This window comes from Taklimakanibacter lacteus (genome assembly GCA_003576695.1).
Lineage (GTDB): Bacteria > Pseudomonadota > Alphaproteobacteria > Rhizobiales > Aestuariivirgaceae > Taklimakanibacter > Taklimakanibacter lacteus.
Window position 1 is genome coordinate 115,344 of sequence record QOZQ01000012.1, and the last position, 57,671, is coordinate 173,014.

Sequence of the window (57,671 nt, forward strand, 5' to 3'; positions counted from 1 at the left end):
TCCTCTTCCTCGCGCGCCAGGCTGCCGATATCCTCCCAGCGATAGCCCGCCGCTTCGACTAGGCCCTTGAGCTCGGCCCGTTCCGCCTCGCGCTTGGGATAGGTGCTGCCGAAGAAGCCTTCAATGCGGGTGAGCTCCGGGGCAACCATGTAGATATAGGGTGAGAAGACGACCGTCACCTTGCCGATCTTCTCGCGCTCGGCATAGGCCTTGATCCATGCCATGGCGTCCTTCGGCGTGCCATAGGGGCGGGCCGGCTTCATGTCGTTCTCGCAATAGACATAGATCAGCTCGTCGATCCTGCCCTTGTAGCGGCGCGCGGCATCCTCGAGGCGGCAGACGATCGCCTCGGCATCGATGCCGGCGACGCCCAGATTGACATAGCGGCGCGTGCTGTCGCGCGCCTGCATCTGGGACGCGATCGTGTCCGCATCGTCGATCATGGCGCCATAGGCGACGGAATCGCCCGCCACCAGCACGATGCGCTCGGCGGCGACATCGGGAACCGTCAGGCGTTCGCCTTCGGCGTTGGACGACATGATGATATGCGGTCCGCCATAGCGCTCGAAAAACGCCGCCAGGCGCGGATCGAGCTTCTTGCCCGCATCATAGAAGGCGGTGAGCGACTCGAAGGGATTGAACGCCGACGAGCGCAGGAAGAAAGCCTCCTTGCGCAGATTGGGCTTGATCGAAGGACAGCCGTTCACCGTGGTGTTGATGGCGGCATCGCTGGTGCGGACGTCAAAGGGCGAATTGCCGATGCCGACGCCGTCCTGCTTGAGGAGCGGAATGAGATCGGTCAGCTCGTTGGGATCGGAGAAATAGGGCCGGTATGCGGCGGCAGTGTCGCTCTTCGCATTGCCGGTGAGTCCCGCCAGGGCGCTGAGCTGGTAGAGCATGCTCAAATGCGGCTTGCGCCATTTCGAAATGGAATAGAAGCCTTCGAAGGCCATGATCGGCAGCAGGACGAACAACAAGATCGCCAGGACGGAAAAAATCACCTTTTTCAAAGGTCACTCCCATTGGTGCGCAGAACAGGATCCGGCGCCGGACCGTGTTCAGGAAAAGTTTGGCTATCCCATGGTGAACATGCGAAATAAGCCGCCAAGGCATGTGTCTGAAACGCCATGCGGTTGAGGTCAATAGCTATTGCAGTGTGATTCGCTTCATATGCCGGTCTGGATCGTGTCGACGGCGAAGACCGGTCATCTCAATCAGTGCCGCGCTCTGGCGGCGGAGCTCGGAAAAGACCCGGCCAGGATCATCGCCATTCCGGGACCGTCGGGCGCCGATGGATTTGCGCGCCGGCTCATCGGCCGTCTGCTGGATCCCGTCCGCACCGGGCTGGCGCTCCTCAGCCACCCCTTGCCGAAGGACACGCTGGTGATCGCGAGCGGCCGCGCCAGCGAAGGCGTTTGCGTGGTCTGGCGGATGCTCCTCGGGCGCCGGTTCTTTGTGGTCTATGTGGGCGTTCCGAAGACGGATTCAGCGCTCGCGGATGTCCTGGTGCATGGCGATCACAGGATCTCAGGCCTCGACAAGCCGGGCATACATGTTCCCACCCGGGGCGCCATGGTCACCGAGCCGGCGCGTTCCCACACCGCGTCTGAACCGGGCAAGGTCAGGAACATTCTTGTCCTGATCGGGGGCAAGAACCTTACCTATGACTATGACGGGCCGAAATTCCGGGGATTCATCAACCAGCTGGCAAAGCTTGCCGAAGACAAGACACTTGCGTTGCGACTGGCTGTTTCGCGGCGTACGCAGCCTGCCACCTATGACCTGATCAGCTCGGTGCTCAAAGGAAGCGGCATTGCCATCATCGAGCTTGCCGACCGGGAGGGGTTCGCCGCAGCACGCCGGACCGCCGATACCTTCATCGTCTGCCCGGACTCGATCACCATGATTTCCGAATGCTGTGCCGAAGCCGTGCCAACCTTCATTCCCGACATCGACGTCAAAAGACCGTCCACCGAAAATCTGCGTTTCGTCGCCAAGGTGCTGGCTGAAAGGCATGCCCTGTCCTTCACCGCTCCGCTTCCGCTGGCGCAAACCGTCAGGATCGAGAACCAGGCGCGGCGCGCCGCCGCCGCCGTGCGCGACCACATCAAGGCATGGCGCAGCACGCCGGTCGGAAGCGAGCGCGTGACATGAGCGCCGCCATCGCGATCGTGATGCCGGTCTATAACCGCGAGGCTTCGGTTGACGGGGCGATCAGGAGCGTGCTCGCCCAGAGCTTCGGCGATTTCGAGTTCCTGATCGTCGACGACGGATCGACGGACCGAACCGAGGCCGTCATTGCCGAATTCGCCGACAAGCGCATCCGCTATCTGAGACAGCCGAAAAACCAGGGCGGCAATGCCGCACGCAATCGCGGCGTGCGCGAGGCCGGGAGCCCGATCGTCTGCTTCATCGACAGCGACGATCAGTTCCTGCCGCACAAGCTCGATTTCGTGGTCGATTATTTCGGGCGGAATCCCGATGTCGATGTCCTGATCGACAGTTTCGAGCTCGTCTATCCGCCGGAGAAGAACAAGGCCAAGGTCCTGCGCAGGAACCCGGTGCTGCAGAGCAGCGCCGATGTCGAGCGGGCTATCTTCAGCCGCACGATCTTCAAGGCCACGCCGGCGGTGAGCGCGCGGCGGAGCGCGCTGATCGCGGCCGGGCTGTTCGACGAGACGCTCAAGCGCCGGCAGGATATGGACATGGTGCTGCGCCTCGCCAGGACGGCGCGCTGCGCCACGACCGACCAGGTCCTATGGGTCAAGCACTGGAGCCCCGAGTCCATTTCGGCCAAGCAGCACACCTTCATGGATGCGATGCTCGAAATGTGCCGGCGGCATCCCGACTATCTCGTGCGGCCGGAATACCGGATCGGCCTGGCGCGCGACCTCGCCCGCCACTTCGTGCGGCTGTTCGCCAAGGGGCAGTTCACGACCGCGGTCCGCGACGGGCGGCGCTTCATCGGTCTGCATGGCGGCCTGGCCTTCATGAAGCTGGTCATGCTGGGAACCGGCGAAATGCTGCGCCGTGCCATGAAATGACCGCCCGGCGGTCCAATAGAGCGCCGGACGTTCTAATCGAATCGCCTCGGCGCTCTATCTCTTTGATTTGCGCATCGGATTATCCGAAAACCGCTTCGCATGGCCGGGTCAAGCCCGGCCACAAGCTTTTCGGTCCGATGCTCTATCCCGCTATTGCGGGGCGATTGCCGGGTGTCTCGGGCAGGGGGCCATAGGAGCGGGTGAGGGAGCTCCAGATCTCGCCGACGAGCATTGTCGTGAAGAAGGCGAAGGAAATCACCATCGCGAACGGACGCTGCCATACGGGCAGACCCACTTCGCTTCCCTTGGTCCAGATGCGCCGCCATGAGCGGCTGAGCTTGCTGAGCCAGAAATAGAAGGAATAGCCGAAACGGCCGATCCGCGACTTCGTTACGGTGTGATAGGCCTGGAAATCGCGGTCGAGCCCGGTGGTCCAGGCGCGCCAGGCGAGGAACGCGCCGCCCGGATGCGGCGCATGGATGGTCATGGCCTCGGCGGTGCGCACCCATTTGATGCCGCGCTTTTCGATGTCGCGCAGCCAGAAGCCGCACTGCTTCTTGAAGGCGCCCTCGAGCTCGGGGAATGGATTCTGGCGGAAGAATTCGGTGCGGAAGGCGCAGTTATTGGCGTGGATCTTGTGGCGCTTGACGGTCTCGGCGCGCTCGCTCGGCAGATTGAATATCCATGACAGCGCCATGGTCCTGGACAGGAGATCCTCATGGCCCAGCACGGTGAAGCCGCCGACCGCCATGACGTCCTTGTCGGCGAAGGGCTTGAGCAGGCCTTCGAGCCAGCCGGGCTGCGGGCCGGCATCGCTGTCGAGCATGACGACGAGCGGCGTCCTGGTGCGGGCGACGCCGTGGTTCTTGAGCTTGTAATAAGTGAGGCCAGGGGTGGCGACCAGCTCGACATCGGCGAGGTCCTTGAGGCGCGGGGCAACCTGGTCGATCACGCCCCGGATCGTCTCTTCCTTCACCGCGCCCTCGTCATAGAGATACATGACCCGCGGTTTCGCCGACATGCGATTGTGGTTGCGCTCGAGCTCCGACTGGAACGACGACATGGCGCGCTTGGCCCAATGGTCCTCGACATCGATGGCATTTTCCCATTCGATCACAATCGTGATGGGCGGAAACATGGTGTCTTTCTCAGTCATGAATGATCTCCTGCCGATGGACCAGACCCGCTGTCGGCCATGCGGCCGCGCTGGAATAATGATGAACTCTGGCCAGCGTTGATTTGGCGCTAGGTCTAGAGCAATTCCCCCACCGGTTCAATCATGCCAATTGCAACCAATCTGGTCGCTTGCGTTCGAGAAAACAGGGCCTTACAAGCGCCCAGCCCCTCATGCCCAAGGACATTTTCCTCATCACCCGTCCTTTCCTTCGCGCGCTCTTCTCGGCCGCCATTGCCGCCGCCGATCCGGCCTTGCGGGTTCCCCCCTTCCTTCCGGAAAGGCCGCGCGGGCGCACCATCGTGGTGGGGGCCGGCAAGGCCAGTGCCGCCATGGCGCTGGCGGTCGAAGAGCATTGGAAGGGCGATCTTTCGGGCCTCGTCATCACGCGCTACGGCCATGGCGCGCCCTGCAAAAGCATCGAGATCGTCGAAGCCTCGCATCCGGTGCCCGATGCCAATGGCCGGGATGCGGCCTTGCGTATGGGCAAGCTGGTGCAGGGGCTCACCGCGGATGATCTCGTTCTCTGCCTGATCTCGGGCGGAGGATCGGCGCTGCTGGCCGCGCCGGCGCCCGGGCTCACGCTCGAAGACAAGCAGAATGTGAACCGCCAGCTTCTCGCCTGCGGTGCGCCGATCGCGGAAATGAACTGCGTGCGCAAGCACCTCTCGGCGCTCAAGGGCGGCCGGCTCGCGGCGGCGGCGTGTCCGGCGCAGGTCGTCTCGCTCATCATCTCGGATGTCCCGGGCGATGATCCGGCGGTGGTCGCCTCGGGCCCGACTGTTCCCGATCCCTCGACGCGCGGAGAGGCGCTCGCCATCCTGCGCAAATACAGGTTCGACCTGCCGGCGCATGTATGGGCCTTTCTCGGGCGGCCCGAGGCCGAGACACCCAAGCCCGGCGATCCCCGCTTCGCCAGGGTTACGACGCGGATGATCGCTGCTCCCGCCCAATCGCTTGCCGCGGCAGCGAAGCTTGCGAAAGATGCGGGCTACCAGGTGATCGATCTCGGCGACCGTATCGAAGGGGAAGCACGCGAGGTGGCGCGCATTCAAGCCGACCAGGCGCTCGCCACCAAGGGACCCGCCATCATCCTGTCGGGCGGCGAGACGACCGTGACGATCAAGGGCAAAGGCCGCGGCGGGCGCAATGCCGAATTCGCCCTGGCGCTGGCCATAGCGCTCGGCGGCAAAGCCCATATCGCGGCGATCGCCGGCGATACGGACGGCATTGACGGATCGGAAGACAATGCCGGCGCGCTGGTCGCGCCCGATACGCTCGCCCGCGCCCGCGCAAAGGGGCTGGATGCGAAGGCCTATCTTGCCAATAACGACGCCTATAGCTTCTTCGCGGCGCTCGATGACCTCGTCGTCACCGGACCGACCCGCACCAATGTCAATGATTTCCGCGCCATTCTTGTCGAAAAGTTAAGCTGATGCCGCGCCGGACTACGGCTAATAAGCTGCCGGATGTCACACCGTCATCGTTTCATGTGCTGGCCGGCGGGCTTGCTTCTGGCCTGTCTTCCTGTCGCTGAGAGCGCTTTCGCATACGGCCTGGACCAGGAGCCGATCGCCCAGGTCTGGGTCTCTCCAAAGTCCATAGGCACCATCAAGAGCTGCATCGTCAAAGCGCTCGATGACAGCCGGCGCACCTATTCGAAGATATCGCCCAGCGTCAGACATGTGGCCAAGATCGTCGCGCCCAATTCGGTCGACATTCGTCCGGTGAAAGAGCAGGCGCTGGTGGATGTGAACTATCACGTCCGCCTCGAGAAGATTCACGAACAGATAACCCGGATTGCGCTCTACTCATCGGACCCGGGCGCCAAGGAGCAGTCACCCGGTTCCGACCCGAAGAAAAAGCCCTCGATATCCACCGGTCGGGATGTTGCCCAGGCCGTCGCGAGTTGCAGCCCGCCGCGGTGAGATCGCGCGCGACCGCAGCGCTTGACATTGCGGGCCAAATGCCGGGATTGGGAATATCAAGACTGGAATTGCGCCCGCAAATCTGAAGCGGCTTGGCCCGGTCGAGCCAACTATGTTCGGCTGCCGATCTTCATTCCAGTCGCTCCCTTGCGAACAGCACTACCGCCATCCTTGAGATCGCGAGAAGCCTGAAGCTGGGCGAGCGCACTTTGCCCTCCATTAAACACCCTCCATTCAACCCTACAAAGGATCAGCCAAAATGGTTCTCGATCGTCGAATAACTCATCAAATCGTGCAGGCCATGCTACGTGCGAAAACAGGAGAAGCTGCAAATCAGCCGCCGGAACTCGTGCCGACACCTCGTCCCCATCCATTTCGTGATCCGGCAAGGTTCTCCTATACCGGCGAGCTTGCCGACATGGCGAAAGCCAGCGGTGTTCCTGCGTATGATCAGCTTGCCGCCAAAGTTGCGCCCAGCACCTTATCGCGATTGGCCAATCTGCAGACCGCCTATGGCCGGCCGCTACAAGTCAATGCCGCTTACAGTGACCCGAACAAAAAGAGACACAAACCGGACGGTGCGCATCCCAAGGGCAAGGCGTTTGATCTCAATATATATCCGGCAACAGATGCAGAAAGAGCGCGTGCCATCGAACTTGCAACACAAATGGGCTTTGGTGGAACTGGGACCTATCAGGGCCCGGAGGATACAAAGAAGGGGTTCAATGACCCGAGAGTTCACATCGATGTCATGAGATCGCGCACATGGGGGCATGATGGGACTTCTAAGACCACGCCCGCATGGCATCGTGCAGCAGTGGCGCGTGGTCTGGCCGCGGGTGAGCCGGATATGGAAGCGATTGCTGCAGAAGTCGCTAAAGGATACCCGATCTTTGGCCCCTCGCGCAGACGACTCCGGGAACCGTGAGTCCGCAGCAAGCCTTGAGACGCTGCGTTTTACTCTTCGCAGGGCCAGAAAGCGCGGTCCGCGAACAAGATAACCGTAGTCTCGCCGATCTTTGCTTCAGCCAAATTAGCTCCCGCTTCGCCGGTTAGCGTGTAAGACCCGGAATCAGGGTGGAAATCGAAAGTGATGCTGTCCTCGTCCGGCTCGGGATGCGAAAAGACTTCCGTCTTGTCGCCAACGGTGAGCGTCACCTTCGGGGAGCCAAAGGGAATTTCCGACTTATCACCTTCCTCGAGAAACATTGACTTCGTATTGCTCAGGACGATTCTCGCCGGCTTCTCAAATCCGTTCGAACAATAGGGAATATTATCGGGGGAGAGCGCCAGTACGCTCGCTGTGCCATAGACGAAAGCTGCTAAGGTTAAAGCTATCCGCATAACGTTTTTCCTCCCAGGCTTATGCGCTGTTTCGATTATCCACTAGACGAAGTCACCGCCAACTTCCGTCGCGGCGATGTAGGAATGGGTCATACGATCTTCCGGTAAGCCGGCAAGGTCAGGAAAGTCTCAAAATGGGGTGACGTCGACATCTTGCGGAAGATGTCGACCGCCTCGCGGAAGCGGCCTTTTTTGTAGGCCTCGGCCCCCACTTCTCCGGCGACGCGCTCCATTTCCTCCTTGAGGCATTTCTCGAAGAAGGGCTTCGTCACCTTCTGGCCGCCTTCCAGCCTGGCGCCGAATTTGAGCCACTGCCAGATCTGCGAGCGCGAGATCTCGGCGGTCGCGGCATCCTCCATCAGATTGTAGATCGGCACGGCGCCGCGGCCCCTGAGCCAGGCCTCGATATATTGCACGCCGACGCGGATATTCTCGCGGAAGCCCGCTTCGGTCTTTGTGCCTTCATGGACCTGGAGCAGGTCCTTCTGCCCGACATTGACGTCCTCGCGCTTGGCATAGAGCTGGTTCTGGGTCGGCATCAGGGCATCGAAGATCTCGCGCGCCACGGGCACGAGGTCGGGGTGCGCCACCCAGGTGCCGTCATGGCCGTTCTTGGCCTCGCGCTCCTTGTCGGCGCGCACCTTGTCGAAGGCCAGCCGATTGGCTTCCTCATCCTTGCGGTTGGGAATCTGCGCCGCCATGCCGCCCATGGCGAAGGCGCGGCGCTTGTGACAGGTCTGGATGAGAAGGGCCGAATAATTGGCGAGGAAGGCCTTCGACATCACCACCTGGGCGCGATCGGGCAGCACGAAGCGCTTGTTGCTGGCGAAGGTCTTGATGAAGGAGAAGATATAGTCCCAGCGGCCGCAATTGAGGCCGACAATGTGGTCGCGCAATTCGAACAGAATCTCGTCCATCTCGAAAGCGGCCGGCAAGGTCTCGATGAGGACGGTCGCCTTGATGGTGCCGAGGGGAAGCGACAGCTCGCTCTGCGCCTGGATGAAGACATCGTTCCACAGACGCGCCTCGCGATGGCCCTCCATCTTGGGCAAATAGAAATAGGGGCCCGATCTGGCGGCAAGGGCGGCCTTGGCATTGTGGAAAAAATAGAGGCCGAAATCGAACAGGGCGCCCGATACGGGGGCGCCGTCGACCTGCATATGCTCCTCGAGGAGGTGCCAGCCGCGCGGGCGCACCAGCAATACAGCCGGCTTCTTGCCGAGCCTGTAGGCCTTGCCGCTGGCCGGATCGGTGAAATCGAGCTGGCTCGACCAGCGGTCCATCAGGTTGATCTGGCCCTGGATCATGTTGTCCCAGGTGGGGGAGTTCGAATCCTCGAAATCGGTCATGAAGACCTTGGCGCCGGAATTGAGCGCGTTGATCACCATCTTGCGGTCGGTCGGACCGGTGATCTCGACCCGCCGGTCCTGGAGGTCGGCCGGGATCGGCGCCACCGTCCATTTGCCTTCGCGCACGGAGCGGGTCTCGGGCAGGAAATCAGGCAGGGCGCCGTCATCGAAGAGCTTCTGGCGGTCGGCCCGCGCCTTGATCAGCGCCCGGCGGCGATCCTCGAAGCTGCGGTGCAGCCGTGCAATGAAGCCCATGGCTTCGGGGGTGAGCACACGGTCAAAACCTGCCTTGCCCTTTTCGGTGACGGTCACACCCTTCGGGAATTTCGCCATTAATATCTATCCCTTAGCTGATTCTCTTAAGACCCTGGGTTCATAGCCCCCATAGGCCCAGTCAAGCAACTCCACCGTATGGAGGATGGGAATGCGGGTTCCCTGGCCGATCTGGGTGATGCAGCCGATATTGCCGGTGGCAATGATGTCGGGCGCAACCGAGGCGATATTGGCGACCTTGCGGTCGCGCAATTTCGTCGCGATCTCGGGCTGCAGGATATTGTAGGTGCCGGCCGAGCCGCAGCAGAGATGGCCTTCCGGAATATCGGCAACGTCGAAGCCCGCTTGCTGGAGCAGGCGGCGCGGCTCCGCCTTGATCTTCTGGCCATGCTGCATGGAGCAGGCCGAATGATAGGCGACGCGCAGCGGCCTTGGCGGCGAAGCCTCGGGAAGGCCGATCTCGCTCAGGAACTCGGTGACGTCGCGCGTCATGGCCGAGATTGCCGCGGCCTTGCCGGCATAGGCCGGATCGAGCCTCAGCATATGGCCATAGTCCTTGACGGTGGTGCCGCAGCCCGACGCGGTGATGATGACGCGCTCGACCCCGGCCTTCGTCCAGGCATCGACCATCCGCCTGGCGCGGGTGAGCGCATCGGCCTCCTTGCCCATGTGATGGGTCAGCGAGCCGCAGCAGGCCTCGCCCTTCGTCACCACGACCTCGATGCCGTTGCGATTCATGAGACGGATGGCGGCCGCATTGATGGCGGGATCGAGGACGCTCTGGACGCAGCCCCGCAACAGCGCCACCCGCATGCGCGTCTCACCGTCCGCCGGATAGGTGCCGGCCTGGCCGATCACCTCGGGCGGCGGCGTTTCCCTGGGCGTCAGCGCGAACAGGGCCGAAAGACGCTTGTCGCCCAGCTTTTCGATGAACGGCATAAGCGGCCGCACAAGCGATGACAGGATCAAGGCGGTCTTGAACAGGCCCGGGCGCGGCATCAGGAAAGCGAGGAAGCCGCGCAGCAGGCGCTCGGCGAGCGGGCGCCTGTAGGTCTTCTCGACATGGACGCGGGCGTCGTCGATCAGATGCATATAGTGGACGCCCGAGGGGCAGGTCGTCATGCAGGAGAGGCAGGACAGGCAGCGGTCGATATGCTTCACGGTCGCGCGCGTCGCCGCCTCGCCGCGCTCCAGCATGTTCTTGATGAGATAGATGCGGCCGCGCGGGCTGTCTAGCTCATCGCCGAGCAGCACATAAGTGGGGCAGGTGGCGGTGCAGAAGCCGCAATGCACGCATTTGCGCAGGATCTGGTTGGCCGTGGCGATATGCGGGTCCTGCAGCTGCTCCGGGGTGAAGTTCGTCTGCATCGCTATGGGGCTTCCGCGTTGCGTTCCCCTCCCCCTTGCGGGGAGGGGTTAGGGGTGGGGGGCCTTTGGTCCCGCATACATGATTGGCTTTCGACCTGCTTGTTCGATCGTGGAGGTGACAAGTGATTGTGCACCACCCAAACCCCCACCCCTAACCCCTCCCCGCAGGGGGGAGGGGAAACAGGCGACGCGCTTGATCTGCCCCACATGTTTCAATTCTCCACTTGCATGCGGCCGGGGTTGAAGATGCCTGTCGGATCGAAGGCCGCCTTGACGCGCCGCGCCAGCGCCGCCAGCGCCGGCGGCTGCGGCTGCATGACCTGGACGGAGGTGCGTATCGCATCGGCGGCGCGGATGAGCGTCGCGTGACCGCTCGGCAAAGCTGCCCGGATGATTTTGGCCGAGGCATCCTGGCTCGGCGGCATGTCGAGCCAGATGAGGCCGCCGGCCCAGTCATAGAACCAGCGCATATCCAGCTGCTGCGCCAGGCTCGCCGTCACGCGCGCGGCCCCGGCCGGCGGCACCGACAGGCGCCAGACGATCCGCTCGCTGCTGTCGGTAAGCGGATGGACATCGCGCAGCGCCGCCCATGTCTTGCGCGAGTCGGCGGCGTCGAGCAGATGATGTCGCGTGCCGGCGGCAACGAGCTTCACGAGCTTGTCGCGGCGATAGGCGATGGACGGCTGAATGCCTTCGAGACGCAGGAAAGTCCGGGCGACTTCGCCGGCAAGACCGCGCGGCAGGTGGGCGGCACCCGAAACCTCGCAAGGCGACTGCATGGCGAGGCTCATGGCGGCGATGGCGGCCTCATCATCCAGGCCCTCGAGGACGAGCGTCTCCTCGCTTTCCGCCCTGGGCAGCGCCTTGAAGGTAACCGAGGTCAGCGCCGCCAGCGTGCCATAGGAGCCCGCCATCAGCTTGGCGAGATCATAGCCGGTCACGTTCTTCACCACCCGGCCGCCCGCCTTGAAGGCTTCGCCGCGGCCCGAGACGCCCGCCACACCCAATATGTGGTCGCGGACGGCGCCCGCCTTGAGGCGGCGCGGCCCCGACAGGTTGCAGGCGAGCATGCCGCCCAGCGTACCCCTGTGCCCGGTGCCGAGGAGCTTCGAGAGGTCCGGCGGCTCGAAGGCGAATTCCTGGCCGCTCGCATCCAGAAGAGACTGAATGTCGGCCAGCAGGGCGCCGGCGCCCGCGGTGATGACGAGTTCCTCCGGCTCATAGAGGGAAACTTCGGAGAATTGGGAAAGATCGATCGTCTCGACGGTCGAGATCGGCCGGCCGAGGCCCGTCTTGGTGCCGGTGCCGGTGATCTCGAGCGGCGTCTTCCGGCTGAGCGCCTGCTGCACCATGGCGACGAGATCGGCCTCGCTGCGAGGTTGGAGCGCCATGACGCTCAGAACCTCGGCAGATCGGGGCGCGGCAACTGCCCGCCTTTCACCACCATGCGGCCGAGCTCGGCGCAGCGATGGAGGACCGGGAAGACCTTGCCGGGATTGAGCAGGCCCTTGTCGTCGAAGGCGCATTTGAGGCGCTGCTGCTGGTTGAGATCGGTTTCCGAAAACATCTCGGGCATCAGATCGCGTTTCTCGATGCCGACACCATGCTCACCGGTAAGGACGCCACCGACCTTCACGCAGAGCTTCAGGATATCGGCGCCGAATTTCTCGGCGCGGTCGAGCTCGTCGGCGTCATTGGCATCGAAGAGGATGAGCGGGTGCAGGTTGCCGTCGCCGGCATGGAAGACATTGGCGACACGCAAGCCATGGTGGCGCGACAATTCCGCCATGCCCTGCAGAACCTCCGGCAGCCTGCCGCGCGGAATGGTGCCGTCCATGCAGAGATAATCGGGTGAGATGCGCCCGACCGCCGGAAAAGCCGCCTTGCGCCCGGCCCAGAAGACGAGACGCTCTTCCTCCGATTGCGACACGCGGCAGGAATTTGCCTGGTTGGCGTTCGAGATGGCGACGACACGCTCGATCAGATGGTCGACCTCGACCTGGGGACCATCGAGCTCGATGATGAGGAGGGCCTCCGCTTCGAGCGGATAGCCGGCGTTCACGAATTCCTCCGCCGCATGGATGGCGGGCCGGTCCATCATCTCCATGCCGCCCGGAATGATGCCGGCCGAGATGATGTCGGCGACGCATTTGCCGGCATCTTCGTTGGAAGGAAAGCCGACCAGCACGGCGCGCGCCGTCTCCGGCTTCTGCAGGATGCGGACGGTGACCTCGGTGACGACGCCGAGCAGGCCTTCCGAGCCCGTCATGACGCCCAGAAGATCATAGCCCTCGCTGTCGAGATGCTTGCCGCCGAGCCGCAGGACTTCACCAGTGACGAGGACCATTTCGATGCCCAGCACATTATTGGCGGTGAGGCCGTATTTCAGGCAGTGCACGCCGCCCGAATTCTCCGCGACATTGCCGCCAATGGTGCAGGCGATCTGCGAGGAGGGGTCGGGAGCATAGTAAAAGCCTTTGTGCTGGACCGCCTGGGTGAGGGCGAGATTGGTGACGCCGGGCTGGGCGACGACGCAGCGATTGGCATAGTCGATCTCGAGGATGCGGTTGAACTTGCCGAGGCCGAGCAGCACGCCATCGGCGAGCGGCAGGGCGCCACCCGAGAGCGAGGTTCCAGCACCCCGCGGCACCACCTTGATGCCGTTCTGATGACAGTATTTGAGGATGTCGCTCACCTGTGCGGTGGTTTCGGGCAACGCCACGACCAGCGGCATCTGGCGATAGGCCGTCAGCCCGTCCGTTTCATAGGCGCGCATCTCGACCGGGGTCTCGATGACGCCTTCTCCGGGCACGAATTGACGCAACGCCTCGGCGATCTCGCGGCGGCGGGCGAGCGTGGCCTTGTCGGGGAGAGGCATCGCAACCATGGTGCCATCTTAGTCCCATACTGCGGCCTAATGCTCAATCGATTTGTCATATAAGTGCTTGCAGGGCAGGGTTGCCCCGCGCCATAAACAGGCCCGGAAACAACAGGGATGCGCCTGATGGAGCTGACCCGGCCGCGCGTCGGCCTTTTCGTGACCTGCCTCGTCGATCTGTTCCGCCCATCGGTCGGCTTCGCCACCGTGAAGCTCCTGGAAGAGGCGGGGTGCATCGTCGAGGTGCCGGAGAACCAGACCTGCTGCGGGCAGCCGGCCTTCAATTCGGGCGACCGCAAGGACACGGCCGACATCGCGCGTGCCGTCATCAGGACCTTCTCGGCCTTCGACTATGTGGTGGCGCCGTCCGGCTCCTGCGCCGGCATGATCAAGGCCCATTATCCCGAGCTCTTCGCGGCCGGAAGCGCCGATCGCGCCGCCGCCGATGCGCTGGCGGAGAAGACCTATGAGCTCGTATCCTTCCTGGTCCGGGTGATGAAGCAGGAGAAGGTCGCGGCGCGCTTCCAGGGCACCGTCACCTATCATGATTCCTGCTCAGGCTTGCGCGAGCTCGGCGTCAAGGCGGAGCCGCGCAAATTGCTGCGCACCGTCGAGGGGCTGGAGATCGTCGAGCTCGAGGATGCCGAAGTGTGCTGCGGCTTCGGCGGCACGTTCTGCGTGAAATATCCCGATATCTCGAATGTCATGGTGGCCAAGAAGACCAAGAAGATCGCCGCCACCAAGGCCGACCTGCTGCTCGCCGGCGACATGGGATGCCTCATGAACATGGCGGGCAAGCTCAAGCGCGAGGGATCGGCGCTCAAGGTGCGCCATGTCGCCGAGATCCTCGCCGGCGACACCACGACGCCCCCGATCGCGGAGGCGGAGTGATGGAGCAGCATCTCGTGCGCATCGATTTGACGGATGAACTGCAGGCAGCGCAACCTATTACCCTCACCCTGCGAAGCGGGGAGAGGGTAGGGGCCCGCCGCGCAGCGGTGGGAAGGGTGAGGGGCCTCTATCCTGAAAATGCGTTCTATCAAGTGATGGCGTTTGTCCCTGTTCAGCAATGCTCTTGGCTGGCCTCGAACAGAGTCGGCAAGAGGCCCCTCACCCTCCCATTGCTGCGCAATGGGTCCCTCCCTCTCCCCGCTGAAGCGGGGCGAGGGTATTTTGCGGAGGCGGAATGATGGAGCAGCAATCCGCCACGTTCCCCGCCAATGTGAAAAAGGCGATCGCCGACAGCCAGCTGCAATGGGCGATGACGGAGACGGGCCCCCGCTTCATCGAGAAGCGCGCCAAGGCCAGAGCCAATCTCCCCGAATTCGACACGCTGCGCGACCAGGCGCGTGACATCAAGGACCATGTGCTGGCCCATCTCGATCTCTATCTCGAGCGCTATGAGGAGAAGGTCGCAAGCTCGGGCGGGCAGGTGCACTGGGCGGAAACCGCCGAAGAGGCCCGCGCTGCCATCCTCGGAATCTGCAAGCGCCTCGACGCCAGGCTCGCCACCAAGGGCAAGTCGATGATCTCCGAGGAGATCGGCCTCAATCACGCGCTGGAGGAGGCCGGCGTGACGCCGGTCGAGACCGATCTCGGCGAATATCTGATCCAGCTGCGGGGCGAGCCGCCAAGCCATATCATTGCCCCCGCCGTCCATCTCACGCGCGACCAGATCGAGGCCGATTTCCGCAAGGCGCACACCCATCTCGATCCCAATCGCGACCTCACCGAGATCCCGACTTTGGTCGAGGAAGCGCGCCAGGTGCTGCGGCAGAAATATCTCGATGCCGATGTCGGCATCACCGGCGCCAATTTCCTCATCGCCGAGACCGGCACCTCGATCATCGTCACCAATGAAGGCAATGGCGACCTGACCCAGACATTGCCCAAGGCCCATATCGTCATCGCCTCGATCGAGAAGATCGTGCCGACGCTCGAGGATGCGACGACGATCCTGCGCGTGCTGGCGCGCTCGGCGACGGGCCAGGACTTCTCCAACTACACGACCTTCTCCACCGGACCGAGGCGGCCGGAAGATCCCGATGGTCCTCTCGAATATCATGTCGTCATTCTCGACAATGGCCGCTCCAATGTGCTCGGCACCGAGTTCCAGGACATGCTGCGCTGCATACGCTGCGGCGCCTGCCTCAATCACTGTCCGGTCTATCAGGCGGTGGGCGGCCATGCCTATGGCTGGGTCTATCCGGGGCCGATCGGCTCGGTGGTGACGCCGGCGCTCATCGGCATCGAGAAGGCGAAGCACCTGCCCAATGCCTCGACCTTCTGCGGGCGCTGCGAGGAAGTGTGCCCGATGCGCATTCCGCTGCCGCGGCTGTTGCGGCACTGGCGCGAGAAGGAATTTGAGAAGCATCTGACGCCGGGCGCGGTGCGCTCGGGCTTAAGCGTGTGGGCCTATTTCGCCAAGCGCCCGAAGCTCTATCAGTTCGGCACAGGGATCGCGGCGCGGCTCCTCAAATTGATGGGCGGGCGCAAGGGCAGGCTTTCCAGCTTGCCCCTGGCGCAAGGCTGGACCAAATATCGCGACATGCCGGTGCCCGAGGGCAAGACCTTCCAGGCCCTGTGGAAGGAGCGCCGTCATGGATAGTGCGCGCGCCCGCATCTTCTCGCGCATCAAGCGCAGCGCGGCCCAGGTCGATGAGGCCCGGCGCATCGCCGCGGTCGAAGCGCGGCTGAACAATCCGCAGCGCAATATCGTGCCCGAGCGGGGCGTCGGCGATGAGGCGCATCGCATCCAGGTCTTCACGCGCCTGATGACGGATGTCGGCGGAACCGTCGAGGTACTTGACGATGCCAATGATGTTCCCGCCGCGGTTGCCGCCTATCTGCGCAACACCAACCGACCGGCGCAGATCCGGCGCGGCAAGGACGAGCTCCTGGCCAACCTGCCCTGGCACCGGGCGCAGACGCTCGAGGTGAAGGAGGGGCGGGCGGCGGATGCCGACACCGCCTCGCTGACCCACGCCTTCGCAGGCGTCGCCGAAAGCGGAACGATCGTCCAGCTCTCAGGCCCGGACAATCCGACGACGCTCAATTTCCTGCCCGAGGCCCATATCGTCTTCCTCGAAGCCAAAGACCTGCATGCAAGCTATGAAGAGACCTGGTCGCGGCTGAGAGCAATCCACGGGCCGGGACAGATGCCGCGCACCGTCAATATGATCTCCGGACCGTCGCGCACCGCCGATATCGAGCAGACGATCGTGCGCCCGGCACATGGGCCCAAGGACATGCATGTGATCATCGTCCGGAGCAAGTGATGTGGAAGGACGTCAAGGAAGTCACGGCGCGCTGGAAGCCCGAGGAAGGCGACGGTCTCGAGCATCTCGTCCTGCGGGCGACAGACAAAGGCTATCAGGTCCGCAGCCATGTCATCGGCGAGAATGAAGGCCAGCGCCATGCCGTCTCCTATGAGATCGCGCTCGACAAGGGCTGGCGCGTCCTTTCCTTTGCCGTTTCCTCGGTCGATGGGCGCAGCCGCGCCTATCGCTCGCCCGCTCCGGGGCGATGGGAGGATGGTGATGGCAGATCCTTGCCCGTCTTCGATGGCTGCATCGATATCGATCTCTCCTTCACCTGCTTCACCAACAGCCTGCCGGTACGGCGTGTGAATTTCGCCAGGGGCGAAGCGCGCGAGCTCTCGATGCTGTGGATGCCGTCCGACACGCTCGATCCCTTTGTCGACGGCCAGCGCTATACCTGCCTCGAACCCGGCCGGCGCTTCCACTATGCGGCGACCGATGGGGCTTTCGAGGCCACGATCACTTTCGACGAGTTCGGGCTCGTGACCGATTATCCGGGCCTCTTCCGGCGCGTGGCCTGACCATGCCCTTGCAGAACCGGGTCAATCCCTATGGCGAGATCGTCGCCAGCAAGGCGCGCGGCACGATGATGGGCAATCGCGGCGGCAAATTCCACCGCGACGACCAGACGCTCGGCAAAAGGCGCTGGGCGAGCCGGCACTGGATCTGCTGCGACCTCTATTGGAAGGGCGTCCACCATGAGCCGATGGGCAAGGGCTATACGTCGCTGTTCTTCCTCGATGAAGTGACGGCGCTTTCCGCCGGCCACCGGCCCTGCTTCTATTGCCGGCGCAAGGAGGCGCAGTCCTTCCTGGCGCTGGCCTCGCCGCCTTTGATGGCGGATGCGGCCGACCTCATCGTCGACAGGGAGCGGCGCGGACCAAAGCCCGAGGTGAAGGTCGCCGGCCTGCCGGACGGGGCCATGATCGATGCCGGGCAGGGGCCTCTGGCGGTCCTGGGCGACCGCCTGCTCAGCTGGTCCTTCGAGGGATACGAAGCTGCCATCCCGCGCGGGTCAGTCATGAGCGCTAAGCTTTTGACACCGGCGCTCTATGTCGGCATTCTCGCGCGCGGTTTCAGGCCGCGCTGGCACAAATCGGCTCAATCTTTGGGGAAGGGCAATCAATGAAGCTGTTGCGTTATGGGGCAAAGGGCAAGGAAAAGCCGGGCCTTCTCGACAAGGAGGGGCGTATCCGCGACCTCTCGGGCGTCATCGCCGACATCAATGGCGACACGATCGCGCCGAAGAGCCTGGCGCGCCTCGGCAAGATCAAGCCGGAATCGCTGCCTTTGGTGCGCGGCACTCCGCGCATCGGTGCCTGCGTGGCCAATTCGCAGAAATTCATCGCCATCGGCCTCAATTATTCCGACCATGCGGCGGAGTCCAATCTGCCGGTGCCGCCGGAGCCGGTCGTCTTCACCAAGCAGGTGAGCTGCATCTCGGGTCCCAATGACGACGTCACCATCCCGCCCAAATCGAAGAAGTCGGACTGGGAAGTCGAGCTCGGCGTCATCATCGGCACCCGCGCCAAGAACATCAAGAAGAAGGACGCGCTCGCCCATGTGGCGGGCTATTGCACCGTCAACGACCTCTCCGAGCGCGAATTCCAGGCCGAGCGCGCCGGACAGTGGACCAAGGGCAAGTCCTACGACACGTTCGGGCCGATCGGCCCGTGGCTGGTGACGGCGGACGAGGTCAAGGACCCGCAGAAGCTCAAATTGTGGCTCGAGCTCAATGGCAGGCGGGTGCAGGACGGCACGACCGCCACCATGGTGTTCGGCGTCGCCCATATCGTCGCCTATCTGTCGCAGTTCTTCACACTTCTGCCGGGTGACGTCATCACCACCGGCACGCCGCCCGGCGTCGGCATGGGCATGAAGCCGCAGCGCTTCCTGAAACCCGGCGATGTCATGCGCATCGGCATCGAAGGGCTCGGCATCCAGCAGCAGACGGTGGTCAGGGACAAGTGAGCGGGAGTCTGAGCCTCGCTCGCTTGTAATTTTTTCCGTCATCCCGGCGAAAGCCGGGATCCAATGAATAGAATGAACCAGGCGGCGCTTTTCGCGCTTCACCATTTTAATGGGCCCCGGCTTTCGCCGGGGTGACGGAAGCGGGGACGGCGGAGAAAATGCGTCTCGTTTACTCCGCCGGCTGCGGGCTGAGGCTGCCGCCCAGATCGGGGCGGTAGTCGGTCTTGCCCTTCGCCGCCCTGGCATGGGCGATGATGGCGGCGCGGTTCACCGATTTGCGTTCGGCATCGATGCGGTGGATGAGCAATTCGGCACGCTCGATGCTGCCGAGCAGCGCCAATATGGCGCCGCGCTCGCCGGAAGAGACGCCGGCTCCAAGCAGCAGCGTCTTCTCGCGCAGCTCCTCGACCGTGGCGAATTTCACATGGCCGGCCGGCACCGGCGGGCTGGGCACGCCGAAATCGGGCAGGATCTCGCGCAGTTGCACTTCCAGGCGGACAAGCGCGTCATTCACAACTTTCTGGGCGTCAGCACTGAATTTCTCGCGCTTCACCCGGCGCGCCACCTGGTGCAGCGTCTCGGCGAGGCTGGCCGAGAAATCGGCTTCCTCGATGAGGCTCGCCACCAGGTCCTGCTGCTCAAAGGGCATGCTGTCCTTGAACAGGGAGGCCGAGAAGGAACGGATATCGCGGCTCAATATGTCGGTCGCGGTATAGTGCTCGCCCGGATCGCTGGGCGCCGTCTTCAGGCCGCGGGCGATGTCGAGGAACAGCGCCCCGGCATTGAGGTGACGCATGGTCTCCTGCTCGGCGGCATTGACCGAATTGGTGAAGTCGGCGGTCAGCTCGCGCTTGAGATATTTCGGCACCGAGTAATCCTCGACGTCTTCCGCCGCGGTGCGGCCGATGCGCGACAGCACGCGCTCGAAGATGCCGACAAAGGGGAAGAGCAGCACGGTGTTGAAGACGTTGAAAGCGGTCGAGAACAGGCCGACGGCGACCGGGATGAGCGGGAAGGTTTCCTTGCCATTGACCAGTACCGGCACGCCCGGATCGCCGCCAAACCAGCCCATCGCATATTTCAGAAGCTCGATGGCCGGGAAGAACAGCAGGACCATCACCGCGACACCGATGATGTTGAATGAGATATGGGCATAGGCGGCGCGCTTGGCGTTCTTCGAAAGATTGAGCGAAGCCATCCAGGAGGTGATGGTGGTGCCGAGATCGGCGCCGAGCGAGAAGGCGACGGCCGTCTGCCAGTCGAGCACGCCGGCGGCGCCGAGGCCCATCACGATGCCGATCGTCGCCGATGAGGAGTGGATGAGGGCCGTGATCAAAGCCGCGATGAGAATGCAGGCGATGAGGCCGACGAAGCTTTCGGCATGCAAGCCTGAGATGATCGACATCACTTCCGGCATGCCGCGCAGGGGACGCAAGCCGCCGGTCATGAGATTGAGGCCATAGAAGATCAGCGCGAAGCCCATGCAGGCGAGCGCGATATTGCGGACCTTCTCGTTCTTGGCGAAGACATAGACGAGCGCGAAGGCGCCGCCGAGGAGAAGGCCGAGCGGTCCCAAAGGCAAGGCGATGAGACCGTTGCCCAAAGTGGTGCCGATATTGGCGCCCATGATGACGCTGATGGCGGGCCGCAGCGCAATGACGCCGGCATTGACGAGGCCCACGACCATGACGGTCATGGCGGTCGAGGACTGGATGACGCCGGTGATCAGCGTGCCGGCGATGACGCCCTTGGCGGGCGTGCCGGCGATCCTGGCCAGCCATTCGCGCATGCGGTTGACGGACAAGGCCTGAATGCCATTGGCCATGAATTCGAGGCCGAGCATGAAGATGCCGAGCCCGCCGATGACCGGCACGATGATGTCCCTGAAAATATCCGCTTCCATAGTCGCCTTATCCCCGTTGGTGGAAACCCGTTACTGAATTCAGCTGCCGAAGCTCAACTCGCGCGCCCAATAGGCCTTGACCTGGTCGACCAGCGTTCCCGGCAGCGGCACATAGAAGAGGGCTTCCGCGTCGCCTGTGCCCTTGGTCAGAGCGTGCTTGAAGAACCACAGCGCCTGGCGCGCGCGCTGAACCGAATCCGGCTCGCGGCGCATCAGGATGAAGGTCACGGCGGTGATCGGATAGGCTTCCGCCTCAGCGCTATCGATGAGCGAAAGATGGAAGCCAGTGTCGGGCGACCATGGCGCCTTGGCCGCAGCGGCGGCGAAGCTCTCGGGCTCCGGGCGCACGAGCTTGCCGGCGCGGTTCTGCACCGCGGCATAGATGAGCTCGGCGCGCACCACCTGACCATATTCGACATAGCCAATGGCGCCCTTGGTCGCCTTGACGGCGCTGACGACGCCGGAGCTCCTCTCGACGCTGGTGCCGAGCGGCCAGGAGATGAGCGTGTCGGCGCCATATTTGCTTTTCCATTCCGCACTCGCGCTCGACAGGAAGCTCGTCCAGTTGAAGGTCGAACCCGAACCGTCGGCGCGGTGGATGACGGTGATCCTGAGATCGGGAAGCTTGAGCCCCGGATTGAGACCGGCGATCGCCGGATCCGACCAGTTCTGGATCTTGCCCAGATAGATGTCGGCGAGCAGCTCGCCCGACAGAGCGATGCCGCCCGGGGCAATGTCATCGAGATTGACCACCGGCACGATGCCGCCCATCACCAGCGGGAACTGGACATAGCCGAATTTCCTGAGCTCTTCCGGCGGCAGGGGCATATCGCTCGCCGCAAAATCCATCTCGGGCTGGCTCAAGCGCAATATGCCGGCAAGCGAGCCGACGGGCTCATAGTCGATGCCCGACCCCATGAAGGTGATGTCAGTGCCGCCGGCGCGGTCGGCCAGATAGCTCTCAGACCATCTGGCGATGATCGGATAGGCGAAGGTGGAACCCGCGCCATGGATGGGCTCGCCCAGGGCCATCCCCCCGGAGCAGCTCAACATGATGGCGGTGAGGAAAGCGAGCAGAACGGACTTCATGGCGGCTCCCGCGACGTGAAGCCAAACCTTAATTTTTGTTAATGACAGGCCAATGACCTGAAAAACCTAATGTTCTCCGTGCTGTTGCTGAATGGGCAGTCATCCGTTACAAGCCCGCTCGACTTGTTTTTGAAGGAGCGGGCATGTCCGCCAATATTAAGCAGCAGCGCCCGAAAGCGCGCCTGGCCAAGGGTTTCCGCGATGTCGATCCGGACGAGGTGCGGGGCGTCAAGCGCATGCTGCGGGTGATCGAGGAGGTTTTCGAGGCCTATGGCTTCGAGCCGCTCGAATTGCCGTTCATCGAATATACCGACGCGCTCGGCAAGTTCCTGCCCGACCAGGACCGGCCGAATGAAGGCGTGTTCTCCTTCCAGGACGAGGACGAACAGTGGCTGTCGCTGCGCTATGACCTGACCGCGCCGCTCGCCCGCTATGTCGCGGAGAACCAGCAGGCGCTGCCGACGCCCTATCGCGGCTACCGGCAGGGCTGGGTGTTCCGCAATGAGAAACCGGGGCCGGGCCGCTTCCGCCAGTTCATGCAGTTCGATGCCGATACGGTGGGCTCGGCCTCGCCATCGGCCGATGCCGAAGTCTGCATGATGGTTGCCGACACGATGGAGAAGCTCGGCATCAGGCGCGGCGACTATGTAGTGAAGGTGAACAACCGCAAGGTGCTCGATGGCGTGCTGGAAGCCATCGGCGTCGCGGGACCTGAGAGTGAGGCGCGGCGCATGACGGTGCTGCGCGCCATCGACAAGCTCGACCGTCTCGGCGTCCAGGGCGTGCGCGAGCTCCTCGGCAAAGGCCGCAAGGATGAATCGGGCGATTTCACCAAGGGCGCCGAACTCGACCAGGCTGCGATCGATTGCGTCGCCGGTTTCGTCGATGCGGGTGCTGCGACACGCGACGCGACTTTGAAGCGGCTTGCCGAACTGGTCGGCGCCAGTGAGCGCGGGCGCGCCGGCGTGCAGGAACTGGAAGAGATGGCGAAGCTCTTTGCCGCGGCGGGCTATGCGGAGGACCGCATCAAGATCGATCCCGCGGTGGTGCGCGGCCTCGGCTACTATACCGGCCCCGTCTTCGAATGCGAATTGCTGATGGAAGCGCGCAACGACGAGGGTCAGCTGGTGCGCTTCGGCTCGGTCGGCGGCGGCGGCCGATATGATGACCTCGTCGCGCGCTTCACCGGCCAGCAAGTGCCGGCAACGGGCTTTTCGATCGGCGTGTCGCGTCTCTATTCGGCGCTCAAGCTGCTGGGCCGCGCGGAAGAGGGCAAGGCCCTGGCGCCGGTCGTTGTGCTGGTCATGGACCGCGAAAGGCTCGGCGACTATCAGCGCATGGTGAGCGCCTTGCGCGATGCGGGGATCCGGGCCGAGATGTATGTCGGCACCTCCGGCATGAAGGCGCAGATGAAATATGCCGATAAGCGCGGCAGCCCGCTGGTCGTCATCCAGGGCGGCGATGAGAAGGCCAAAGGCGAGGTGCAGATCAAGGACCTGGCGCTGGGGGCGAAGCTTGCCAGCGGGGTCGAGAGTCGCGCCGACTACAAGGATGCGCGCCTGGCGCAATTCTCGGTGCCGGAGGGCGATCTCGTGAAGGCGGTGCGCGAGGCGCTGGCGAGGAAATGAGCGAGAACGGAAGCATTTTCCCCTCCCCCTTGTGGGGAGGGGTTAGGGGTGGGGGTCGTTCCGGCCCCTCAGTTCGTTTTTCTTCCGGCGATGCGTTTCTTTCAGAGACCACCCAACCCCCACCCCTAACCCCTCCCCACAAGGGGGAGGGGAATGGTAGTGGGTGCTCTGGGATGTGTCGCAATGCCTGGTAAATCCTCGGCCGAGCGCCAGGCGCTGGAGGCGCAGAATGCGCGCGTGATGGCGGTGTTCGAAGCGGCCGGCTTCGATCACATCGCGCCCGACATATTGCAGCCGGCCGATATCTTCCTCGAACGCTCAGGCGAGGACATCCGCGCCAATTCCTATGTGTTCACCGACCCGGAAGGGGCGGAGATGTGCCTGAGGCCCGATCTCACGGTGCCGGCCTGCCGCTATCACCTGGCTCACGCCGCGAGGCCCGACAGCGAGGCGCGCTATTGCTATTGCGGACCGGCCTTCCGCTTCACCAAGGATGCGCGGCTCCTGAGCGAATTCGGCCAGGCCGGCATCGAATGGCTGGCGGCCGGCGATGCGCAAGGCTCGGAGGCGCAAGTGCTGGCGCTCACCATTGCCGCGGTGAGAGCGGGCGGCCTCAAGGGCTTCCGCGTGAAGCTCGGCGATCTCAGCCTCTTCCATGCGCTGCTCGACGGGCTCGAAATGCCCAGGCGCTGGCGGCGCCGGCTGATCCACCATTTCTGGCGGCCGCAGACTTTCCGCGAGACGCTCACCCGTTTCGCGGCGCTCGAAGACCAGACACGCACCAGCATCTCGCCTTTTGTCGACAAGGTGGTGGGCAAGGATATCGGCCAGACGCAAGGCTGGGTCGAAGCCGAGCTCGACAGAGGGGCCATTCCGCTCGCCGGCGGGCGTTCGACCGAAGAGATCGCCACGCGCCTCGTCGAAAAGGCGGCCGATCGCTCGGCCCATCCGCTGGCGCCCGCTGCGGTCAAGGCGATCGAGACCTATCTCGCGATCGAGGGCAATGCCGCGTCGGTGCTGGCACCGCTGGAGGCGATTGCCGGGGGTGAAGCCTATCGCGCGGCGCTGAAGCGATTCCGGCGCCGCATCGAAGCGATGCGCGAGCGGGGTCTCGCACCGGAGGACTTTGCTTTCGCCGCAACTTTCGGGCGCAATCTCGAATATTACACGGGCTTCGTCTTCCAGATCGAAGCGGATACGGCGCAAGGCCCGCTCCAGGTCGCGGGCGGCGGGCGCTACGACGATCTTTTGTCCGATATCGGCTCAGCCGTTCCGGTCTCGGCGGTCGGCTGCGCCATCGGCACCGAATCGCTGCTTGCTGCCGCGGGAGCGCGATCATGACGGCGCTGGTGCTTGGCGTGCCCTCCAAGGGACGCCTGATGGAGGCGACCGAAGCGTTGTTCGGCAAGGGCGGCTTTGCCTTCGCGCGCAGCGGATCGGACCGACTCTATCGCGGCCATCTCGGTGGCGTGGCGGGCATCGACATCGCCTTTCTCTCGGCATCCGAGATCGCCGGGCAGCTGAAGGATGGCAAGATCGATCTCGGCGTCACCGGCGAGGATCTGCTGCGCGAGACCCTGGCGCCCGAGGATGCGCGCGTCGATGTGCTGCAACGGCTGGGTTTCGGTCCTGCCAATGTGGTGGTCGCGGTGCCGCAATCATGGTTCGACGTGGCGCGGATGAGCGATCTCGATGAAGTCTCGGAAGGTTTTTATGAGCGCCATGGGCGGCGCCTGCGCATCGCCACCAAATATCTCAATCTCACGCGGCGCTTCTTCGCCTCGAAAGGCGTCACCGGCTATCGCATCGTGGAGAGCCTGGGCGCGACCGAGGGAGCGCCCGCGGCCGGAACGGCGGAAGCCATTGTCGATATCACCACCACGGGTTCGACGCTGGCGGCCAACCATCTCAAGATCCTCGATGACGGCGTTATTCTGAGGTCGGAGGCCGTGCTCGCGGTGCAGGCGCGGCTTGCCGGTGATCAGCGGGTCGCGGCGTTGCGGGCCGGGCTCAGCCGCGTCGTCGCTGCCGCATAGACAGGCTTGATCCAGGGCAGGAGTGCTGCGATCAGGCCGACGATCAGGACGATCCAGGCCGGGCGCAGGCCATAGGCGAAGGCCAGATTGGCCTTGAGCACGCGCACCGGATCGACGCCGGTGGCGATGCCATACCAGGCGAATTCGATGAGCGCGGTTGCAAGACCTGCCGCGACGGCGCAGCCGGCGAGCGTCAGCGGCGTCAAGGCAAGGCGCCATTTGACGGCGAGCCTGTAGATCATCAGCAGGAGGAAGAAGCCCGACCACAGGGTCGCCTGGCTGACATCGATCTTCGACTGCATGAAATAATGCAGGAGAGCCAGCACCGCGATCCCATAGACGATCATGTGCAGCCGCTTCCAGTTGCGGCCGAGCTTGCGCAGGGCGGCATCCGTCGATGTCGCGGCAAGCAGGCTCAAGCCGATGAGGGCGGTGAAGCCAATCGTCAGGTAGACGCGCTTGACGATCTCCGTCGCGACGAAGACGAGATCGAGCTTTTCATTCACGACATAGAGCGAGAAATGGATCAGAGCATAGGTGAAGGCCGTGACGCCCAGCATGCGGCGGATCACGGCGAGCTTCGGCCACATCAGGATGCGCTGCAGGGGGGTGAGAGCCAAGGTCACGACCAGGAACCTGACCGTCCAGTCGCCGATCCGGTGCAGCGCTTCCTTATAGGGCAGGGGGCCGAGGTCGTTCTGGCCCAGCTTGACCGCATAATACAGCGCCGGCAGCAGAACCAGGACGAACACCGTCGTCTTCAGGAACGAAAAGCGTCCGGCGCGGTCGGTCCAGGGGCTGAGAAGGGTGCGGATTTGCATGTCAGCAGACTATACGCCGGCAACAGGTCCGGCGTTTCAGCCATCATTCACGATTTTGCGAGGGAACAAAATACCCTCGCCCCGCTTCAGCGGGGAGAGGAAGGGGCCCATTGCGAAGCAATGGGAAGGTGAGGGGCCTCTCGACAGTACTGCACCAGGCCCCTCACCCTCCCGTCGCTGCGCGCCGGGTCCCTCCCTCTCCCCGCTGAAGCGGGGAGAGGGTATTTCACTCATGCCTCAGCGCGTCGATGGGATCGAGCCTTGCGGCGCGCCTCGCCGGGAAGAAGCCGAAGCCCAGGCCGATGGCGCCCGAGAACAGGAAGGCCAGCGTGATGATCGACAGGCTGGGGACGAAGGGGATGGTCATGAAATGCCCGGCTATGCCGGCGAGGCCGAGGCCCAGGATGATGCCGATGACGCCGCCCATCAGGGCCAGCACCAGGGCCTCTACGAGGAACTGGGTCAGCACCTGGAGCTCGAGCGCGCCAATGGCGAGGCGAATGCCGATCTCGCGGGTCCGCTCGGTGACCGACACCAGCATGATGTTCATGATGCCGATGCCGCCGACGAGCAGGCTGACGCCGGCAACCGCGCTGAGCAGACCGGTGAGCAGCGTCGAGGTCGAGGTCATGGTCGAGATGATCTGGCTCATGTCGCGCACCGTGAAGGTGTCGTCCTGGCCGGGCCCGATCCGCCGGATCTCGCGCAGGATCTGCTCGGTATTGGCGGTGACGGCGGGAATATCGTCGCTCGTCGCCGCCGAGATGTAGATGGTGGGAATGCGGGTATTTCCGGCGAGGCGGCGCTGATAGGTGCGCAAAGGCACGACCACGGTGTTGTCCTGGTCATTGCCGAAGGCGCCCTGGCCCTTGGGATCGAGCACGCCAATGATATCGCAGGACACATTGCCGATGCGCATCTTCTTGCCCAGCGGCTCGTCGGGCGCGAACAAAGCGTCGCTGACGCTCTTGCCGATCACGCAGACGGCGCTGCCGGAACGCACCTCGCCGTCGCTGAACGGGCGCCCTGCGGCGAAGGTCCAGTCCTGGGCGGTGAAGAACTGGGAATCGGTGCCGGTCACGGTCGTGGCATAGTTGAGCGAGCCATAGACCAGAGTCGCGGCGCGTGTGGTGGCGGGCGCAATGGCACGCACGCCGGTGAGCTCGTTGCGCAATTTCACGACGGTGCGGTCATCGAAGGAACGGTTGTCCTGGCCGGCGCCGCCCGGACCGAACATGCTGCGCCCGGGCTGCGCGATCAGGAGATTGCTGCCGAGCTTGGAGAGATCCTCGGTCACCTTTTGAGTGGTGCCGTCGCCGACGGTCACCATGGCGATGACCGCGGCAACGCCGATGACGATGCCGAGCAGCGTCAGGATCGAGCGCAGCACGTTGCGCCTGACCGACAATATCGCAAGCTTGAAGGCTTCCCACAGCATCAGGCGGCCTCACGCAACGTGTCGGATTCGATATGACCGTCGACGAAGCGGATGGTGCGGCAGGCGAAGGCCGCCATATCGGGCTCATGCGTCACCATGATGACGGTGAGGCCGCGCTCGTCATTGAGGCGGGTCAGAAGCTCCATGATCTCATGGCTGCGGGCGGTGTCGAGATTGCCGGTCGGCTCGTCGGCGAGCAGCACCAGAGGATCGGTGACGATGGCGCGGGCAATGGCGACGCGCTGCTGCTGGCCGCCCGAGAGCTGCGCCGGCGTGTGATGCTCGCGGCCCTTCAGGCCGACGAGATGCAGGGCCTCGATAGCGCGCTCGCGCCGTTCAAGCCGGGGCGTGCCGCGATAGATAAGAGGCAACTCGATATTCTCGACCGCCGTGGTGCGGGCGAGGAGATTGTAGCCCTGGAACACGAAGCCGAGGAAATTGCGGCGCAGCAGAGCGCGCTCGTCGCGGCCGAGCGAGGTCACATCGGCGCCGGCAAAGAGATAGCGGCCGCCGGTCGGGGTGTCGAGGCAGCCCAGTATGTTCATGGCTGTCGACTTGCCGGAGCCCGAAGGGCCCATGATGGCGACAAACTCGCCGCGGCCGATGGCGAGATCGACGCCCGCCAGAGCGCGCACCAGTCCGGCGCCCTCGCCATAGAGCTTCTGCACGCGCTCGAAGGCGATGAAAGGGGCCGTGCTCATGAGCCGGACCGGCGCGACGCGGTGATCACCTCGTCATCCGTCGTCAGCTTGCCGCCGGTGATCTGCGTCAGCTTGCCGTCGCTCACGCCCGTGGTGACCTCGACTTCATGCGGCCGGCCATTTTCGAGAATCCAGACCGAGCGGCTATTCGCCTGGGTGTCGCGTTTCGGCGTGCCGCGCCCGCGCTGCGGCCGCGGGAAGAAGATGCGGCTCAGGTCGAAGCCGCTCTCGGTGCGCTGCTGCTGCGGCTGGTAGCGCAAGGCCGCATTGGGCACGGCGAGCGTATTGTCCACCTTCTGGACGATGATCTGCGCCGTCGCCGTCATGCCGGGACGCAGCAGGAGATCGCCATTGTCGACCGTGAGCACCGCCTTGTAGGTGACGACGCCGTCGGTGGTGAGCGGCGAGAATTCGAGCGTCTCGATCCTGGCGGGGAAAGTCCTGCCCGGATAGGCATCGACGGTGAATTGCGCGTCCTGGCCCGCCTTCACCATGCCGATATCCGCCTCATCGATATTGGCCTCGACCTGCATGCGCTTCAGGTCCTGCGCCAAAGTGAAGAGGACCGGCGCCTGAAAGGACGAGGCGACGGTCTGGCCGGGTTCGGCGGCGCGCTTCAGCACGATGCCGTCGACGGGCGAGAGGACGCTCGATTTGGCGATGTCGATCTCCTGCAGCGCGATGTCGGCCTTGGCCACCTCGATATCGGCCTCGGCGGCGGCAACGGTTGCCGCGGCGCTGTCGCGCGCGGCGAGCGCTGAATCGAGATCCTGGTTGGCGGCGAAGCCCTTCTTGCTCAGGGCGACCTGGCGCTCATAGGCGAGCCGGTTCTGCTGATAGGTGGCCCTGGCATTGAGGAGCTTGGCTTCGCTCGAGGCGAGCGAGGCCCTGGCCCGGCCGAGCTGGGCTTCCAGACGTTTGACGTCGAGGGCGGCCAGCACATCGCCTTTCTTCACGAGGCTGTTGGCGTCGACATTGACGGCGCGGATGACGCCCGAGATCTCGCTCGACACATCGACCTGGGTGGTGGGCTGAATGGTGCCGGTCGCGGTCACGGTGACGGTGAGCGGGGATTGGACCACCGGGGTCGTGTCATAGGTCACGGCCTTGGCCGTGGCGCCCGATGAATAATACCAATAGCCGATGGCGCCCACCGCAAAGGCGGCGAGGAGGCCATAGACAAGGCGCTTCGTCCAGCGCCGGGCCTTGGCGCGGGGATCGAGACCCAAGGCCTGGGTGATCTCCTCAGGGCTGATCGGGGCCTGCATATTCATGGGGTTAACATCTCGTAAGGTTGACCGAAGTTCTTTCAGATCACGACCCCTTCAGATCGGATCGATCTGAAGAGATAAACGTGATCGGAATCATATGTTTAGCGCGTGATCGGACGGAAAACCGGTATCCACTTTTCCTGATCACGCGCTGTACGTAAGACGTCACTGCGTCGGAATTCCGGCGGTTCCCTTACTCCGCCGCATGAGGCGGGCGAGAGCCAATCAGTGACTGCCACCGCCGGCTGGCGCGCCGCGCGGCACGGGCTTGCGGATGAAGGGCACCACCAGGACCATGGCCATGAAGACGAAGGCCAGGACCAGGAAGACGTCGGAGAAGGCCATCACCAGGGATTCGCGGTGTGCCGTCTGCGTCATCATCTTGATGGCGGCGAGCTGACTGTCGCTGCCGAGGCTCGGGGTGAAGGCCTGGGTCATGGTCTGAAGCTGCTCGACCGCCGCCTGGCGTCCCCAGTTCACCGCCTCATGCAGCCTGGCGATGTGAAGGTCGGTGCGGTCGTTGAGCAGCGTCGTGATCAAAGCGAGGCCGACGGCGCCGCCCAGATTGCGCGTCAGGTTGAAGAGGCCGGAAGCATCCTTGATGAGCTGCGGCGGAAGTGTGCCGAGCGCCAGCATGGAAATGGGCACCATGGCGAGCATGAGGGCCACGCCGCGCATGGCCTGCGGGATGAACAACTCGACAAAGGCCCAGTCCTTGGTGATCGGCACGAGCTCGAGACATGAAATGCCGAACAGGCCCATGCCGAAGCCGACGATCCAGCGCGCATCGAAGCGCTGGCCGAGCATGCCGGCGAAGGGTGCGGTGATCATCTGGAACATGCCGGTGACGAACATGGTCTCGCCGATCTGCAAGGAGTCGTAGCCACGGACCCGCGCGAGAAAGACCGGATAGAGATAGACGAGGCCATAAAGGCCGACGCCGACGATGAAGGAGAAGAGGGAGCCGGTGGCGAAGTTGCGATCGCGAAAGGTCCTGAGATCGACGACCGGCTCCTCGGCGGTGAAAGCGCGCCAGAAGAACATCACGCAGCCCACCGCCGAGACGATGGCGAGATTGCGAACCGTCTCGTCCTGGAACCAGTCATATTGCGGGCCTTCCTCGAGCACATATTCGAGACCGCCCAGAAAGGCCGCCAGCGTGACGAGGCCGATATAGTCGAACTTGCGCAGGAGCTTCAGATCGGGCTTGTCGAAGTCGATGAGGAAATAGGCGGCCGCCGTCACCGCGATGCCGGGGATGACATTGATCAGGAACAGCCAGTGCCAGGAGAAGAGGTTGGTGAGATAGCCGCCGACCGTCGGGCCGATGGTCGGCGCCATGGTGGCGATGAGGCCGACCACGGCCGAGATGGAACCGCGGCGCTGCGGCGGGAAGATGGTGAAGGCGGCGGCGAAGACGGACGGGATCATGGCGCCGCCAATGAAGCCCTGCAGCGCCCGGTAGACCATCATCTGGTCGATGGATGTGGCGGTGGCGCAAAGCGCGCTGGTGACCGTGAAGCCGCCGGCGGCAATGGCGAAGAGATAGCGGGTGGAAAGTGCGCGGCTGAGGAAGCCGGACAGCGGGATCATCACCACTTCGGCGATGAGATAGGAGGTCTGCACCCAGGAGATCTCTGAGGCGCCGGCGGCGAGACCGGCCTGGATCTCGCTTAAGGAGGAGGAGACGATCTGGATGTCGAGGATCGCCATGAACATGCCGACGGCCATGGCGATGAAGGCGAAGAGACGCCGCCTCGGCATGACATCGGTTGCGGGTTGCATGGCATCCTCGCTCAGTCGCCGGCGGCGAGCTTCTTCGAGCCGTTATCGCCAAAGTCCGCGACCTTGGCGGGATGTGCACCGGTCCGGCTGTCGATCGAGACGACGACCGACATGCCGGGCCGCAGCAGGCCTTCGGCCGCGACCCTGGCGGGAACGGCGATGCGCACCGCCACGCGCTGCGTGACCTTGGTGAAGTTTCCGGTGGCGTTGTCGGGCGGCAACAGGCTGAACACGGCGCCGGAAGCGGGGGCTATGCTTTCGACCGTGCCGGTCACCGGCTTGTCGTCATAGGCATCGACCGCGATCTCGGCGGTGGCGCCGACCTGGATGTCGGAGAGCTGCGTCTCCTTGTAATTGGCATCGACATAGACATTCGACAAAGGCACCAGCGCCAAGAGGCGCTGGCCGGGCGACACATACTGCCCGGACTGCACCGCGCGATTGCCGATGACGCCGTCAAAGGGAGCGCGGATCACGGTGCGGTCGAGATCGAGCTTCTTCTGGTCGAGGGTGTTGCGGTCCTGGTCGAGGGCGCGTTCGGCCTCGACACGCTGGGCCTGGAGAACGGCGACATTGGCTTGCGCCGAAGTCAGGCCGGCCTTGGCCGTCTCGAGCGAGGCTTCGGCCTTCTCCTGCTTGGCATTGGCCTGTTCCAGCGCCTGGGAGCTCACGAAATCGCTCTGCTTCAGGCGCTGGGCGCGCTTCAGGTCGGCGATCGCGAGATCGAGATCGGCCTGGGCCGAGCTGATCGTCGCCTGGGCCTGGGTCACGGATGTCTTTGCGGCGTCGATCTGGCGGTCGATGCGATCGATGGCGGCGGTCTGCGAGGCGATCTGCGACTCGGCCGCGGCGACGGCGAGACGCTCGTCCGAATCATCGAGCGTCACCAGCGCATCGCCGGCACGAACCGACTTGTTCGTCTCGGCCAGGACAGTAGTGACATAGCCTGCGATGCGGGGCGAGATGGTGGTGAAATCGGCGCCCACATAGGCGTCATCGGTCGACACCAGGAAGCGGCCCGTCGTCCACCACTGATAGCCGTACCAGGAGCCGGCGGTGGTCACGAGGAGGGCCGCCAGGAAGAGGCCCAGCCTCCGCCCGCCTTTGCGTCTGGCGGGCGGAGGAGGGGTCGCGGGCTTCTGGGGTGCCAGAACGGGAGCCGGGGTTGCTTCCGCGGGGCCAGTCTTCGGCCGGTCAGGGGATTCGGCCGTTTCCCGCAACAGAACGGGGGTAGGCGCCGGAACCGCCTTCTCCGGCTGCAATGGAGTGGGACGCGAAAAAGCGGATACCGGCTTTTCGCGGAAGTCCCGCTCCAAAACATTGGAATCGATCACGCTTACGGGTTTGGCTCGCTCGGAGCCAAACCCGTCATGATCTGGGGCGATCTCATTCATAAGGGTCTCCGGATCGGAGCTGGACGTTGACCGAACAGTTCGGTCAGCGACTGCTTGAAATAGGCCTGGGCTCGTCCTAAATCAAGATCGAACCGAACGGTTCGGTCAAAATTTAATGTTGCCGGTGACTTCCGTTAGGGTGGTTTGTGGTATTCTCGACTTGGGAATCGTCAGCGGGACTGAACTGCCGGGTTCGAGCGTAATGTTAGGATTATATCCTAACCCGTTGAGGTTGAATGCTTTTGCGGCGTGAGGTGGAAGCCGCCGATGGAGAAATACGTGACGCTGGTAGATGAAGAGAGGCCACCGCCATTCGATCTGGCCCCCGGCCAGGATCTCAAGAAATACCACCAGATCCTCGAAGGCGCGCGCAAAGTGTTCCTTGCCAAAGGCTTCGACGGCGCCAGCATGAACGACATCGCCAAGGTGGCAGGGGTGTCGAAAGGCACCCTCTATGTCTATTTCGAAAGCAAGGAGCGGCTGTTCGTCGATCTGATCGCCGAGGAGAAGCGCGCCGATCTGTGGCCGGTCATCTCGCTCGACCACAATGACCACGATATCGAGGCGGTGCTCAACCGCTTCGGCCAGGAATTCCTCGGGCTGCTGACCCGGCCCTATTACATCAAGGCGATGCGCACCGTGTTCTCGATCGTCGAGCGCATGCCCGAGATCGGCGCCGACTACTATGCGCGGGGCCCGCAAATCTGCCTGGAGAAGCTCGCCGCCTATCTCGAAGCGCAAGTGCAGGCCGGCAAGGTCGAGATCGAGGACTGCGGGCTTGCCGCCCAGCAATTCATGGACCTGTCGCAGGCGGGCTCGCTGCGCCGGCTCCTGTTCAATGCCGCGCCGACGCCGAGCGAGGCCGAGATCGCAAGCCAGGTGGCGCGCGCGGTGACTTTCTTTCTGAAGGTCTACAAGCCGAGTTAAGCCACCGCCTGCAGCCGGCAGAAGCACGAGGCCTTGACCGGCACATCGGCGCGGGCGACCGCGATATCGAGCGACTTCTTGATGATCACGGCCTCGTCCGACTTGCCCAGTTTCACCAGGCATTCGTGGAAGCCATGCAGGCTCCATACATTGTTCGGGTGCTGGCAGGCGCGGCGCAAAGTGTGGTCGAGGCCGAGATCGGCGCGATAGACCGCTTCGGCCTCGGCGACCTTGCCCTGCTCGAGGAGCAGCGCGCCCAGCGCATGGCGGGTCGGCTGCATCCAGCCCCAGGGCTCGTCATAGGGCAGATTGTCGTCAAGCTCGACCGAGCGGCGCAGATGCGCAAAGGCCTCATCGTGCCGGCCCTGGCGATAGGCGATCTCGCCTTTCATCATCTCGGCGGCGATCGCCAGAATATCGAGACAGGTGTTGTTGAAGAGATAGCGGGTGGGCGGCACTTTCGCGACAGCGGCATGAAAGCTCTCCGCCTCCTTCTCCGCCGCCGGCACATTGCCTGAGGCCGCGAACGCCACCGCTTTGGCATAGTGGATCATCGCCGTCGTCACGCAATAGAGATCGCGATTGGCGGGCAGCTTCTCGGCAATGATCTCATGCCATTTGCCGAAGCGGATCAGCACATGCATCTTCATCGGCACGAAGCTCTCGAGCCAGTCGGCCATGGGCGGCGACTCGATGGTGAGGAGATCCTCGGTCAGGGTCGCGGCCATTTCCTCGGCCGCCGCCAGCGCCGGCGCATACTGGCCAAGGAACATCGCGCCATAGAGCTTGAAATGATAATCGTGGCAGCGATAGAGCGAATAGAAATTAGGCGCCCCTTCCTTCGCCAGATATTTGCGGTCGGCCTTGATGGCGCGGTCGTTCCACTCGACAACGTTGAGATAGTCGCCGCACAGCACGTCGATATGGGTCGGCATATGGAGGAGGTGGCCGGCATCGGGCACAAGCTGGCGCAATCGGTCGCCGGCCTTCAAAGCGCGCTCTGGGAAGGGCGACATCTCCATCAGATGGATATACATATGGAGCAGGCCCGGATGGTCATTGCCGCCGGCAAGCGTCATGGATTTCTCCAGAACAGCGATGGCTTCCAGCGTATCGGCTCCCTCGGCGGGCTTGCCGGTCTCGATGTTCCAGAGCTGCCAGGGGGTGCGGTTCATGATCGCCTCGGCGAAGAGGGCGGCGACATCGAGATCGTCCGGAAAGCTGCGATAGGCATTGCGCATGGCCGCGGCATAGTCATCGTTCCAGATCGGCGTCACCTGGCCCGGCTCATTCGAGGGATAGCGCAGCGCCAGAGGTTCGATGAGCCTGCGCTCCACGGCGCTTGCTCTGTCCTTGAGCCTCAGCGCCTCTGCGGTCGCCTTGTGAGCCGTGGCCAGCGAGCGCTCGAGATCGACCGTGTCGAAAGCCTTCCACTGCTTGTTGTAATTGGGACCCGCCGCATAGGCGATGCCCCACCAGGCCATGGCGCATTGCGGATCGGCCTTGGCCGCCTTCTCGAAGCAGCGCACCGCCTCGTCGTGATTATAGCCATAGCACCAGGCAAGGCCGCGATCGAACCAGGTCTGCGCGACAGGCGATGACGTCGTGACCGGCCGGCTATAGTTTCCAAGATCAAAGGGATAATCGCTCATCTCAACCTCACCGCTTGTCCGGCTGCCATCGTCGGGGCTCTGCGAATCATCGTCAATCCCCCTACGATGATGCCCGCTGAATTTCGAGGTTGATCCTTGCGCATTCTGGTCCTGGGAGCAGGCGGCTTCATCGGCCGGCACATCGTGTCCGAATTGCTGGCCGGCGGCCATATGCCCGTCGGCGCGGTCCGCCGTCCTGACAATTTCGCCAGCGTTTTTCCCGGGGTCGAGGCCGTCGCCTGCGATCTCGCCCGCGATGTCTCCGCCGCCGATTGGCTGAAACGGCTCAAGGATATCGATGCGGTGGTGAATGCCGCAGGCGTCCTCACCGGTGCAGATATGGAGGCGGTGCATGTCACCGCACCCCGGGCTCTCTATGAAGCCTGTGCGACGCGGGGCGTCAAACGCGTGGTGCTGATCTCGGCGATCAGCGCCAGACCCGATGTCGATACCGACTATGCGCGGGCCAAGCTTGCCGGCGAACAACTGCTGCGCGACGGCTCGCTCGACTGGACCATCCTCAGGCCGTCGCTCATCGTGGCGAAAGGCTCTTATGGCGGCACATCCCTGTTGCGCGGGCTCGCCGGATTTCCGCTGTTCATGCCTCTGGCGGGCGATGGCGATTTTCCATTCTCGCCGCTCCATGCCCAGGACCTTGCCCGAGCGGTGCGGATCGTCTGCGAGGAGGGGCGCTTCATTCATCAGGTTCTCGAGCCCGCGGGGCCTGAGATCATCCCGCTGCGTGATCTCCTGGCGCGCTACCGGTCATGGCTGGGCTTCAAGCCAGCGTCTTTCTTCTCCATTCCCCTGGCGGTGATGCGGCTCCTGGCGCGGCTCGGCGACCGCATCGGCGGCGGCCCCATATCCAGCAACACACTGGCCCAGCTCATCGCCGGAAATGCGGGCGACGGCCGGCGTTTCGCCAATCAGATCGGTTTCGCGCCGCGCTCGCTTGCCGCGGCGATGATGGCCGAGCCCGCCGAAGCCCAGGATCGCTGGCATGCGCGCCTGTTCTTCCTGGCGCCGGTGCTCAAATTCGCGCTCGCGGCGATGTGGCTTGTCTCGGGCCTGGTCGGCTTGTTCTCAGGATTTCCGCTGGTGCAAGAGGCGCTGGCAGCACTGGGCCTTGGTCAAAGCTTCGTTTTGCCGGTGGTGCTGCTGACCTGCCTCATCGATCTCGCCATTGCGGTCCTGATCCTCAGCGGCCGCGAGACCACGGCGCTGCAAGTGGCCGTCATCGTCTTCTATACGCTGGCGCTGACCGTCGCGCGTCCGGCCTTGTGGCTCGATCCGCTGGGACCGCTCCTCAAGAACCTGCCGATATTGGGCGCCGTGCTGTGCTATGGGGCGATCAGGACGCCGAGATGATCGAGCCCTATTTCCTGATCAAATGGCTGCATGTTCTGAGCTCGACCATCCTGTTCGGCTTTGGCGCCGGCACCGCCTATTATTTCTGGCGCGCGCATCGCACCCGGGATGCCCAGATCATCGCATCGGTCGGACGCATGGTGGTGCAAGCGGACTGGATATTCACCGGCATCAGCGGCATCGTTCAGCCTTTGACCGGCATCGCGCTGGCGCATCTTGCCGGCATTGAGCTCAGTGAGCCCTGGCTGGTCGCGAGCTTCTGTCTCTATCTTGTGGCGCTGGCCTGCTGGCTGCCAGTGGTCGGCCTGCAGATCAAGGCACAAAGGCTGGCGGCGGCCGCTTCAGTGCAGGGGACGCCGCTCGGCGCCGATTATCAGCGCATCATGCGCCTGTGGTTCGTCCTCGGCTGGCCTGCCTTCATCAGCCTGCTCTGCGTTTTCTGGCTGATGATCACAAGGCCGACGCTGTGGATGTAGAGCATGATCCGGAAAAGTGGATACCGGTTTTCCGGAAAGATCATGCGCCAGCGAAGGATCAGCGGCCGAGCCAGGGATTGGGCTGATAGGTGCTGCAGTAGTAGAAATTCACGCCGATCAGGACGAAGGTCTTCTTGTTCTTGCGGATGAGCGACAGGGTCGTCGGCTTGGTCGTGCCCTCGGCCGTCATCTCCAAAGCAAGATTGATCTTGTTGCGATCGACCGTGACATTGGTGATCCTGCCGACGCTCTGGTTCCAGTTGATCTCGCTTTCGCTCAGATTGATGAAAGCGCGCTTCTCCTTGTAGTCGGGCCCATTCTGGTCCGACCGGCTCGCCTTGCACCAGTCGATCTCGCGGGCATAGGTGCCATATTGGAGCTTCATGTCGTCCATGGCTTCAGCGCCGACGACGCCCGAGGCCATGAACGCCGCCGCCATCAGCACAGTCCGCAATCCCACACGCATGCAATCCTCCAGGAAGTCTCAAGTCCGAACAAAGAACGGGCGAGACTTTTATCCCGCCCGTTCGTTCTGCTCAAGCGTGGTCGGGAATCTCGGCAATGTCAAAATAAACCGGGATGCCGCGTTCGCGCGCGACGCGGACGTCATTCTCAGCACCTTTGGACTCGCCCGGAAGCCGCAAGACCGCATCGCAATGCTGGAGCAGGCGACCGGCGGTCGGATGCAGGATATGATCATAGAGTTCATCGCCCACCGACTGACCTCCGGCGGTGTGCCAGATGGGCAGCGCCACCCACTCGCCGATCATCGGCACATGGCCCTTGGCGAAGATCGGCCAGGATGCTTCCTCCAGCCGTTTCAGATTGGCTTCCATCCTGGCGGGATCATCGCCGGTGCCGGAACGGTAGGGGCCGGCGATCAGGATCATCATGGGCTTCTTGGACATGCGGAACTCCGATTTTGCGAACTGACCGGCGGACCATCTCATATCGTGACAAATCGTGCAAGATCATGTAATTTCGTGCAATGCTGACCCAACAAAGAAAGCAGCTTCTGCTCACCCGCCTCGCCAAGGAGGGGCGCATCATCGCCAAGGAAGTGAGTGCTGAGCTCGCTCTCTCGGAAGACACGATCCGGCGCGACCTGCGCGAGCTTGCGGCTGAGGGGCTCCTGCAAAGGGTCCATGGCGGGGCGCTGCCGGCCTCGCCAACGGTCGCCAATCTGGCCGCCCGGCGCGGCATGGCGACCGAGGAGAAGCGTCGTCTGGGCGCGAAAGCGGCAAGCCTGATTTCCCGCAGGCAGAGGGTCTTCATCGATGGCGGCACGACCCATATCGAGCTTATCCGGGCGCTGCCGCTCGATCTCTCGATCACTGTCATCACCCACAGCCCGACCATCGCGGCGGCATTCGAGCCGTTCGAGGCGATCGAGGTCATCCTGGTCGGCGGCGTGCTGTTCCGGCATTCGATGGTGGCGGTGGGCGCCCAGGCGCTTGAGCAACTCCGCCGCCTCAGTTTCGATATCGGCTTTGTCGGGCTGACCGGCCTTCATGCGAAGGAGGGCGGCACGACCGACGATTTCGAGGAAGCGGCGATCAAACGCGCCATCATGGAGCGCTCGGCTGAGACGGTGTCGCTCATAACATCGGAGAAGATCGGCGCCGTCTCGGCCTATGGCGTATGTGCGGTGAAGGAGCTGGCGTCTGTCGTCGTTACGCGCGAGGCCAACACGAACGACTTTGTAGAATCCGGTCCCGATCTCATCCGGGCATGAAAAAACCCCGGTGTCGCCACCGGGGTTCGCTGTATTCGCAATGAGCGGACTTCCTAGAAGTCCATGCCGCCCATGCCGCCGCCGCCCGGCATCGCCGGGGCCGCCGGCTTGTCCTTCGGCTTCTCGGCAACCATGGCTTCGGTCGTGATGAGGAGCGAAGATACCGAGGCAGCGTCCTGAAGAGCGGTGCGCACGACCTTGGTCGGGTCGATGATGCCCTTGTCGACGAGATCGCCATATTCCTCGGTCTGCGCATCGAAGCCGTAATTGCCCGACTTCTCGAGCACCTTGCCGACCACGATCGAGCCTTCGACGCCGGAATTCTCGGCGATCTGGCGGATCGGGGCTTCAAGCGCGCGCGACACGATCTTGATGCCGGCCTGGATGTCGGCATTGTCCGACTTCAGACCGTCAACGGCCTTCTTGGCACGCAGCAGAGCGACGCCGCCGCCCGGCACGATGCCTTCTTCGACCGCGGCGCGGGTCGCATTGAGCGCGTCGTCGACGCGGTCCTTGCGCTCCTTCACTTCGACTTCCGTCGAGCCGCCGACCTTGATGACGGCGACGCCGCCCGCGAGCTTGGCCAGGCGCTCCTGGAGCTTCTCACGGTCGTAGTCCGACGTCGTCTCTTCGATCTGCTGCTTGATCTGGGCAACGCGGCCCTGGATGTCGTTCTTCTTGCCATGTCCGTCGACGATGGTGGTGTTCTCCTTCTCGACGCGCACGCGCTTGGCGCGGCCGAGCATTTCCACCGTGACGTTCTCGAGCTTGATGCCGAGATCTTCCGAGATCACCTGGCCGCCGGTGAGGACGGCGATGTCCTCGAGCATGGCCTTGCGGCGATCGCCGAAGCCCGGGGCCTTGACGGCCGCGACCTTGAGGCCACCACGCAGCTTGTTGACGACGAGGGTGGCGAGAGCTTCGCCTTCGACGTCCTCAGCGATGATGAGGAGCGGACGGCCGGTCTGCACCACGGCTTCGAGAACCGGGAGCATGGCCTGGAGGCCCGACAGCTTCTTCTCGTGCAGGAGGATGTAAACATCTTCCAGCTCGGCGATCATCTTGTCGGCATTGGTGATGAAGTAGGGGGAGAGATAGCCGCGGTCGAACTGCATGCCCTCGACGACGTCGAGCTCGGTGTCGAGCGACTTGGCTTCCTCAACCGTGATGACGCCTTCGTTGCCGACCTTCTGCATGGCCTTGGCGATCATGTCGCCAATGTCCTTCTCGCCATTGGCGGAGATGGTGCCAACCTGGCCGACTTCGTCGGAGCCCTTGACCTTCTTCGAGCGCTTCTTGATGTCCTCGATGGCGGTGCGCACGGCGAGATCGACGCCGCGCTTCAGATCCATCGGGTTCATGCCGGCGGCAACCGCCTTGGCACCTTCGCGCACGATCGCCTGGGCGAGCACGCAAGCCGTGGTGGTGCCGTCGCCCGCGACGTCATTCGTCTTGGAGGCGACTTCGCGCACCATCTGGGCGCCCATATTCTCGAACTTGTCCTCGAGCTCGATTTCCTTGGCGACCGTCACACCGTCCTTGGTGGTGCGCGGCGCGCCGAACGACTTGTCGATCACGACATTGCGGCCCTTGGGACCGAGCGTGACCTTGACCGCATTGGCGAGAATATCGACGCCGCGCAGCATGCGCTCGCGGGCTTCGCCACCGAAGCGGACTTCTTTCGCTGCCATGTTTGTATTTCCTCTGAACTAAAGTGTTGCGCTACAGACGGATCAGATCAGGCTGCCTTCTTCGAGGCCGATTTGCCCTCGAGAACGCCCATGATGTCCGACTCTTTCATGATCAGATATTCGGTGCCGTCGATCTTGACCTCGGTGCCCGACCATTTGCCGAACAGCACGATGTCGCCGGCCTTGACGTCGATCGGGATCAGCTTGCCCGCTTCGTCGCGCCCGCCCGGGCCGACGGCGATGATCTCGCCCTGCATGGGCTTCTCCTGGGCGGTTTCGGGGATGATGATGCCACCCTTGGTCTTGGTGTCTTCCTCAACTCGGCGCACAACCACGCGGTCGTGCAGAGGACGGAACTTCATGCGATGTCTCCTTCGTTGGTCGCATTGTTCGATGGGTTGCCGGAGCCTGGAGAGAAGGAGAGCGAGGCCTCCCAACCCCGTTTCCGGCGCCTGCTAGCACTCCCCTTTGGAGAGTGCCAGCAGTTGCCGGGTGAGATAGGGCCTGCCACCCGGACCGTCAAGGGGAAGCCACGGGAAAATAAGCGGTTAGGGGCGATTTTGGGCGAGTTTGGCCGGCCCGGCCCCCCATTTGGGGGCTCAACCCCTAACTTTGCCCATATGGGGCGTAAAGCAAAGGGAGCGGGAAAGCCCGCTCCCAGAGGCTTAATTTGCGTTTTTTGTCAGTTGAAATAGAAGCTCACGCCGCCGCGGACGACAATGACGTCGTCCAGCTCAATCGCATCCCCGGTGCCCGCGCCGTCAAGGTCTTCCACGCTTTCCTTCTCGTCGAAGAAGTAATAGAGCCCCTCAGCGCGCAGGCGGATCGTTTCGGTCAGGGCGTATTCCATGCCGCCCCCAACAACGCCGCCGATCTCACCAAATTTAACATCGCCGCTGTCTTCCCCGGTTTCTTCCCATTTCGCCTCGGGAATGGCGATACCGCCGGTGACATAGAGCAGGGCATCGTCAAAGGCGACGCCGAGCCGGGCGCGCACCGAGGCCAGAAGGTCGATGTCGCCCGTCTGCTCCTCGTCCTCATCGGGATCGGGCGCCTGTTCCGAATCCTTGAGATCGGTAAAGGTCACGTCGGCCTCGAGGCCAAAGACGACATGATCCATCTGCCAGTTGTAGCCGGCATGGAGGCCGCCCACGACGCCCTCGAGGTCGAGTTCCTCCGCCTCCAATACGGAGCTTGAGTCATCGCAATCATAGCAGCCGCTCATATTGGCCCAGCCATAACCCACATGACCGCCAATATAGAAACCGCTCCAATCCGTCATGGCCGCTGGCTGTTCCGGGACGATGTCGGCGGCGTGGGCCACTGTCTCCACAGCCAAAAGCATCGCAATTGCCGCAGTGCTTGCCAGAAGTGCTTTTTTCATTGTCGCTTCCCCATAACCCTCACGCGTTAAACTATGAGATAACCTACGGTAAGACAAGGTTAAGGGCCCACCCGGCCAGTTCCCGGGAAAGTCGCCCTCTTGTCATATCCATTTGATTTTATTACTCTTTATTTATCCTTGAGTTGTAATGGAACTGTGATCTTCTTGTCACACTCGAAGAAAAATTACGAAACAGTAAGGTTGGCTGAGCTGTCAAAGCGGGTGTCGATGAAAACGATGGACAGGTGTTGAAGTGAGGGGGCCTCCCGTCAATCCGCTGCTGCAGAGCCATGCCCGCTTGCGCGAAGCCGAGAGGCTCAGGCAGTCCAAGGCATTGGACAAGGCGCAAGCCATATGTGCCGAGCTCCTCAAGGCTCATCCCGATTATGTCGGAGCCCTTCAGACCCTTGGCCTCGTTCTGGCCGATCGGCGCGACTATGAGGCAGCGCGTCTCCATCTGAGCCGTGCGGCCATGCTCAGCCCCCGGGACTGGAAGATCCTGACGGCGCTCGCCGGCATCTATCTCAAGCTCGGCGCCAGCGAAATGGCGATGCGGACGCTCGAACAGGCCCAGAGGCTCATGCCGGGAGATGCGAGCATCGTGGCCACTCTCGCCGAGATCTATCGTGAGGAACGTGAATATGAGCTGGCCTGCTCGGCCTATGAGAAAGCCTATTCCCTGGATCGCTCTCTCAAGGCAATGCGGCTGGGGCTTGGCTGGAGCCTCACGCATCTGGGCCGCACCGAGGAAGCAGCACAGATATTCCACTCCATGGTCCATGATGATCCGCAGGATGCACCGGCGCTTCTGGCGCTCAGTCAGATGCCCGCGGGAATCGTCAATATGGATGTCCTGAAGCGGCTCGAGGAGCTTCGCGCTCCGGACGGCAAGAGAAGCGACGGTTTCGAGACCATGATCGGCTTTGGGCGTGCCGCCGCCCTGGACAGGGCGCAACATTATTCCGAGGCGTGGAGCGCGCTCGTTGCGACCAACGCCAAGGTGTTCGCCACCGTCGCCGATCAGGCGAGCAAGGAAGAGGCGTCGCGCCTGCGCCATCTCGAGCATTTGAAGGGCTTGAGCGGGACCGGTGCCAGAGCGCCTGCCGTAAAGTCGGCGTGCCAATCGCTGTTCATCCTGGGACCCTCGCGATCGGGCAAGACTACAATGGAAAGACTCGTGGCGCTGCTGCCTGGTGTTCGGCGCGGCTATGAGAACCCGATCGTCGAAAACGCCATCCGCCACACATTCCAGAGTTCGGGGCTCGTCACGCGCTCGCAGCTGGTGGAATTGCCGCCTCAGCTCGATGAAATCTTTCGCGAGACCTATCTCGCGGAGCTGAAGGAGCGCGCCGCGGGTGCCCAGCTGTTCACCAATACCCATCCGGCGCGGATCATCGATGCCTGGCGCTTCGCCATGGCGGTGCCCGACGCGCGCTTTGTGTTCATCAAGCGCGATGTGCATGACCTGGCGCTGCGCATTTTCATGAAACAATACAAATCAGGTCATCCCTATTCCTATGACCTCGCCGCCACATTCCGATATGTCGCGTGGTATCATGAGATGATGGAGCAAACCCAAAGGCTCTGGCCGGGGATCGTGCGCATCGTTTCCTACGAGGACATGATCTCCGATCCGCATTCGGCGCTTGCAAGAGTTGCCGAGCTTTGCGGTCTTGCCGTGCGCGATCTGGACCTGGCAAGACCCGGGGATGATCGCGGCGCGGCAACGCCTTACAGAGAGAGAATGGCGGAAGCCCTGGGCGGGGCATGACGGCAACGTTCGGAATTGTTCGATTTTTCTCGCTTTGACGAGCGGGTTGGTTTCGGTTTCCGGGCCAGTCCAGGACTAACCTACGACCAAGGTCCCATGACGCTGCGGGATCAAGCCTTGGCGCTTGTGAAAATGTTTTTCAGGAGTCATCGTGAGGCTTGAGCGTTCCGATGTTGAAACGAGGAGTTTTGACGAAGAAATGCTCCAAAAACAATATGTTCGAGCCTTCCCTCCCGGGAAGGTACCTGGAGGAACCCTCGCTTGGCACCGCTTGTCGGTATCATCGCCAATCCAGTTTCGGCACGCGACATCCGTCGCGTGATCGCCAATGCGACCAGCCTCCAGATCACCGACCGCGCCAATATCGTGCTCAGGGTGCTCGCCTGCCTGAAGGCTTCGGGCGTCGGCCAGGTTGTCATGATGCCCGAAAATGGCGGGATCCGGCATCATGTGCGCCGCGGCGTCGAACGGTCGCGCAATCTGGGCGAGCATGAATTCCCCGAGATCACCTATCTCGACATGGCCATTACCGGCACGGTGGACGACACGATCAGGGCCGCCGACCTCATGCGCCAGATGAAAGTGGGCACCATCGTGGTGCTGGGGGGCGACGGCACGCATCGCGCCGTCGTCTCGCGTTCGGGCGATGTGCCGATCGCCGGCATCTCGACCGGCACCAACAACGCATTCCCGGAGCATCGCGAGCCCACCATCACCGGGCTCGCCGTCGGCCTCGCGGTGACGGGCAGGGTGCCCCAAACCGTCGCCTATGCGCCCAACAAGAAGCTCGTCGTGCGCGTCAACGACCAGGCGCCCGAAATCGCGCTTGTCGATGTAGCGTTCGTCACCGAACGGGTGGTGGGAGCGCGTGCCTTGTGGAAGCCCGAAACCTTCCGCGAGCTCTTCGTCACCTTCGCCGATCCCGAGGTCATCGGCATGTCGGCCATTGCCGGGCTTCTCGAGCCGGTGCGGCGGCATGAGCCGGGCGGCCTGCATGTGCTGCTGGCGCCGGTCGAGGACGCGCCGCTCGCGCTGACCGTGCCGATCGCGCCCGGCTATATGCGGCCCATCGGCATCGCCTCCTGGCAGAAGCTGGTGGCCGGCAAATCACACGGACCGCAGATTGCCGCCGGGTCCATCGCGCTCGATGGCGAGCGCGAACTGTCCTTTTCCGAGCGCGACCGGGTTCAGGTCGCTCTCGAAGAAAACGCCTTCCGTACTGTCAATGTCGCCGCCGTCATGGATCATGCGGCGCGCCACGGGCTGATGCGGCGGGCCGGTCTGATGACAATGAAACGCCAGGTTTCGTGATGGGAGGAGATCCATGAGCAAGAATCCGTTTCCGCTCGACAAGCAGGGCCTGCTCGAGGCCTATCGAACGATGCGGACGATCCGCGAATTCGAGGAGCGGCTGCATAATGAATTCGCCAAGGGCGACATTCCGGGCTTCGTGCATCTCTATGCCGGCGAGGAAGCCTCCGGCACCGGCATCATGATGCATCTCAACGACCGCGACCGGATCGCCTCGACCCATCGCGGCCACGGCCACTGCATCGCCAAGGGCGTCGATGTGAAGGGCATGATGGGCGAGATCTACGGCAAGGCGATGGGCTCGTGCCGCGGCAAGGGCGGCTCGATGCATATTGCCGATCTCTCCAAGGGCATGATGGGCGCCAATGGCATATTGGGCGCCGGTGCGCCGCTTGCCTGCGGCGCGGCGCTTGCCGCCAAGTTCCGCGGCGATGGCGGCGTCGGCATCTCCTTCGTCGGCGATGGCGCCTCCAACCAGGGCATGTTCCTCGAAAGCCTCAATCTCGCGGCGGTGTGGAACCTGCCGGCGATCTTCGTGGTCGAGAACAACGGCTATGCCGAATCGACCTCGCGCGACTATGCGGTCGCGGTCGATTCCTATGTCGATCGCGCCGCGGGCTTCGGCCTGCCCGGCGTCACCGTCGACGGCACCGATTTCTTCGCCGTCTATGAAGCGGCGGGCGAGATCATCAAGCGGGCGCGCGAAGGCGGGGGGCCGGCGCTGCTCGAATGCAAGATGATCCGCTTCTTCGGCCATTTCGAGGGCGACCAGCAGACCTATCGCGGCAAGGGCGAGGTCGAGCATATCCGCGCCCAGCGCGACTGCATCAAGCTCTTCTCCGACAAGGTCGTCGAGGCGGGCGTGATCAAGAGGCCAGAGCTCGAGGCCATCGACAAGGAAGTTCTCAAGCTCATCGACGAGGCAGTGGCGACGGCAAAGGCCGCCCCCATGCCGGCGCCGGCCGAGCTCCTCACCGATGTCTATGTCGCCTACTGATATTCAGGGAGATTGAAAAATGGCACGCAAGATCAGCATGCGGCAGGCAATCAACGAGGCGCTCGACCAGGAGATGACGCGCGACCCGACCGTGATCGTGATGGGCGAGGACATCGTCGGCGGCATGGGCGGGGAAGGCGAGAAGGATGCCTGGGGCGGCGCGCTCGGCGTCACCAAAGGCCTCTATGCCAAGCATGGCGACCGCCTCATGGACACGCCCTTGTCGGAATCCGCCTATATCGGCGCCGCGGTGGGGGCTGCCGCCTGCGGGATGCGTCCGGTGGCGGAGCTCATGTTCATCGATTTCATGGGCGTATGTTTCGATGAGATATTCAACCAGGCAGCGAAGTTCCGCTACATGTTCGGCGGCAAGGCGCAGACGCCGGTCGTCATCCGCACCATGGTGGGCGGCGGCTTCCGCGCCGCGGCCCAGCATTCGCAGATGCTGACGCCGCTCTTCACCCACATACCCGGCCTCAAGGTCGTCTGCCCATCCAATGCCTATGACGCCAAGGGCCTGCTCATCCAGTCGATCCGCGACAACGACCCGGTGATCTTCTGCGAGCACAAGAACCTCTATGGCATCGAGAGCGACGTGCCGCAGGAATCCTATGCGATCCCGTTCGGCGAGGCCAATGTGGTGCGCGAAGGCAAGCATGTGACGATCGTCACCTATGGCATGATGGTGCATCGCGCCATGGACGCGGCCGCCCAGCTCGCCAAGGACAAGGTCGAATGCGAGGTGATCGATCTCAGGACGCTTTCGCCGATCGACTGGGACACGGTGCTCGACAGTGTCGAGAATACCGGCCGGCTGGTCTGCGTCGACGAAGCGCATCCGCGCTGCTCGATCGCGAGCGATGTCTCGGCAAAGGTGTCGCAGGAAGCGTTCAAGTCGCTCAAATCCGCCATCCAGATGGTGACGGCGCCGCACACGCCGGTGCCGTTCTCTTCGGCGCTCGAGGATATTTACCTGCCGAGTGCGGAAAAGATCGCTGCCGCTGCGCGCAAGACCATGGCGAATTGAGGAGCTTACATGTCGGACAAGCGTATCATCCCCATCGTCATGCCGAAATGGGGGCTCTCCATGGCGGAGGGCAAATTGGCATCCTGGCTGATGAAGGACGGCGACAAGGTCAAGGTCGGCGACCAGATCCTCGAGGTCGAGACCGACAAGATCGCCGGCGCCGTCGAGGCGAGCGAAGCCGGCACTCTGCGCCGGCGCATCGGCCAGGAAGACACGATCTATCCGATCAAGACGCTGATCGGCGTGCTGGCGGATGACGATGTGCCGGACGCCGATATCGAGGCCTTCGTCGGCGCCTATGTCGTGCCGGCGGCGGAAGAGGGCGAGGAGGAGGCGGGCCCCCGCTATGAGTTCATCGACACGGGGACGGGCCGGCTGCGCTACACCAAGCGCGGCTCGTCCGACAATGCGGTGATCCTCATCCATGGCTTCGGCGGCGATCTCGACAACTGGCTGTTCAATGCCGACGCGCTGGCGGAAGGCGCCACCGTCTATACGCTCGATCTGCCTGGTCATGGGCAGTCGACGAAGACGGTCGCCGATCCGACGGTCGGAGGCCTCGCCAAGGCCGTGACGGGCTTCATGGATGCGGTGAAGGTCGACAAAGCGCATCTCGTCGGCCATTCGCTGGGCGGTGCCGTCGCGATGGAGATCGCCCGGACGGCGAAAGGCCGGGTGAAATCGCTGACGCTGATCTGTTCCGCCGGGCTCGGGCCCGACATCAATATGGGTTATATCGACGGCTTCATCGGGGCGAGCTCACGGCGCGATCTCAAGCCGGCGCTGGAGAACCTGTTCGCCGACAGTTCGCTGGTGAGCCGGCAGATGGTCGATGATCTCTTGAAGTACAAGCGGCTCGACGGTGTCGGCGATGCGCTGACCGCCCTCAAGAATGGCGTGTTTCCGAACGGAAAGCAGGCCGCGGTCCTTGCTGACGCGCTGAAATCGTCGGGCGTTCCAACCCTCGTCATCTGGGGCGCGGAGGACAAGATTGTCCCCGCGGCTCATGCGAAGGCAGCGGCGGGCGCCAAAGTCGAGATCATCGACGGCGCCGGCCACATGGTGCAGATGGAGCAGGCCGGCAAGGTCAACGGCCTGATCAAGGCGCTGGCGGGAGGCTGATCTCACGCCGCGGCTTGATCAGGGACTACGCCTTCGACGCGGTGCAACGGCTACAGGTAAGGCTTGAGCCAGCCCAGGCCGTCGCCGGTCGCGGCGCGCGGGCGGTATTCGCAGCCGATCCAGCCGTCATAGCCCAGCTCATCGATCAATTTGAGCAGATAGGGCGCGTTGAGCTCCTGGTTCTGATCGGGCTCATTGCGGCCCGGCACACCGGCGATCTGGATATGGCCGATGATCGGAAAATGCTTGCGCAGGGTCTGGGCAACGGCGCCGCGGCTCATCTGCTGGTGGTAGAGATCATATTGCAGCCTGGCATTGGAGGCGCCGACATCGGCCAGGATCTCGGCCGCCTGATCGGCCGAGGTCAGGAAATAGCCCGGCATATCGACCGGGTTGAGGGGCTCGATGAGAAGGGTTACGCCATGGGGCTTGGCCAGGCCTGAGGCCCAGCGCAGATTCTCGACAAAGCACTCCCGGCAGGCAGAGAGATCGTCGTCCTTGGCCGGAATGCCGGCCATCACGTGGATGCGCGGGTTCTCGAGCGTGATCGAATAATCGAGAGCCTGCTCGAATATCCTGCGGAAGACGTCCTTCCGGGCCGGAAGGGCGGCGAAACCCCGTTCCCCGGCATCCCAATTGCCGGGCGCGGTATTGAACAAAATTTGTGCAAGTCCTGCCTCCTTGCGCCGTCGGGCGATCTCGGCCTTGTCGAACGCATAGGGAAACAGGAATTCGACGCCCTTGAAGCCCGCTTCCGCAGCGGCGGCAAAGCGCTCCAGAAAGGGGATTTCCTGGAACATCATGCTCAAATTTGCGGCCAATCGCACCATCTTAACCCCGTCAAATAGTCTTGCTGTTCGGCATATAATAATAGAGCATAAAACTTGATCGAGGGCCCATGGTTCAGACTGTCACGCAAATCCACCCCGATGCGCCGAAGCCGGCGCCGCGGCGCACCGATGCTGCCACCTTGCGCGCCGAGATCCTGGAAAAGCTCGCTTACACGGTGGGCAAGGATCCGCTGGTGGCGCGCAATCACGACTGGCTCGCCGCCACCATCCATGCGGTGCGCGACCGGGTCATCGACCACTGGATGAATTCGACGCGCGATGCCTATGCCAAGAGCGCCAAGCGCGTCTATTATCTGTCGCTCGAATTCCTCATCGGCCGCCTGTTGCGCGACGCGATGAGCAATCTGGGGCTGGTCGAACCCGTCACCCAGGCGCTCAAGAGCCTCAATGTCGACCTCGACCTGGTTGAAGCGCTCGAGCCCGACGCAGCGCTGGGCAATGGCGGCCTCGGACGGCTCGCCGCCTGCTTCATGGAAAGCATGGCGAGCGTCGATATTCCCGCTTACGGCTATGGCATCCGCTACCAGCACGGCCTGTTCAAGCAGAAGATCAAGAACGGTCAGCAGATCGAGTTGCCGGAAGACTGGCTCGCCCATGGCAATCCATGGGAGTTCGAGCGCCAGGAGGCGGCCTATGATGTGGGCTTCGGCGGCTCGGTCGAGACGGTCGAGAGAGAAGACAATTCGCTCAAGCACACCTGGCTGCCGGCCGAGACGGTGCAGGCGGTCGCCTTCGACACGCCGATCGCCGGCTGGCGCGGCAAGCGCGTCAACACGCTGCGGCTGTGGAGCGCGCAGGCCTTCGATCCGATAAGGCTCGATGCCTTCAATCGTGGCGACTATGCAGGCGCGCTCGCCGAACAGAATCGGGCCGACACCATCACCCAGGTGCTCTATCCCTCCGACAGCACGCCCGCCGGACAGGAACTGCGGCTCAGGCAGGAATATTTCTTCGTCTCGGCGTCGCTGCGCGACCTGGTGCGCCGCCATATCAAGCAGTTCGGCGCGCTCGACAGCCTGCCGGACAAGGTGGCCATCCAGCTCAACGACACGCATCCGGCCATTGCCGTCGCCGAGCTGATGCGCATCCTCATCGACCGGCATGACCTCGACTGGGACCATGCCTGGAAGCTCACCAATGCCTGCATCTCCTATACCAACCACACGCTGCTGCCCGAGGCGCTCGAGACCTGGCCAGTTCATCTCTTTGAGCGGCTGCTGCCAAGGCATATGCAGATCATCTATGCGATCAATGCCCAATTGCTGCAGGAGGCGCGGGCAAAGTCGGCGAGCGACGCCATGCTGTCGGCGATCTCGCTGATCGATGAACACAATGGCCGCCGGGTGCGCATGGGCCAGCTCGCCTTTGCCGGCTCGCACAAGGTCAATGGCGTGTCGGCTCTCCACACCGAGCTGATGAAGACCACCGTCTTCAGGGACCTCAACGAAGCCTTCCCCGGCCGCATCACCAACAAGACCAACGGCATCACGCCGCGGCGCTGGCTGTTCCAGGCCAATGACGGGCTGACCAGGCTTGTCTGCGAGGCGATCGGCGACAAGGTGCTCGACGATCTGGATCAGCTCAAGGAGCTCAACAACCATGCCGCCGACAGCGCCTTCCAGCAGCGCTTCGCCGCGATCAAGCGCGCCAACAAGGCGAGACTGGCGCGCGCCATCCAGGAGGTCATGGGATTGAGGGTAGATCCCTCGGCCATGTTCGATGTGCAGGTCAAGCGCATCCACGAATACAAGCGCCAGCTGCTCAACATCCTGGAAGCGATCGCGGTCTACAACCAGATCCGCTCGCATCCGGAGCGCAGCTGGGTGCCGCGGGTGAAGATCCTGGGCGGCAAGGCGGCAGCGAGCTACTGGCAGGCGAAGCTCATCATCAGGCTCGCCAATGACGTGGCGCGGGTCATCAATTCCGATCCCGCGGTGCGCGGCCTGATCAAGATCGCCTTCATCCCCAACTACAATGTGAGCCTTGCCGAGCTGATCGTGCCGGCTGCCGATCTGTCCGAGCAGATATCGACCGCGGGCATGGAAGCCTCCGGCACCGGGAACATGAAATTCGCGCTCAACGGGGCGCTCACCATCGGCACGCTCGATGGCGCCAATGTCGAGATCCGCGAGCATGTCGGAGCCGACAATATCGTGATCTTCGGCATGACGGCGGAGGAGGTGGCCCAGCGCCGTGCCAATGGCTACAATCCGCGCGCCGTCATCGAGGCCAGCCCTGAACTCAAGGATGTGCTCGACATGATGGGATCGGGCGTGTTCTCGCCCGGCGAGGCCGATCGCTACAAGGGGCTCATCGATCTCCTCTATTCGAGCGACTGGTTCATGGTGGCGGCCGATTTCGCCGCCTATGCCAAAGCGCAGCGCGAAGTCGATGCCGTGTGGAACGAGCCTTCGCGCTGGTATGACAAGGCCATCCGGAACACGGCCAACATGGCGTGGTTCTCCGCCGACCGGACGATCCGCGACTATGCGCGGGAAATCTGGACCGTGCCGTCCATGGGAGGCTGAATGGCCCTGTCGTCATGGCAGCTCGAGCCGGCGGAGATATCGGCGCTTGTTTCGGGAACCCATGGCGATCCATTTGCAAGGCTCGGCATACATAAGGTCAAATCGGGCTATGTGGCCCGCACCGTCATTCCGGGCGCGGAAAAGGTGTCAGCCTTCAGCCTCGACGGCAAGGCGCTCGGCGACCTCGAAGGGCGCGAAAGCGAGGGGTTCTTCGAAGGCAAGGTGGCGCTCAAGAACCAGGCGCCGGTCTTCTACGAGGCCATGAACGCGACCGGCCAGTGGACGGTGGTCGATGCCTATTCCTTCGGTCCGGTTCTGGGGCCGTTGGACGATTATTATGTGGCCGAGGGCACGCATCTCAGGCTCTATGACAAGCTCGGCGCGCATCCCGTCACCCATGAAGGCATTGCCGGCGTCAATTTCGCGCTGTGGGCGCCCAATGCGAAGCGGGTCTCCATCGTCGGCGATTTCAACAACTGGGACGGACGCCGGCATGTGCTGCGCCACCGCGCCGGCGCCGGCCTGTGGGAAATCTTCATCCCCGAGCTCGAGCCGGGGACGGTCTACAAATTCGAGATCATCGGCGCCCAGGGCACGTTGCTGCCGCTGAAGGCCGATCCCTTCGCCTTCCAGTCGGAGCTGCGGCCGAAAACGGCCTCAGTGATCGCAAGCCCTGAGACTTTCGCCTGGAGCGATGCCGGCTATCTGAAGGCGAGGGGCGAGAAGGACCAGCGCCGCAGCCCGATGACCATATATGAAGTGCATCTGGGCTCCTGGCGGCGCCGTGGCGATGGCGGCTTCCTCAGCTACCGTGAACTGGCCGACGAGCTTCTCCCTTATGCCGCCGATATGGGCTTCACCCATATCGAGCTGCTGCCGGTCAGCGAGCATCCTTACGATCCCTCATGGGGCTATCAGCCGACCGGCCTCTATGCGCCGACGGCGCGGTTCGGACCGCCCAACGACTTCGCTTACTTCATCGACCGCGCCCATGCGATGGGCCTCGGCGTGATCCTCGACTGGGTGCCGGCGCATTTCCCGACCGATGAGCACGGGCTTGCCCATTTCGACGGCACCAGCCTTTATGAGCATGACGACCCGCGGCGCGGCTTCCATCCCGACTGGAACACCGCCATCTATAATTTCGGCCGCACCGAGGTGCAGGCCTTCCTCATCAACAATGCGCTCTACTGGATGGAGCGCTTCCATGCCGATGGCTTGCGCGTCGATGCCGTCGCCTCCATGCTCTATCTCGATTATTCACGCAAGGCCGGCGAATGGATTCCGAATGAGGAGGGCGGGCGCGAGAACAAGGAAGCCATCGCCTTTCTCAAGCGGATGAATGCCACGACCTATGGCACGCATCCGGGCGTCGTCACGGTTGCCGAAGAGTCGACCGCCTGGCCCGGCGTGTCGCAACCCGTGCATTCGGGCGGCCTCGGCTTCGGGTTCAAGTGGAATATGGGCTTCATGCATGACACGCTTGCCTATATGGCGCATGAGCCGATCCACCGAAAGCATCACCATAACGAGCTGACCTTCGGCCTGCTCTATGCCTTCTCGGAGAATTTCGTGCTGCCGCTGTCGCATGACGAGGTGGTGCATGGAAAGGGCTCGCTCCTCACCAAGATGGCGGGCGACGACTGGCAGAAATTCGCGAATTTGCGGGCCTATTACGCCTTCATGTGGGCCTATCCCGGCAAGAAGCTGCTGTTCATGGGGCAGGAATTCGCGCAGCGCAACGAATGGAGCGAGGCGCGCGGGCTCGACTGGGACCTCCTGCAATATCCCTCGCATGGCGGAGTGCGGACGCTGGTGCGCGACCTCAACCGGCTTTATCGCGAGCTGCCCCAGCTCCATGCGCGCGATTGCGAAGGGGATGGCTTCGAATGGCTGATCGCCGATGACCGCGACAATTCAGTCTTCGCCTGGATGCGCAAATCGGGCGGGAACCATCGGCCCGTGGTGGCCGTTTGCAATTTTACACCAGTGCCGCGGCAAGACTATGTGCTGTCGCTTCCCCATTGGGGACGCTGGCGTGAACGGATCAACACGGATGCAAGCCAATATGGCGGTAGCGGCCTGGGCAATTTTGGTGCCATCATGGCGGAACAACAAGGATCGCACGGACGGCCAGCGAGTGCCCGCGTGACGCTGCCGCCACTGGCGACGCTGATCCTCGAGGCTGAGGAATAGGGAGGGGTAGTATGAGTGAGAAACGCAGACACGCACCACTGGCGCGCGATGCCATGGCCTATGTGCTGGCGGGCGGGCGTGGCTCACGCCTGATGGAACTGACCGACAGGCGCGCCAAGCCCGCGGTCTATTTCGGCGGCAAGACGCGCATCATCGATTTTGCCCTCGCCAATGCGATCAATTCCGGCATAAGGCGCATCGGCGTCGCGACCCAATACAAGGCGCACAGCCTGATCCGCCATCTGCAGCGCGGCTGGAATTTCCTGCGCCCCGAGCGCAATGAGAGCTTCGATATCCTGCCCGCCAGCCAGCGCGTCGCCGAAAACGAGTGGTATGCGGGCACGGCTGACGCCGTCTACCAGAATCTCGATATCATCGAGAGCTACGGCCCCGAATTCATGATCATCCTGGCCGGCGATCACATCTACAAGATGGATTATGAGCCGATGCTGCAGCAGCTCGTCGATGCGGATGCCGATGTGATCATCGGCTGCCTGGAAGTGCCGCGTATGGAGGCGACGGGCTTCGGCGTCATGCATGTCGATGACAAGGATCGCGTGCTGAGCTTCATCGAGAAGCCGAAGGACCCTCCGGGCATGCCCGACAAGCCCGACATGGCTCTCGCCTCGATGGGCATCTATGTGTTCAAGACCAGGTTTCTCGCCGATCAGTTGCGGCGCGACGCGGCGGAGAAGGGATCCGATCGCGATTTCGGCAAGAATATCATTCCCTATCTGGTCAAGAATGGGAAAGCCTATGCGCATCGTTTCCCGCGCTCCTGCGTGCGCTCGGAGAATGAGAGCCAGTCCTATTGGCGCGATGTCGGAACGGTGGACGCCTATTGGGAGGCCAATATCGACCTGACCGATACCGTGCCGGCGCTCGATCTCTATGACAACAACTGGCCGATCTGGACCTATTCGGAACTCGTGCCGCCGGCGAAGTTCGTGCATGACGAGGACGGACGGCGCGGCAAGGCGGTGAGCTCGCTGGTATCGGGGGGCTGCATCATCTCAGGCGCCGGTGTCAAAAACTCGCTGCTCTTCACCGGGGTGCGCATCAACTCCTATTCGCGCATGGAGCAGGCGGTCGTGCTTCCCTATGTGAATATCGGCCGCAACGCCCGGCTGAAGCGTGTCGTCATCGACAGAGGCGTCGAAATCCCCGAAGGCCTGGTGGTCGGCGACGATCCCGATCTCGACGGCAAGCGGTTCCGGCGCACCGGCAACGGCATATGCCTCATCACCCAGCCGATGATCGACAGGCTCGTCGCGCAGAAATGATCAAGATCCTGGCGGTCGCGTCGGAGGTGTTCCCGCTGGTCAAGACCGGCGGGCTTGCCGATGTGGCCGGCGCCCTGCCTGCGGCCTTGAAGCATCACGGCGCCGAGATGCGCGTGATGATGCCGGCCTATCCCAAAGTCATGGCGGCGCTCGAGGATGCGAAGCCGGTGCACCGCTATGAGGATCTCTTTGGCGGGCCGGCGCGGCTGCTGGCCGGCACGGCTGCCGGCCTCGATCTGCTGGCGCTCGATGCGCCGCATCTCTTCGACCGGTCCGGCAATCCTTATACCGGTCCCGACGGCAAGGACTGGCCCGACAACTGGATGCGCTTCGCGGCATTGTCGCGCGCCGCGGCCGATGCAGGACGCGGGACCGTCAAGGACTTCGCGCCCGACATCGTCCATGCGCATGACTGGCAGGCGGCGTTGGCGCCGGCCTATCTCCATTTTACCCCGCAGCCCGCCGCCAAGACGGTGCTCACGGTTCACAACATCGCCTTCCAGGGGCAATTCTCCGCCAGCATCTTTCCCGCGCTCGGCCTACCCGAGGCCGCCTTCTCCATCGGCGGTGTCGAATATTACGGCGATGTCGGCTTCCTCAAAGGCGGGCTCAATTACGCCGATGCGATCACGACAGTGAGCCCGAGCTATTCGGAAGAGATCCGCACGCCTGATTATGGCATGGGGCTCGATGGCCTGCTGCGAGCGCGCCGCGATGCCCTGACCGGGATCGTCAACGGCATCGACACCGACATCTGGAATCCGGCAAGCGATGCTCACCTGGCGCTCTCCTATGTGCCGCGCAATTTCGTCCAGCGGCGCCTGGCCAACAAGCGCGCCGTGGAAGAACGCCTCGGTCTCGAGCAAAGCGACGGGCTGCTGTTCTGCGTGGTGAGCCGGCTGACCTGGCAGAAGGGCATGGATATCCTGGCGCAGTGCCTCGATGGACTTGTTGCGCAAGGGGCGCGGCTGGCGCTGCTCGGATCGGGCGATGCGGCACTCGAAAATGATTTCCGCGAGGCGGCTGAAAAATATCCGGGCCGCATCGCCGTCAAGATCGGCTATGACGAAGGCCTGTCGCATCTGCTGCAGGGCGGGGCGGATGCTATACTCATTCCGTCGCGCTTCGAGCCTTGCGGGCTGACCCAGCTCTATGGCCTGCGCTATGGCTGCGTTCCGGTGGTTTCGCGGGTCGGCGGTCTTGCCGACACGGTCGTCGATGCCAACGAGGCCGCGCTCGATCAGGAAAGCGCCACCGGTGTCCAGTTCGCCCCTGTCGATGCGTCAACACTGGCGCGCGCCATCGAGCGCGCAACTAGACTCTATGCCGACCGCAAGGCATGGAATAGCATGCAGAAAGCCGGCATGAAGACCGACGTTTCCTGGGAGAAAAGTGCGGCGCGCTATGCGCAGCTCTACCAGAAGCTCTTGCAAAGTTGACGAGGCCAGATGATCAAGACCGTTCCGACGAAGCCGTTCGCCGACCAGAAGCCCGGGACCTCGGGCCTGCGAAAGAAAGTGCCGGTCTTCCAGCAGAAGAACTATTCCGAGAATTTCATCCAGTCGATCTTCGATTCGCTCGAGGGCTTCAAGGGCAAGACGCTGGTCATCGGCGGTGACGGCCGCTTCCACAATCGCGAGGTGATCCAGACCGCGGTCAAGATGGCGGCCGCCAACGGCTTCGGCCGCGTGCTTGTCGGGCAGGGCGGCCTGCTGTCGACGCCGGCCGCCTCCCATGTCATCCGCAAGCACAAGGCCTTTGGCGGCATCGTGCTGTCGGCGAGCCATAATCCCGGCGGGCCGGATGGCGATTTCGGCATCAAGTACAACATCTCCAATGGCGGGCCGGCGCCAGAGAAGATCACCGAAGCCGTCTTCGCGCGCACCAAGGTGATCGACCGCTATCTGATCTCGGATGCGCCCGATGTCGCGCTCGACCGCATCGGCACTAACGAGATCGAGGGCATGCGTGTCCAGGTCTTCGATCCGGTGGCCGACTATCAGGCGCTGATGGAAGAGCTGTTCGATTTCGACGTGATCCGCGACATGTTCGCCGGCACGTTCCGCATGCGCTTCGATGCCATGCATGCGATCACCGGTCCCTATGCCAGGGCGATCCTCGAGAAGACGCTGGGGGCGCCCGAGGGCACCGTGGTCAACGGCACGCCCTTACCCGATTTCGGCGGCCATCATCCCGATCCCAACCTGGTCCACGCCAAGGCGCTCCATGACCTGATGATGGCGAAGGAAGCGCCCGATTTCGGCGCCGCTTCCGATGGCGACGGCGACCGCAATCTCATCATCGGCCGCAACATCTTCGTGACACCGTCCGATTCACTCGCCCTCCTGTCGGCCAATGCGCATCTGGCGCCGGGCTATGCCAAGGGCATTGCCGGCATTGCGCGCTCGATGCCGACCAGCATGGCCGCCGACCGTGTGGCCGAGCGGCTGAAAGTCAAATGCTATGAGACGCCGACGGGATGGAAGTTCTTCGGCAACCTGCTCGATGCGGGGCTGGCAACGATCTGCGGCGAAGAAAGCGCCGGCACCGGCTCCAACCATGTGCGCGAGAAGGACGGGCTTTGGGCGGTGCTGCTGTGGCTCAATATACTGGGCAAGCGCAAGGAAAGCGTCGAGA

Annotated in this window: 49 protein-coding genes and 1 pseudogene (2 of these 50 cut by a window edge); 28 read left to right on the forward strand and 22 right to left on the reverse strand. The window is 63.2% G+C overall.

All coding sequences use genetic code 11. The annotated features are described in order from the left end of the window. Positions 1–1,010, reverse strand: partial view of an SGNH/GDSL hydrolase family protein gene (locus DT068_RS22840; protein WP_162914398.1) — the 5' portion only. The gene continues 106 nt to the left of window position 1, outside the view; only the first 1,010 of its 1,116 coding nucleotides appear in the window; its start codon is at positions 1,008–1,010; its stop codon lies off the left edge, out of view. Between the two features lie 160 nt (positions 1,011–1,170). Here DT068_RS22840 and DT068_RS22845 point away from each other — a divergent pair, with 160 nt between their 5' ends. Next, positions 1,171–2,154: an ELM1/GtrOC1 family putative glycosyltransferase gene (locus DT068_RS22845; RefSeq protein ID WP_119392275.1), complete on the forward strand. Its 984-nt coding sequence runs from the start codon at positions 1,171–1,173 to the stop codon at positions 2,152–2,154. Continuing rightward, positions 2,151–3,044, forward strand: a complete 894-nt coding sequence (locus tag DT068_RS22850) for a glycosyltransferase family 2 protein (RefSeq protein WP_162914399.1) — start codon at positions 2,151–2,153, stop codon at positions 3,042–3,044. The genes DT068_RS22845 and DT068_RS22850 overlap by 4 nt, the downstream gene beginning before the upstream one ends. A 142-nt stretch (positions 3,045–3,186) precedes the next feature. On the opposite strand, the gene DT068_RS22855 is transcribed toward DT068_RS22850, so the two are convergent. Continuing rightward, positions 3,187–4,200 (reverse strand): glycosyltransferase, encoded by a 1,014-nt coding sequence (locus DT068_RS22855; protein WP_119392211.1) that lies wholly within the window; start codon positions 4,198–4,200, stop codon positions 3,187–3,189. A 191-nt stretch (positions 4,201–4,391) separates the two neighbouring features. Here DT068_RS22855 and DT068_RS22860 point away from each other — a divergent pair, with 191 nt between their 5' ends. From DT068_RS22860 to DT068_RS22870, 3 genes are all read left to right on the forward strand, one after another. Beyond that, positions 4,392–5,654 carry a glycerate kinase type-2 family protein gene (locus tag DT068_RS22860; RefSeq protein WP_119392212.1) on the forward strand — a complete coding sequence of 421 codons (1,263 nt, stop codon included), beginning with the start codon at positions 4,392–4,394 and terminating at the stop codon, positions 5,652–5,654. Positions 5,655–5,708: 54 nt separating this feature from the next. After that, on the forward strand, positions 5,709–6,146 hold the full coding sequence (locus DT068_RS22865; RefSeq protein ID WP_119392213.1) for a hypothetical protein: 438 nt from the start codon (positions 5,709–5,711) through the stop codon (positions 6,144–6,146). A 259-nt stretch (positions 6,147–6,405) separates the two neighbouring features. Then, complete coding sequence (locus tag DT068_RS22870) at positions 6,406–7,074, forward strand: D-Ala-D-Ala carboxypeptidase family metallohydrolase (RefSeq protein WP_119392214.1); 669 nt, start codon at positions 6,406–6,408, stop codon at positions 7,072–7,074. Positions 7,075–7,103: 29 nt separating this feature from the next. On the opposite strand, the gene DT068_RS22875 is transcribed toward DT068_RS22870, so the two are convergent. The 5 genes from DT068_RS22875 to DT068_RS22895 all read right to left on the reverse strand — a co-directional run bounded on the left by DT068_RS22875 (position 7,104) and on the right by DT068_RS22895 (position 13,367). Beyond that, complete coding sequence (locus DT068_RS22875; RefSeq protein ID WP_119392215.1) at positions 7,104–7,490, reverse strand: hypothetical protein; 387 nt, start codon at positions 7,488–7,490, stop codon at positions 7,104–7,106. Positions 7,491–7,579: 89 nt separating this feature from the next. After that, positions 7,580–9,172: a malate synthase A gene (gene aceB / locus DT068_RS22880; RefSeq protein WP_119392216.1), complete on the reverse strand. Its 1,593-nt coding sequence runs from the start codon at positions 9,170–9,172 to the stop codon at positions 7,580–7,582. Between the two features lie 6 nt (positions 9,173–9,178). After that, a complete protein-coding gene (gene glcF, locus DT068_RS22885; protein WP_119392217.1) occupies positions 9,179–10,480 on the reverse strand; it encodes a glycolate oxidase subunit GlcF in 1,302 nt (433 codons plus the stop codon). A 212-nt stretch (positions 10,481–10,692) separates the two neighbouring features. Then, positions 10,693–11,871: a glycolate oxidase subunit GlcE gene (glcE, locus tag DT068_RS22890; protein WP_119392218.1), complete on the reverse strand. Its 1,179-nt coding sequence runs from the start codon at positions 11,869–11,871 to the stop codon at positions 10,693–10,695. Between the two features lie 5 nt (positions 11,872–11,876). Beyond that, complete coding sequence (locus DT068_RS22895) at positions 11,877–13,367, reverse strand: FAD-linked oxidase C-terminal domain-containing protein (protein ID WP_368905047.1); 1,491 nt, start codon at positions 13,365–13,367, stop codon at positions 11,877–11,879. Positions 13,368–13,484: 117 nt separating this feature from the next. On the opposite strand from DT068_RS22895, the gene DT068_RS22900 reads away from it, so the two are divergent. From DT068_RS22900 to DT068_RS22930, 6 genes are all read left to right on the forward strand, one after another. Then, the gene (locus DT068_RS22900; protein ID WP_119392277.1) at positions 13,485–14,249 is read left to right on the forward strand and encodes a (Fe-S)-binding protein; all 765 of its coding nucleotides are present in this window, start codon (positions 13,485–13,487) and stop codon (positions 14,247–14,249) included. 298 nt (positions 14,250–14,547) lie between these two features. After that, a complete protein-coding gene (locus DT068_RS22910) occupies positions 14,548–15,966 on the forward strand; it encodes a LutB/LldF family L-lactate oxidation iron-sulfur protein (protein ID WP_119392220.1) in 1,419 nt (472 codons plus the stop codon). After that, complete coding sequence (locus DT068_RS22915; protein ID WP_119392221.1) at positions 15,959–16,636, forward strand: LutC/YkgG family protein; 678 nt, start codon at positions 15,959–15,961, stop codon at positions 16,634–16,636. Before DT068_RS22910 ends, DT068_RS22915 begins: the two co-directional genes overlap by 8 nt. Then, positions 16,636–17,199 carry a putative glycolipid-binding domain-containing protein gene (locus DT068_RS22920; protein ID WP_119392222.1) on the forward strand — a complete coding sequence of 188 codons (564 nt, stop codon included), beginning with the start codon at positions 16,636–16,638 and terminating at the stop codon, positions 17,197–17,199. The genes DT068_RS22915 and DT068_RS22920 overlap by 1 nt, the downstream gene beginning before the upstream one ends. A gap of 2 nt (positions 17,200–17,201) precedes the next feature. Beyond that, positions 17,202–17,807: a hypothetical protein gene (locus DT068_RS22925; RefSeq protein WP_119392223.1), complete on the forward strand. Its 606-nt coding sequence runs from the start codon at positions 17,202–17,204 to the stop codon at positions 17,805–17,807. Then, positions 17,804–18,649, forward strand: a complete 846-nt coding sequence (locus DT068_RS22930; RefSeq protein WP_119392224.1) for a fumarylacetoacetate hydrolase family protein — start codon at positions 17,804–17,806, stop codon at positions 18,647–18,649. Before DT068_RS22925 ends, DT068_RS22930 begins: the two co-directional genes overlap by 4 nt. Before the next feature lie 169 nt (positions 18,650–18,818). On the opposite strand, the gene DT068_RS22935 is transcribed toward DT068_RS22930, so the two are convergent. Both DT068_RS22935 and pstS read right to left on the reverse strand, forming a co-directional pair. After that, complete coding sequence (locus DT068_RS22935) at positions 18,819–20,552, reverse strand: Na/Pi cotransporter family protein (RefSeq protein ID WP_119392225.1); 1,734 nt, start codon at positions 20,550–20,552, stop codon at positions 18,819–18,821. A gap of 39 nt (positions 20,553–20,591) precedes the next feature. Continuing rightward, positions 20,592–21,641 (reverse strand): phosphate ABC transporter substrate-binding protein PstS, encoded by a 1,050-nt coding sequence (pstS, locus tag DT068_RS22940; protein WP_119392226.1) that lies wholly within the window; start codon positions 21,639–21,641, stop codon positions 20,592–20,594. Positions 21,642–21,784: 143 nt separating this feature from the next. Here pstS and hisS point away from each other — a divergent pair, with 143 nt between their 5' ends. The 3 genes and pseudogenes from hisS to hisG all read left to right on the forward strand — a co-directional run. Then, positions 21,785–23,269, forward strand: coding sequence for a histidine--tRNA ligase (gene hisS / locus DT068_RS22945; RefSeq protein WP_119392227.1), 1,485 nt, complete (start codon positions 21,785–21,787; stop codon positions 23,267–23,269). A 183-nt stretch (positions 23,270–23,452) separates the two neighbouring features. Then, on the forward strand, positions 23,453–24,610 hold the full coding sequence (locus DT068_RS22950) for an ATP phosphoribosyltransferase regulatory subunit (RefSeq protein WP_162914400.1): 1,158 nt from the start codon (positions 23,453–23,455) through the stop codon (positions 24,608–24,610). Beyond that, a pseudogene (gene hisG / locus DT068_RS22955) lies at positions 24,607–25,296 on the forward strand (ATP phosphoribosyltransferase); the annotation flags it as partial. The gene DT068_RS22950 and the pseudogene hisG, both read left to right, overlap by 4 nt. Here the strand turns inward: hisG and msrQ are convergent. The 6 genes from msrQ to DT068_RS22985 form a co-directional block, all read right to left on the reverse strand. Next, positions 25,251–26,126 (reverse strand): protein-methionine-sulfoxide reductase heme-binding subunit MsrQ, encoded by an 876-nt coding sequence (gene msrQ, locus DT068_RS22960; RefSeq protein WP_119392230.1) that lies wholly within the window; start codon positions 26,124–26,126, stop codon positions 25,251–25,253. The pseudogene hisG and the gene msrQ overlap by 46 nt on opposite strands. A gap of 226 nt (positions 26,127–26,352) precedes the next feature. Continuing rightward, a complete protein-coding gene (locus DT068_RS22965) occupies positions 26,353–27,564 on the reverse strand; it encodes an ABC transporter permease (RefSeq protein WP_119392231.1) in 1,212 nt (403 codons plus the stop codon). Beyond that, positions 27,564–28,265, reverse strand: a complete 702-nt coding sequence (locus DT068_RS22970; protein WP_119392232.1) for an ABC transporter ATP-binding protein — start codon at positions 28,263–28,265, stop codon at positions 27,564–27,566. Before DT068_RS22970 ends, DT068_RS22965 begins: the two co-directional genes overlap by 1 nt. Next, complete coding sequence (locus DT068_RS22975; RefSeq protein ID WP_119392233.1) at positions 28,262–29,539, reverse strand: efflux RND transporter periplasmic adaptor subunit; 1,278 nt, start codon at positions 29,537–29,539, stop codon at positions 28,262–28,264. Before DT068_RS22975 ends, DT068_RS22970 begins: the two co-directional genes overlap by 4 nt. A 222-nt stretch (positions 29,540–29,761) precedes the next feature. Continuing rightward, entirely contained in the window at positions 29,762–31,321 is a 1,560-nt protein-coding gene (locus tag DT068_RS22980; protein ID WP_119392234.1) for a DHA2 family efflux MFS transporter permease subunit, read from the reverse strand. A gap of 11 nt (positions 31,322–31,332) precedes the next feature. Beyond that, positions 31,333–32,385, reverse strand: a complete 1,053-nt coding sequence (locus tag DT068_RS22985; RefSeq protein ID WP_368905053.1) for an HlyD family secretion protein — start codon at positions 32,383–32,385, stop codon at positions 31,333–31,335. Between the two features lie 609 nt (positions 32,386–32,994). Between DT068_RS22985 and DT068_RS22990 the strand changes: the two genes are divergently transcribed. Next, entirely contained in the window at positions 32,995–33,642 is a 648-nt protein-coding gene (locus DT068_RS22990) for a TetR/AcrR family transcriptional regulator (protein ID WP_368905054.1), read from the forward strand. Here the strand turns inward: DT068_RS22990 and DT068_RS22995 are convergent. Continuing rightward, the gene (locus DT068_RS22995) at positions 33,639–35,294 is read right to left on the reverse strand and encodes a tetratricopeptide repeat protein (protein ID WP_119392237.1); all 1,656 of its coding nucleotides are present in this window, start codon (positions 35,292–35,294) and stop codon (positions 33,639–33,641) included. The two genes, DT068_RS22990 and DT068_RS22995, sit on opposite strands and share 4 nt — an antisense overlap. Positions 35,295–35,390: 96 nt before the next feature. On the opposite strand from DT068_RS22995, the gene DT068_RS23000 reads away from it, so the two are divergent. Both DT068_RS23000 and DT068_RS23005 read left to right on the forward strand, forming a co-directional pair. Continuing rightward, positions 35,391–36,662, forward strand: coding sequence for an SDR family oxidoreductase (locus DT068_RS23000; protein WP_119392238.1), 1,272 nt, complete (start codon positions 35,391–35,393; stop codon positions 36,660–36,662). Then, positions 36,659–37,138 carry a DUF2269 family protein gene (locus tag DT068_RS23005; RefSeq protein WP_119392239.1) on the forward strand — a complete coding sequence of 160 codons (480 nt, stop codon included), beginning with the start codon at positions 36,659–36,661 and terminating at the stop codon, positions 37,136–37,138. Before DT068_RS23000 ends, DT068_RS23005 begins: the two co-directional genes overlap by 4 nt. Before the next feature lie 58 nt (positions 37,139–37,196). Here the strand turns inward: DT068_RS23005 and DT068_RS23010 are convergent, their stop codons facing one another. Beyond that, entirely contained in the window at positions 37,197–37,604 is a 408-nt protein-coding gene (locus tag DT068_RS23010; RefSeq protein WP_162914401.1) for a hypothetical protein, read from the reverse strand. 70 nt (positions 37,605–37,674) lie between these two features. Then, positions 37,675–38,031: a DUF4406 domain-containing protein gene (locus tag DT068_RS23015; protein ID WP_119392278.1), complete on the reverse strand. Its 357-nt coding sequence runs from the start codon at positions 38,029–38,031 to the stop codon at positions 37,675–37,677. Between the two features lie 95 nt (positions 38,032–38,126). On the opposite strand from DT068_RS23015, the gene DT068_RS23020 reads away from it, so the two are divergent. Continuing rightward, positions 38,127–38,873, forward strand: coding sequence for a DeoR/GlpR family DNA-binding transcription regulator (locus DT068_RS23020; RefSeq protein WP_119392241.1), 747 nt, complete (start codon positions 38,127–38,129; stop codon positions 38,871–38,873). 53 nt (positions 38,874–38,926) lie between these two features. Here the strand turns inward: DT068_RS23020 and groL are convergent, their stop codons facing one another. From groL to DT068_RS23035, 3 genes are all read right to left on the reverse strand, one after another. After that, positions 38,927–40,564, reverse strand: coding sequence for a chaperonin GroEL (gene groL / locus DT068_RS23025; protein WP_119392242.1), 1,638 nt, complete (start codon positions 40,562–40,564; stop codon positions 38,927–38,929). A gap of 47 nt (positions 40,565–40,611) precedes the next feature. Next, positions 40,612–40,926 carry a co-chaperone GroES gene (locus tag DT068_RS23030; RefSeq protein WP_119392243.1) on the reverse strand — a complete coding sequence of 105 codons (315 nt, stop codon included), beginning with the start codon at positions 40,924–40,926 and terminating at the stop codon, positions 40,612–40,614. Positions 40,927–41,246: 320 nt separating this feature from the next. Then, the gene (locus tag DT068_RS23035) at positions 41,247–41,948 is read right to left on the reverse strand and encodes an outer membrane protein (protein ID WP_119392244.1); all 702 of its coding nucleotides are present in this window, start codon (positions 41,946–41,948) and stop codon (positions 41,247–41,249) included. 253 nt (positions 41,949–42,201) lie between these two features. Between DT068_RS23035 and DT068_RS23040 the strand changes: the two genes are divergently transcribed. From DT068_RS23040 to DT068_RS23060, 5 genes are all read left to right on the forward strand, one after another. Continuing rightward, complete coding sequence (locus DT068_RS23040) at positions 42,202–43,719, forward strand: tetratricopeptide repeat-containing sulfotransferase family protein (RefSeq protein WP_119392245.1); 1,518 nt, start codon at positions 42,202–42,204, stop codon at positions 43,717–43,719. Between the two features lie 261 nt (positions 43,720–43,980). Beyond that, complete coding sequence (locus tag DT068_RS23045; RefSeq protein WP_119392246.1) at positions 43,981–45,030, forward strand: ATP-NAD kinase family protein; 1,050 nt, start codon at positions 43,981–43,983, stop codon at positions 45,028–45,030. Between the two features lie 13 nt (positions 45,031–45,043). Continuing rightward, a complete protein-coding gene (locus DT068_RS23050; protein WP_119392247.1) occupies positions 45,044–46,027 on the forward strand; it encodes a thiamine pyrophosphate-dependent dehydrogenase E1 component subunit alpha in 984 nt (327 codons plus the stop codon). Between the two features lie 19 nt (positions 46,028–46,046). Beyond that, the gene (locus DT068_RS23055) at positions 46,047–47,054 is read left to right on the forward strand and encodes an alpha-ketoacid dehydrogenase subunit beta (RefSeq protein WP_119392248.1); all 1,008 of its coding nucleotides are present in this window, start codon (positions 46,047–46,049) and stop codon (positions 47,052–47,054) included. A 9-nt stretch (positions 47,055–47,063) separates the two neighbouring features. Continuing rightward, positions 47,064–48,176 carry an acetoin dehydrogenase dihydrolipoyllysine-residue acetyltransferase subunit gene (locus tag DT068_RS23060; protein WP_119392249.1) on the forward strand — a complete coding sequence of 371 codons (1,113 nt, stop codon included), beginning with the start codon at positions 47,064–47,066 and terminating at the stop codon, positions 48,174–48,176. A gap of 50 nt (positions 48,177–48,226) precedes the next feature. On the opposite strand, the gene otnI is transcribed toward DT068_RS23060, so the two are convergent. Then, positions 48,227–49,006, reverse strand: a complete 780-nt coding sequence (gene otnI / locus DT068_RS23065) for a 2-oxo-tetronate isomerase (RefSeq protein ID WP_119392250.1) — start codon at positions 49,004–49,006, stop codon at positions 48,227–48,229. A 68-nt stretch (positions 49,007–49,074) separates the two neighbouring features. Here otnI and DT068_RS23070 point away from each other — a divergent pair, with 68 nt between their 5' ends. The 5 genes in view from DT068_RS23070 to DT068_RS23090 are tightly spaced (at most 11 nt apart) and all read left to right on the forward strand, a layout consistent with a single transcriptional unit that may run on beyond the window. Continuing rightward, positions 49,075–51,555: a glycogen/starch/alpha-glucan phosphorylase gene (locus tag DT068_RS23070; RefSeq protein ID WP_119392251.1), complete on the forward strand. Its 2,481-nt coding sequence runs from the start codon at positions 49,075–49,077 to the stop codon at positions 51,553–51,555. Continuing rightward, entirely contained in the window at positions 51,556–53,751 is a 2,196-nt protein-coding gene (glgB, locus tag DT068_RS23075; RefSeq protein WP_119392252.1) for a 1,4-alpha-glucan branching protein GlgB, read from the forward strand. 11 nt (positions 53,752–53,762) lie between these two features. Continuing rightward, complete coding sequence (glgC, locus tag DT068_RS23080) at positions 53,763–55,034, forward strand: glucose-1-phosphate adenylyltransferase (RefSeq protein WP_119392253.1); 1,272 nt, start codon at positions 53,763–53,765, stop codon at positions 55,032–55,034. Continuing rightward, a complete protein-coding gene (gene glgA / locus DT068_RS23085) occupies positions 55,034–56,473 on the forward strand; it encodes a glycogen synthase GlgA (protein WP_368905071.1) in 1,440 nt (479 codons plus the stop codon). The genes glgC and glgA overlap by 1 nt, the downstream gene beginning before the upstream one ends. Positions 56,474–56,482: 9 nt before the next feature. Beyond that, positions 56,483–57,671, forward strand: partial view of an alpha-D-glucose phosphate-specific phosphoglucomutase gene (locus DT068_RS23090; RefSeq protein ID WP_119392255.1) — the 5' portion only. The gene runs 440 nt beyond the window's last position; 1,189 of the gene's 1,629 nt are visible here — the first part of the coding sequence; its start codon is at positions 56,483–56,485; the stop codon falls past the right edge of the window.

Bases quoted from the DNA above. Each gene is read 5' to 3' on its own strand.
- DT068_RS22845 (WP_119392275.1), top strand. From the start codon at position 1,171: ATGCCGGTCTGGATCGTGTCGACGGCGAAGACCGGTCATCTCAATCAG.
- DT068_RS22850 (WP_162914399.1), top strand. From the start codon at position 2,151: ATGAGCGCCGCCATCGCGATCGTGATGCCGGTCTATAACCGCGAGGCT.
- DT068_RS22855 (WP_119392211.1), bottom strand. From the start codon at position 4,200: ATGACTGAGAAAGACACCATGTTTCCGCCCATCACGATTGTGATCGAA.
- DT068_RS22860 (WP_119392212.1), top strand. From the start codon at position 4,392: ATGCCCAAGGACATTTTCCTCATCACCCGTCCTTTCCTTCGCGCGCTC.
- DT068_RS22865 (WP_119392213.1), top strand. From the start codon at position 5,709: ATGTGCTGGCCGGCGGGCTTGCTTCTGGCCTGTCTTCCTGTCGCTGAG.
- DT068_RS22870 (WP_119392214.1), top strand. From the start codon at position 6,406: ATGGTTCTCGATCGTCGAATAACTCATCAAATCGTGCAGGCCATGCTA.
- DT068_RS22875 (WP_119392215.1), bottom strand. From the start codon at position 7,490: ATGCGGATAGCTTTAACCTTAGCAGCTTTCGTCTATGGCACAGCGAGC.
- aceB (WP_119392216.1), bottom strand. From the start codon at position 9,172: ATGGCGAAATTCCCGAAGGGTGTGACCGTCACCGAAAAGGGCAAGGCA.
- glcF (WP_119392217.1), bottom strand. From the start codon at position 10,480: ATGCAGACGAACTTCACCCCGGAGCAGCTGCAGGACCCGCATATCGCC.
- glcE (WP_119392218.1), bottom strand. From the start codon at position 11,871: ATGGCGCTCCAACCTCGCAGCGAGGCCGATCTCGTCGCCATGGTGCAG.
- DT068_RS22895 (WP_368905047.1), bottom strand. From the start codon at position 13,367: ATGGTTGCGATGCCTCTCCCCGACAAGGCCACGCTCGCCCGCCGCCGC.
- DT068_RS22900 (WP_119392277.1), top strand. From the start codon at position 13,485: ATGGAGCTGACCCGGCCGCGCGTCGGCCTTTTCGTGACCTGCCTCGTC.
- DT068_RS22910 (WP_119392220.1), top strand. From the start codon at position 14,548: ATGGAGCAGCAATCCGCCACGTTCCCCGCCAATGTGAAAAAGGCGATC.
- DT068_RS22915 (WP_119392221.1), top strand. From the start codon at position 15,959: ATGGATAGTGCGCGCGCCCGCATCTTCTCGCGCATCAAGCGCAGCGCG.
- DT068_RS22920 (WP_119392222.1), top strand. From the start codon at position 16,636: ATGTGGAAGGACGTCAAGGAAGTCACGGCGCGCTGGAAGCCCGAGGAA.
- DT068_RS22925 (WP_119392223.1), top strand. From the start codon at position 17,202: ATGCCCTTGCAGAACCGGGTCAATCCCTATGGCGAGATCGTCGCCAGC.
- DT068_RS22930 (WP_119392224.1), top strand. From the start codon at position 17,804: ATGAAGCTGTTGCGTTATGGGGCAAAGGGCAAGGAAAAGCCGGGCCTT.
- DT068_RS22935 (WP_119392225.1), bottom strand. From the start codon at position 20,552: ATGGAAGCGGATATTTTCAGGGACATCATCGTGCCGGTCATCGGCGGG.
- pstS (WP_119392226.1), bottom strand. From the start codon at position 21,641: ATGAAGTCCGTTCTGCTCGCTTTCCTCACCGCCATCATGTTGAGCTGC.
- hisS (WP_119392227.1), top strand. From the start codon at position 21,785: ATGTCCGCCAATATTAAGCAGCAGCGCCCGAAAGCGCGCCTGGCCAAG.
- DT068_RS22950 (WP_162914400.1), top strand. From the start codon at position 23,453: ATGCCTGGTAAATCCTCGGCCGAGCGCCAGGCGCTGGAGGCGCAGAAT.
- msrQ (WP_119392230.1), bottom strand. From the start codon at position 26,126: ATGCAAATCCGCACCCTTCTCAGCCCCTGGACCGACCGCGCCGGACGC.
- DT068_RS22965 (WP_119392231.1), bottom strand. From the start codon at position 27,564: ATGCTGTGGGAAGCCTTCAAGCTTGCGATATTGTCGGTCAGGCGCAAC.
- DT068_RS22970 (WP_119392232.1), bottom strand. From the start codon at position 28,265: ATGAGCACGGCCCCTTTCATCGCCTTCGAGCGCGTGCAGAAGCTCTAT.
- DT068_RS22975 (WP_119392233.1), bottom strand. From the start codon at position 29,539: ATGAATATGCAGGCCCCGATCAGCCCTGAGGAGATCACCCAGGCCTTG.
- DT068_RS22980 (WP_119392234.1), bottom strand. From the start codon at position 31,321: ATGCAACCCGCAACCGATGTCATGCCGAGGCGGCGTCTCTTCGCCTTC.
- DT068_RS22995 (WP_119392237.1), bottom strand. From the start codon at position 35,294: ATGAGCGATTATCCCTTTGATCTTGGAAACTATAGCCGGCCGGTCACG.
- DT068_RS23005 (WP_119392239.1), top strand. From the start codon at position 36,659: ATGATCGAGCCCTATTTCCTGATCAAATGGCTGCATGTTCTGAGCTCG.
- DT068_RS23010 (WP_162914401.1), bottom strand. From the start codon at position 37,604: ATGCGTGTGGGATTGCGGACTGTGCTGATGGCGGCGGCGTTCATGGCC.
- DT068_RS23015 (WP_119392278.1), bottom strand. From the start codon at position 38,031: ATGATGATCCTGATCGCCGGCCCCTACCGTTCCGGCACCGGCGATGAT.
- DT068_RS23020 (WP_119392241.1), top strand. From the start codon at position 38,127: ATGCTGACCCAACAAAGAAAGCAGCTTCTGCTCACCCGCCTCGCCAAG.
- groL (WP_119392242.1), bottom strand. From the start codon at position 40,564: ATGGCAGCGAAAGAAGTCCGCTTCGGTGGCGAAGCCCGCGAGCGCATG.
- DT068_RS23030 (WP_119392243.1), bottom strand. From the start codon at position 40,926: ATGAAGTTCCGTCCTCTGCACGACCGCGTGGTTGTGCGCCGAGTTGAG.
- DT068_RS23035 (WP_119392244.1), bottom strand. From the start codon at position 41,948: ATGAAAAAAGCACTTCTGGCAAGCACTGCGGCAATTGCGATGCTTTTG.
- DT068_RS23050 (WP_119392247.1), top strand. From the start codon at position 45,044: ATGAGCAAGAATCCGTTTCCGCTCGACAAGCAGGGCCTGCTCGAGGCC.
- DT068_RS23055 (WP_119392248.1), top strand. From the start codon at position 46,047: ATGGCACGCAAGATCAGCATGCGGCAGGCAATCAACGAGGCGCTCGAC.
- DT068_RS23060 (WP_119392249.1), top strand. From the start codon at position 47,064: ATGTCGGACAAGCGTATCATCCCCATCGTCATGCCGAAATGGGGGCTC.
- otnI (WP_119392250.1), bottom strand. From the start codon at position 49,006: ATGGTGCGATTGGCCGCAAATTTGAGCATGATGTTCCAGGAAATCCCC.
- DT068_RS23070 (WP_119392251.1), top strand. From the start codon at position 49,075: ATGGTTCAGACTGTCACGCAAATCCACCCCGATGCGCCGAAGCCGGCG.
- glgB (WP_119392252.1), top strand. From the start codon at position 51,556: ATGGCCCTGTCGTCATGGCAGCTCGAGCCGGCGGAGATATCGGCGCTT.
- glgC (WP_119392253.1), top strand. From the start codon at position 53,763: ATGAGTGAGAAACGCAGACACGCACCACTGGCGCGCGATGCCATGGCC.